At 35.8% G+C, this 57,671-nt stretch carries 46 protein-coding genes and 1 riboswitch (1 of these 47 running past the window's edge); of the genes, 32 read left to right on the top strand and 14 right to left on the bottom strand.

All coding sequences use genetic code 11. The features are described from left to right. The 7 genes from ACFSAH_RS02340 to ACFSAH_RS02310 all read left to right on the top strand — a co-directional run. Positions 1-218, top strand: the 3' portion of a protein-coding gene (locus ACFSAH_RS02340) for a glycoside hydrolase family 13 protein (RefSeq protein WP_379661081.1). The gene continues 1,636 nt to the left of window position 1, outside the view; 218 of the gene's 1,854 nt are visible here — the last part of the coding sequence; its start codon lies beyond the left edge, outside the window; it ends in the stop codon at positions 216-218. Further along, complete coding sequence (gene pgmB, locus ACFSAH_RS02335) at positions 215-886, top strand: beta-phosphoglucomutase (protein WP_379661080.1); 672 nt, start codon at positions 215-217, stop codon at positions 884-886. Before ACFSAH_RS02340 ends, pgmB begins: the two co-directional genes overlap by 4 nt. Positions 887-903: 17 nt before the next feature. After that, complete coding sequence (locus tag ACFSAH_RS02330) at positions 904-3,231, top strand: family 65 glycosyl hydrolase domain-containing protein (protein ID WP_379661079.1); 2,328 nt, start codon at positions 904-906, stop codon at positions 3,229-3,231. Further along, positions 3,228-5,000: an alpha-amylase family glycosyl hydrolase gene (locus tag ACFSAH_RS02325; protein ID WP_379661078.1), complete on the top strand. Its 1,773-nt coding sequence runs from the start codon at positions 3,228-3,230 to the stop codon at positions 4,998-5,000. The genes ACFSAH_RS02330 and ACFSAH_RS02325 overlap by 4 nt, the downstream gene beginning before the upstream one ends. Next, on the top strand, positions 4,997-6,331 hold the full coding sequence (locus tag ACFSAH_RS02320) for an MFS transporter (RefSeq protein WP_379661077.1): 1,335 nt from the start codon (positions 4,997-4,999) through the stop codon (positions 6,329-6,331). Before ACFSAH_RS02325 ends, ACFSAH_RS02320 begins: the two co-directional genes overlap by 4 nt. A 27-nt stretch (positions 6,332-6,358) precedes the next feature. Continuing rightward, positions 6,359-8,956: an alpha-amylase family glycosyl hydrolase gene (locus ACFSAH_RS02315; protein WP_379661076.1), complete on the top strand. Its 2,598-nt coding sequence runs from the start codon at positions 6,359-6,361 to the stop codon at positions 8,954-8,956. A 205-nt stretch (positions 8,957-9,161) separates the two neighbouring features. Further along, positions 9,162-10,493 carry a T9SS type A sorting domain-containing protein gene (locus ACFSAH_RS02310; RefSeq protein ID WP_379661075.1) on the top strand — a complete coding sequence of 444 codons (1,332 nt, stop codon included), beginning with the start codon at positions 9,162-9,164 and terminating at the stop codon, positions 10,491-10,493. A 160-nt stretch (positions 10,494-10,653) separates the two neighbouring features. Here the strand turns inward: ACFSAH_RS02310 and dtd are convergent, their stop codons facing one another. The 4 genes from dtd to ACFSAH_RS02290 all read right to left on the bottom strand — a co-directional run bounded on the left by dtd (position 10,654) and on the right by ACFSAH_RS02290 (position 12,944). Next, entirely contained in the window at positions 10,654-11,112 is a 459-nt protein-coding gene (gene dtd, locus ACFSAH_RS02305) for a D-aminoacyl-tRNA deacylase (protein WP_379661074.1), read from the bottom strand. Positions 11,113-11,164: 52 nt separating this feature from the next. Further along, the gene (gene rsgA, locus ACFSAH_RS02300; RefSeq protein WP_379661073.1) at positions 11,165-12,085 is read right to left on the bottom strand and encodes a ribosome small subunit-dependent GTPase A; all 921 of its coding nucleotides are present in this window, start codon (positions 12,083-12,085) and stop codon (positions 11,165-11,167) included. 65 nt (positions 12,086-12,150) lie between these two features. Then, positions 12,151-12,252 carry a type II toxin-antitoxin system YafQ family toxin gene (locus ACFSAH_RS02295; protein WP_379661599.1) on the bottom strand — a complete coding sequence of 34 codons (102 nt, stop codon included), beginning with the start codon at positions 12,250-12,252 and terminating at the stop codon, positions 12,151-12,153. A gap of 119 nt (positions 12,253-12,371) precedes the next feature. Further along, the gene (locus ACFSAH_RS02290; RefSeq protein WP_379661072.1) at positions 12,372-12,944 is read right to left on the bottom strand and encodes an ORF6N domain-containing protein; all 573 of its coding nucleotides are present in this window, start codon (positions 12,942-12,944) and stop codon (positions 12,372-12,374) included. A gap of 389 nt (positions 12,945-13,333) precedes the next feature. Between ACFSAH_RS02290 and thrA the strand changes: the two genes are divergently transcribed. From thrA to ACFSAH_RS02270, 4 genes are all read left to right on the top strand, one after another. Then, positions 13,334-15,784 (top strand): bifunctional aspartate kinase/homoserine dehydrogenase I, encoded by a 2,451-nt coding sequence (thrA, locus tag ACFSAH_RS02285; RefSeq protein WP_379661071.1) that lies wholly within the window; start codon positions 13,334-13,336, stop codon positions 15,782-15,784. A gap of 2 nt (positions 15,785-15,786) precedes the next feature. Further along, complete coding sequence (locus tag ACFSAH_RS02280; protein WP_379661070.1) at positions 15,787-16,722, top strand: homoserine kinase; 936 nt, start codon at positions 15,787-15,789, stop codon at positions 16,720-16,722. Between the two features lie 327 nt (positions 16,723-17,049). Then, positions 17,050-18,357 (top strand): threonine synthase, encoded by a 1,308-nt coding sequence (gene thrC, locus ACFSAH_RS02275; protein ID WP_379661069.1) that lies wholly within the window; start codon positions 17,050-17,052, stop codon positions 18,355-18,357. Positions 18,358-18,682: 325 nt separating this feature from the next. Continuing rightward, entirely contained in the window at positions 18,683-19,681 is a 999-nt protein-coding gene (locus ACFSAH_RS02270) for a 3-keto-disaccharide hydrolase (protein WP_379661068.1), read from the top strand. Between the two features lie 159 nt (positions 19,682-19,840). On the opposite strand, the gene ACFSAH_RS02265 is transcribed toward ACFSAH_RS02270, so the two are convergent. From ACFSAH_RS02265 to metH, 4 genes are all read right to left on the bottom strand, one after another. Next, the gene (locus tag ACFSAH_RS02265) at positions 19,841-20,608 is read right to left on the bottom strand and encodes a DUF3050 domain-containing protein (protein ID WP_379661067.1); all 768 of its coding nucleotides are present in this window, start codon (positions 20,606-20,608) and stop codon (positions 19,841-19,843) included. 253 nt (positions 20,609-20,861) lie between these two features. Further along, entirely contained in the window at positions 20,862-21,851 is a 990-nt protein-coding gene (locus ACFSAH_RS02260) for a 2-hydroxyacid dehydrogenase (protein ID WP_379661066.1), read from the bottom strand. 232 nt (positions 21,852-22,083) lie between these two features. Beyond that, positions 22,084-23,040: a methylenetetrahydrofolate reductase [NAD(P)H] gene (metF, locus tag ACFSAH_RS02255; RefSeq protein ID WP_379661065.1), complete on the bottom strand. Its 957-nt coding sequence runs from the start codon at positions 23,038-23,040 to the stop codon at positions 22,084-22,086. A gap of 24 nt (positions 23,041-23,064) precedes the next feature. Further along, positions 23,065-26,715, bottom strand: a complete 3,651-nt coding sequence (gene metH, locus ACFSAH_RS02250) for a methionine synthase (protein WP_379661064.1) — start codon at positions 26,713-26,715, stop codon at positions 23,065-23,067. Between the two features lie 129 nt (positions 26,716-26,844). Then, a riboswitch (SAM riboswitch) is annotated at positions 26,845-26,959 on the bottom strand. A 144-nt stretch (positions 26,960-27,103) separates the two neighbouring features. On the opposite strand from metH, the gene ACFSAH_RS02245 reads away from it, so the two are divergent. From ACFSAH_RS02245 to ACFSAH_RS02215, 7 genes are all read left to right on the top strand, one after another. Continuing rightward, positions 27,104-27,520, top strand: a complete 417-nt coding sequence (locus ACFSAH_RS02245) for a Fur family transcriptional regulator (RefSeq protein ID WP_379661063.1) — start codon at positions 27,104-27,106, stop codon at positions 27,518-27,520. A gap of 66 nt (positions 27,521-27,586) precedes the next feature. Then, positions 27,587-29,479, top strand: a complete 1,893-nt coding sequence (locus tag ACFSAH_RS02240; RefSeq protein WP_379661062.1) for a heavy metal translocating P-type ATPase — start codon at positions 27,587-27,589, stop codon at positions 29,477-29,479. Between the two features lie 322 nt (positions 29,480-29,801). After that, complete coding sequence (locus ACFSAH_RS02235; protein WP_379661061.1) at positions 29,802-29,987, top strand: hypothetical protein; 186 nt, start codon at positions 29,802-29,804, stop codon at positions 29,985-29,987. Positions 29,988-30,219: 232 nt separating this feature from the next. Then, the gene (locus ACFSAH_RS02230) at positions 30,220-32,763 is read left to right on the top strand and encodes a DUF5686 and carboxypeptidase-like regulatory domain-containing protein (RefSeq protein WP_379661060.1); all 2,544 of its coding nucleotides are present in this window, start codon (positions 30,220-30,222) and stop codon (positions 32,761-32,763) included. Positions 32,764-32,930: 167 nt separating this feature from the next. Further along, positions 32,931-35,414: an ATP-binding protein gene (locus ACFSAH_RS02225; RefSeq protein ID WP_379661059.1), complete on the top strand. Its 2,484-nt coding sequence runs from the start codon at positions 32,931-32,933 to the stop codon at positions 35,412-35,414. Positions 35,415-35,502: 88 nt separating this feature from the next. Beyond that, positions 35,503-35,913 (top strand): putative signal transducing protein, encoded by a 411-nt coding sequence (locus ACFSAH_RS02220; RefSeq protein WP_379661058.1) that lies wholly within the window; start codon positions 35,503-35,505, stop codon positions 35,911-35,913. Between the two features lie 218 nt (positions 35,914-36,131). Further along, entirely contained in the window at positions 36,132-37,049 is a 918-nt protein-coding gene (locus ACFSAH_RS02215; protein ID WP_379661057.1) for an NAD(P)-dependent oxidoreductase, read from the top strand. 150 nt (positions 37,050-37,199) lie between these two features. Here ACFSAH_RS02215 and ACFSAH_RS02210 read toward each other — a convergent pair whose 3' ends face one another. From ACFSAH_RS02210 to ACFSAH_RS02200, 3 genes are all read right to left on the bottom strand, one after another. Next, positions 37,200-38,003, bottom strand: coding sequence for an aspartate dehydrogenase domain-containing protein (locus tag ACFSAH_RS02210; protein ID WP_379661056.1), 804 nt, complete (start codon positions 38,001-38,003; stop codon positions 37,200-37,202). Between the two features lie 130 nt (positions 38,004-38,133). Then, positions 38,134-38,562, bottom strand: a complete 429-nt coding sequence (locus tag ACFSAH_RS02205; protein WP_379661055.1) for a GNAT family N-acetyltransferase — start codon at positions 38,560-38,562, stop codon at positions 38,134-38,136. A gap of 951 nt (positions 38,563-39,513) precedes the next feature. Further along, positions 39,514-39,657 (bottom strand): helix-turn-helix domain-containing protein, encoded by a 144-nt coding sequence (locus tag ACFSAH_RS02200; RefSeq protein WP_379661054.1) that lies wholly within the window; start codon positions 39,655-39,657, stop codon positions 39,514-39,516. Positions 39,658-39,966: 309 nt separating this feature from the next. Between ACFSAH_RS02200 and ACFSAH_RS02195 the strand changes: the two genes are divergently transcribed. The 8 genes from ACFSAH_RS02195 to ACFSAH_RS02160 all read left to right on the top strand — a co-directional run bounded on the left by ACFSAH_RS02195 (position 39,967) and on the right by ACFSAH_RS02160 (position 46,689). Continuing rightward, on the top strand, positions 39,967-40,545 hold the full coding sequence (locus tag ACFSAH_RS02195; protein WP_379661053.1) for a DUF4230 domain-containing protein: 579 nt from the start codon (positions 39,967-39,969) through the stop codon (positions 40,543-40,545). A gap of 439 nt (positions 40,546-40,984) precedes the next feature. Beyond that, positions 40,985-41,422, top strand: coding sequence for a DUF6591 domain-containing protein (locus ACFSAH_RS02190; protein WP_379661052.1), 438 nt, complete (start codon positions 40,985-40,987; stop codon positions 41,420-41,422). Positions 41,423-41,491: 69 nt separating this feature from the next. After that, entirely contained in the window at positions 41,492-41,875 is a 384-nt protein-coding gene (locus ACFSAH_RS02185) for a hypothetical protein (RefSeq protein WP_379661051.1), read from the top strand. A gap of 3 nt (positions 41,876-41,878) precedes the next feature. Then, complete coding sequence (locus ACFSAH_RS02180; protein WP_379661050.1) at positions 41,879-42,697, top strand: GIY-YIG nuclease family protein; 819 nt, start codon at positions 41,879-41,881, stop codon at positions 42,695-42,697. Between the two features lie 15 nt (positions 42,698-42,712). Next, complete coding sequence (locus tag ACFSAH_RS02175; RefSeq protein WP_379661049.1) at positions 42,713-44,446, top strand: hypothetical protein; 1,734 nt, start codon at positions 42,713-42,715, stop codon at positions 44,444-44,446. A 6-nt stretch (positions 44,447-44,452) separates the two neighbouring features. Further along, entirely contained in the window at positions 44,453-45,718 is a 1,266-nt protein-coding gene (locus ACFSAH_RS02170; RefSeq protein ID WP_379661048.1) for an SPFH domain-containing protein, read from the top strand. Between the two features lie 6 nt (positions 45,719-45,724). Beyond that, entirely contained in the window at positions 45,725-46,069 is a 345-nt protein-coding gene (locus tag ACFSAH_RS02165; protein WP_379661047.1) for a hypothetical protein, read from the top strand. 125 nt (positions 46,070-46,194) lie between these two features. Next, the gene (locus ACFSAH_RS02160; RefSeq protein WP_379661046.1) at positions 46,195-46,689 is read left to right on the top strand and encodes a thermonuclease family protein; all 495 of its coding nucleotides are present in this window, start codon (positions 46,195-46,197) and stop codon (positions 46,687-46,689) included. 63 nt (positions 46,690-46,752) lie between these two features. Here ACFSAH_RS02160 and ACFSAH_RS02155 read toward each other — a convergent pair whose 3' ends face one another. The 3 genes from ACFSAH_RS02155 to ACFSAH_RS02145 form a co-directional block, all read right to left on the bottom strand. Then, complete coding sequence (locus tag ACFSAH_RS02155; RefSeq protein WP_379661045.1) at positions 46,753-47,724, bottom strand: alpha/beta fold hydrolase; 972 nt, start codon at positions 47,722-47,724, stop codon at positions 46,753-46,755. A gap of 214 nt (positions 47,725-47,938) precedes the next feature. Beyond that, complete coding sequence (locus tag ACFSAH_RS02150; RefSeq protein WP_379661044.1) at positions 47,939-49,279, bottom strand: sigma-54-dependent transcriptional regulator; 1,341 nt, start codon at positions 49,277-49,279, stop codon at positions 47,939-47,941. A 103-nt stretch (positions 49,280-49,382) separates the two neighbouring features. After that, the gene (locus tag ACFSAH_RS02145) at positions 49,383-49,817 is read right to left on the bottom strand and encodes a hypothetical protein (RefSeq protein WP_379661043.1); all 435 of its coding nucleotides are present in this window, start codon (positions 49,815-49,817) and stop codon (positions 49,383-49,385) included. A gap of 358 nt (positions 49,818-50,175) precedes the next feature. Here ACFSAH_RS02145 and ACFSAH_RS02140 point away from each other — a divergent pair, with 358 nt between their 5' ends. From ACFSAH_RS02140 to ACFSAH_RS02115, 6 genes are all read left to right on the top strand, one after another. Next, a complete protein-coding gene (locus ACFSAH_RS02140) occupies positions 50,176-50,820 on the top strand; it encodes an ABC transporter ATP-binding protein (RefSeq protein WP_379661042.1) in 645 nt (214 codons plus the stop codon). Next, a complete protein-coding gene (locus ACFSAH_RS02135) occupies positions 50,817-52,037 on the top strand; it encodes an ABC transporter permease (RefSeq protein ID WP_379661041.1) in 1,221 nt (406 codons plus the stop codon). The genes ACFSAH_RS02140 and ACFSAH_RS02135 overlap by 4 nt, the downstream gene beginning before the upstream one ends. Further along, positions 52,034-52,471: a hypothetical protein gene (locus ACFSAH_RS02130; RefSeq protein WP_379661040.1), complete on the top strand. Its 438-nt coding sequence runs from the start codon at positions 52,034-52,036 to the stop codon at positions 52,469-52,471. The genes ACFSAH_RS02135 and ACFSAH_RS02130 overlap by 4 nt, the downstream gene beginning before the upstream one ends. A gap of 324 nt (positions 52,472-52,795) precedes the next feature. Then, the gene (locus tag ACFSAH_RS02125) at positions 52,796-53,899 is read left to right on the top strand and encodes a helix-turn-helix domain-containing protein (RefSeq protein WP_379661039.1); all 1,104 of its coding nucleotides are present in this window, start codon (positions 52,796-52,798) and stop codon (positions 53,897-53,899) included. Further along, on the top strand, positions 53,893-54,996 hold the full coding sequence (locus ACFSAH_RS02120) for a helix-turn-helix domain-containing protein (RefSeq protein WP_379661038.1): 1,104 nt from the start codon (positions 53,893-53,895) through the stop codon (positions 54,994-54,996). Before ACFSAH_RS02125 ends, ACFSAH_RS02120 begins: the two co-directional genes overlap by 7 nt. A gap of 326 nt (positions 54,997-55,322) precedes the next feature. Beyond that, the coding region (locus tag ACFSAH_RS02115) for a DUF7507 domain-containing protein (RefSeq protein WP_465269664.1) at positions 55,323-57,671 on the top strand (2,349 nt) is incomplete at its 3' end.

The raw sequence follows: 57,671 nt of genomic DNA, 5'->3' as shown, positions 1-57,671 counted from the left end.
GGGTATATGTGTATTTCCGTTATGACGATTCAAAAACAGTAATGTTGGTAGTGAACTCAAATAAAGAAATGTCAGAACTGCCTTTAGATAGGTTTCAACAACGTATAAAAGGCGCTAAGCATGCCAATAATATTTTAGAAGACACCACGATTTCTTTAACAGAAAATATAAAGATACCTGCCGGAGCAGCCCTTATTTTAGAACTACTTCAAGAATGAAAGACAGAGAAGATAACTTATACAAAGCGTTCATCTTTGATTTAGATGGAGTGTTGGTAGATACAGCAAAGTACCATTTCAATGCGTGGTCAAGGTTGGCTAACTCTTTGGGTTTTGACTTTACCGAGCAACAAAATGAAGAACTGAAAGGAATAAGCAGAATAGATTCACTAAAAAAAATATTAAAGTGGGGAAATCAAGAAGTAAATGAAGAGAACGAGTTAAATCGCTTAGCGAATATTAAAAACACCTGGTATATAGAAATGATAGAAAAAATGACACCAGATGAAATATTACCCGGTGTGTATGATTTTCTTGTTTTATCACAAAAAGAGGGTATAAAAATAGCCTTAGGATCAGCAAGTAAAAACGCTGAAATTATTTTAAAAAGAACCGGGATAACACATTTTTTTGATGCAATTGTTGATGGGAATCTGGTGAAAAAATCAAAACCAGATCCAGAAGTTTTTATAAAGGCGCAGCAGCTTTTAAAAGTAAAAATACAAGAATGTGTGGTTTTTGAAGATGCGCAAGCAGGAATAGACGCCGCTAAAGCAGTATCAATGAAAGTAGTAGGAATAGGACTTCCATCCAATTTAACAGGAGCAGATATGGTAACGCCAGACCTAGAAAACTGGACGCCAGATAAATTAATAGCAAAAATATAAACGAGAGAACAGCGAGTATGAAAGATTATATTACAACCGACGAATGGAATATTATAGAAGAGGGATTTAATCCGGATTATCATAAAATATCAGAAAGCCTATTCAGTATTGGTAATGGGCGCATGGGACAAAGAGCCAATTTTGAAGAAACTTATTCGGGCAAAACCTTACAAGGAAACTATATAGCAGGAATTTATTATCCTGACAAAACCAGAGTGGGTTGGTGGAAGAATGGATATCCAGAGTACTTTGCCAAAGTTTTAAATGCCTGTAATTGGATAGCATTAGAAATTAAGGTTAATAATGAAATAGTCGATTTAAGCACTTCAGAAGTTTTATCATTTAAACGTATCCTGAATATGAAGGAAGGATATTTGGAAAGAGAAACCTTATTACGTTTGAATAACGGATGTGTTTTGGAAATAAAATCAACTCGTTTTTACAGCATTGTTGATGATGAATGCGGAGCTTTAAAATATCAGATAACAGCTAAAAACTTTGATGGAATTATCCATGTAAAAAGTATATTAGATGGAGATGTTAAAAATCAGGATGCCAATTATGGCGATAAATTTTGGACACAGGTTTATCAGGAACAAATAAAACAGCAGGCTATTTTAACCTTAAGAACAAATAAAACAGAGTTTGACGTTTGTACAGGAATAGAAACTTACCTTGTGTTAAATGGAAAAGCTTTAGAAAATACTTTCGAACAAATCCAAAAAGAGAAGTACCTAGCTTCTTCGCAAACAATTACGGTTAAAGCCGGAGACCAGTTAAGTGTATTTAAATATGCAGCTAATATTTCGTCAGAAAACCATTCCAAAGAAAACTTAGTTGAAGTATGTAAAAGAACTCTAAAAAATATTGCAGATAAAGGTTTTGCCAAGTTATTAAAAGAACAAGCAGATGCTTGGGGTTTGAAATGGAAAACCAGTGACATTTTAATAAAAGGAGACGCTAAAGCACAGCAGGCAATCAGATTTAATATTTATCATCTTTACCAAACCTACACAGGTAAAGATGTGCGGTTAAATATTGGACCTAAAGGATTTACCGGTGAAAAATATGGCGGATCTACTTATTGGGATACAGAAGCTTACTGCGTTCCGTTTTACTTGTCTACTGCAGAGCAGGAAGTAAGTCGTAACCTGTTAATATACAGGTATAGACATTTGCCAAAAGCCATAGAAAATGCAGAGAAATTAGGTTTTAAAAATGGAGCAGCTTTGTATCCAATGGTGACGATGAATGGAGAAGAATGTCACAATGAATGGGAAATTACTTTTGAAGAGATTCATCGCAATGGAGCAATAGCTTATGCCATCTTTAATTATATCCGTTATACGGGAGATAAAGACTATTTAGTTGACTATGGGCTCGAAGTTCTTATTGCTATTGCTCGTTTTTGGAGCCAGCGTGTAAATTGGAGCGAGCAGAAAAAGAGATTTGTAATATTAGGAGTTACCGGTCCAAATGAATATGAAAACAATGTTAATAATAATTGGTATACAAATCTAATTGCATCATGGTGTCTTAGTTATGCTACAGAAGCATTAGCCTATGTAGAAGAAAAAGCCCCTCATGTTTATAGTGCTTTAATAGCTAAAACCACTTTTGATAAAATAACAGAAACGGTTCGTTGGAACGAAATTGTTGAAAACATGTACTATCCTGAAGATAAAGACTTAGGTATTGTTTTGCAGCAAGATGGTTATTTAGATAAAGAGCAAATGATGGTTAGGGATTTAGATCCAAAACACTATCCTATTCATCAAAACTGGAGTTGGGATCGTATTTTGCGTTCATGTTTTATAAAGCAAGCAGATGTTTTGCAAGGAATGTACTTCTTCGAGGATAATTACGATGAAGAAACCCTAAGAAGAAACTTTGATTTTTATGAGGCCAGAACAATCCATGAGAGTTCGCTTTCACCATGTGTACATTCCATTTTAGCGGCAAAGTTAGGAGATGAGAAACGAGCCTATGAGTTTTACCTTCGTACCGCTCGTTTAGATTTAGATGATTATAATAACGATACTCAAGACGGTCTTCATATTACTTCTATGGCAGGTACATGGATGAGTGTTGTCGAGGGGTTTGCAGGAATGAGAGTAAGAGACGGCTATTTACACTTTAAACCAATGCTTCCCGAAAAATGGGAGTCATACTCTTTTAATATTTTATTTAGAGGATTTAAATTGAACGTGAAAGTAGCTCATGATTATACCATAATTCAAAACCATTCGATAGAAAATATTAAACTGTTTGTTAACGGCTCTCCTTTGTTAATTAAAGCAGAGTCCGAAAAAGAAATTTTGTCCTTAAAAAAGGAATGTATATGAGATTTGTAAAATGCTTTCTTGTATTGTTTGGTGTAGTCATTATATGGTCGTGTACTACCTCGCATAGGCATTCTGTAGCCAAAGATGAGAAAATTGTACTCTATCAGTTGATGGTTCGCCTTTTTGGTAATCAAAATCAAACAAACAAACATTATGGTTCTAAAGAAGAAAATGGTGTTGGTAAATTTAACGATATCACTTCCAAAGCACTTTCCGAACTGAAAAACTTAGGTATTTCACACGTTTGGTATACAGGAATTATAGAACATGCTACCATGACGGATTATACTAACTTTAATATAAAATCAGACGATCCGGATGTGGTAAAAGGAAGAGCAGGTTCGCCGTATGCCATAAAAGATTATTATGATGTAGCTCCCGATTTGGCAGTACAAGTAAATCAAAGGATGGAAGAGTTTGAAGCACTTATTCAGAGGACTCATCAAGCTGGTTTAAAAGCAATAATTGACTTTGTCCCTAATCATGTGGCGCGTACCTATCAATCTGATAAAAAACCCGCTCATGTTCGTGATTTTGGAGAAGATGATGACAAAAAGAAAAATTTTACAGCAAAAAACGATTTTTATTACTTGCCAGGAACTTCTTTTGCAGTGCCACAACAAAAACGTATAGATGGCTTTGAAGGAGACAAAAGAGACGGTTTTTTTGAGGAAAAACCGGCAAAAGCAACAGGGAATAATGTTTTTACAGAAAAACCTTCGGATGACGACTGGTATGAAACCATTAAATTAAACTATGGGGTAGATTACCAAAAAAACGGGGAAACGCATTTTGATCCAATTCCTCCGGTTTGGGAAAAAATGCATGATATTTTGGTGTATTGGGTAGGGAAAGGAGTAAATGGTTTTCGTTGTGATATGGCCGAAATGGTGCCTGTAGAATTTTGGAACTGGGTAATTCCAAAGGTAAAAGAAGTAAACCCCGAAATCATTTTTATTGCAGAAGCATATAATCCGGATGTTTATGAAAACTACTTAACCATAGGATGTTTTGACTATTTGTACGACAAGGTTGGTTTGTATGACGCATTAAAGCCATTAATAAAAAATGAAGAAGAAGCAAGTGTAGAAAATATCCGTCTTTCGTTAACTAAAACAAAAGCATATCAGAGCCGCTTCTTAAGTTTTTTAGAAAATCATGATGAAGAGCGTATCGCTTCACAAGGATTTGCCGGAGATCCTACATTAGCATTGCCCGGTATGGTGGTTTCTGCCACTATTTCAGGAGGTCCGGTGATGATTTATTTTGGACAAGAAGTAGGAGAGCCGGGTAAAGGAAATGAAGGATATGGAGGCGAAGACGGAAGAAGTACTATTTTTGATTATTGGGGAGTGCCAGAGCATCAAAAGTGGATGAATGCAGGGCGTTTTGATGGCAAGGCTTTGTCTGCTCAACAGCAAGATTTAAGAGCTTTTTATAGCCGGTTGTTGAATTTGGTTAAGGCAGAGCCGGCAATTGTTAAAGGAACTTTTACCGAATTAACGGTTATCTCCAATTCACAAGAAAAAACATATGCTTACCTCCGTTCTTTTGGAAAAGAACATGTTTTGGTTCTTGCTAATTTTAATAGAGGAAACCCTATTGATGTCAAAATAAAACTACCCGATTATTTACTTAGAAATGAAAATAAGAAACTTAATATCGAGAATATTCTTGAAGGTGGTTTTTTTGAGATAAATTCAGTTCAGGAAGGTGTTTCCATAAAAGTTCAGCCATCATCAGCTCAGTTATTAAAGTTTGAATTATGAAAATAGTAAAACCAAATCTCTCTTTCTGGCAAATATTTAATATGAGTTTTGGCTTTTTGGGGATTCAATTTGGATTGGCTCTTCAGAACAGTAATGCATCACGCATATTGCAGACCTTTGGTGCCGATGTAGGACATCTTTCTTTGTTTTGGTTAGCAGCTCCGTTAACAGGTATGATTGTGCAACCCATTATAGGTTATTATAGCGATCAAACTTGGACCAAATTAGGAAGAAGAAGACCTTTCTTTTTAGTTGGCGCAATTTTGACTGCAATGACTCTAATATTGATGCCAAACTCGGCAGTACTTACCTCTGTTTTATCGCCAATGCTTATTGGTGCAGGTTTATTGATGATTATGGATGCGTCTATAAATGTAGCAATGGAACCTTTCAGGGCTTTGGTTGCCGATAAATTGCCAACAGAACAAAGAAGTGCGGGTTTTTCTATGCAAACTTTTCTCATCGGTATTGGTGCTGTAATAGGATCGTTGTTGCCCTATGTTTTTGCAGAATACTTAGGGATTTCAAAAACAGCACCAGAAGGGCATATACCAGATAATGTAGTCTATTCTTTTTATACTGGTGCTGCGGTATTAATATTTACCATTTTGTGGACTGTGTTTTTTACTAAGGAATACTCGCCACAAGAAATGGCTAAATTCGAACAAGAAGAGTATACCGAACATAAAAAAGAAGGAATACTTTCTATTTTTAAAGACTTTGCTAATATGCCAGCTACTATGAAACAGTTAGGGCTGGTACAGTTTTTTTCTTGGTTTGCATTGTTTTCAATGTGGGTTTTTACAACTCCGGCAATTTCACAGCATATATACAACGTTAAAGTAGGTGATACATCATCAGTAAATTTTGCAGATGCAGGAAACTGGGTAGGTATTTTATTTGGAATATACAACGGAGTATCTGCTTTATACGCTATTGTGCTGCCTTTTATTGCTAAAAAAACAAGTAAAAAAATAGCTCATGCGGTTTCTTTACTTGCAGGAGGCGCAGGGTTAATATCTATCTATTTTATTCAAGATCCTATGCATTTAATATTCTCTATGATAGGCGTAGGCTTAGCTTGGGGGAGCATATTATCTATGCCTTATGCAATGTTGTCCGATTTTTTGCCGGCAAGGAAAATGGGGGTTTATATGGGGATTTTTAATTTTTTCATTACACTTCCACAAATAATAAACGGCTTTTTTGGAGGATTGGTAGTTAAAGAAATATACAACGGAGAGGCTATATATGCTATTGTTATTGCTGGAATAGCTATGATTTTAGGAGCCATTTCTGTGCTTTATATAAAAGATGTAAAGGTTGATTAATAGTTTTTAAATTAAAAAATATAAAAAATGAAAAATAGATTTTTATATGCGCTTTTAATACCATTGTTTTTAGGTATTTCTTGCACAAAAAAGGAACTAACAAGAGAGTATTTTGAAGATAAAAACTCGAAGTCAGGTTCTCCGGTAGAACAGAAAGCCTTATTAACCTATGAGCCACATTTTCCGTCAGGGAGTGAGGAGTTAACCTTTGTTGTAGATTTAGAACAAGGTAATGGAGCTTTAAGAGGAGCTAGTGAGGTGTTTGTGCACATTGGAGTAATTACCAATAAAAGTACAAATGATACAGATTGGAAGTATGTGAAAAATGGATGGGAAGTAGCAGTAGAGAACACAAGATTAACTCCAAAAGAAGACTCTAAATTTGAGTTTAAACTAAATCCAAGAGAATTTTTGCAGGTTCCTGCAGGAGAAGTTATTCTGAAATTAGCCATGGTATTTAAAAATGCAAGCGGTGATATCGTGGGTAGAAATGCGGATGGTTCAGACATTTATCTTCCGTTCTTTGAGTCCAATAAGTTGAATGTGAGGTTTTTAAATCCAGAAATGGAGCCTTTGAGCGAGCCTAGACCTATTATAAAAATCAGTGATGTAGGACAGGAACTACTTATTGATGGAGTAAGCTCTAAAAAAGCAACACTTTCATTAAAGATAAACGGAGACTTAATAACATCAGTAAGCAATTCCGAAACCTTACAAGCGAAATATAAGGTAGAGCAGGCAGGTAACTATGAAGTTATATTGGAGGCAAATGATGGTTCTGAAACCAGTTCGGCTGTGTTTTATTTCGTAATTAATAGCGACGTGGTTGTAGAAGCTCTGCCTATCGAAGCCAAAGAAGGGGTTGTTTTATTAAACGGAGGAACATCGGCATTAATTACCTTATATGCTCCCAAAAAGCAAAATGTTTATTTGATAGGAGACTTTAATGACTGGCGCCCAAGTAGCGAGTATTTTATGAAAAAAACTCCCGATGGAAACTTTTGGTGGATACGGTTAGATAATCTGGAATTAAATAAAGAATATGGGTATCAGTTTAAGATAGACGGAAATATAGCAGTAGCAGATCCGTATACCGAAAAAATATTAGATCCGTATAACGATCAATATATTTCAACCGCAACATATCCAAACTTAAAAAGTTATCCGTCAGGTAAAACCACAGGAACAGTGAGTGTCTTTAATACAAAAGCAGATGATTTTTCATGGACAAGCGGTACGTTTACAAGACCTCAAAAAAATGACTTGGTTATTTATGAGCTATTGGTTCGCGATTTTCATGAAAAAAGGAATTATGAAGCGTTGATTGAAAAGATAGGTTACTTCAAAGATTTAGGTATCAACGCTATTGAATTAATGCCTGTTAATGAGTTTGAAGGTAATTCCAGTTGGGGATATAATCCGTCCTTCTATTTTGCAGCAGATAAATATTATGGAACAAAAAAAGCGTTAAAAGAGTTTATTGATGTTTGTCATAAAAATGGAATTGCTGTGGTTATAGATATGGTGTTAAACCATTCATTTGGAGAATCTCCGATGGTGAAAATGTATTTTGACGCCATTAACAGCAAACCTAATGCACAAAATATATGGTTTAATCAAGACGCTACACATCCATATAATGTAGGTTATGATTTCAACCACGAAAGTTCGGATACCAGAAGATTCGTGAAAAATGTAGTGAAGTTTTGGATAGAAGAATATAAAATAGATGGTTTTAGGTTTGATTTATCCAAAGGGTTTACGCAAAAAAACACAGGATCTAATGTTGGTGAATGGTCCAAATATGATGCCAGCAGAATAGCCATCTGGAAAGACTATAACAACTATATAAAATCAATTGCAGGAAATGATTTCTATGTTATACTAGAACATTTTGCAGAAGATAGTGAAGAAAAAGAACTAGCAGCTGAAGGTATGATGTTATGGAATAACTTGAATCATAATTTTAGTCAGGCCTCAATGGGGCATATAAATGAATCGAGTTTTGACAGAGCTTTTCACACTTCGCATGGTTTTGCATCTTCTGAGAATTTGGTAACTTATATGGAAAGTCATGACGAGGAACGGATGATGTACAGAAACCTGCAATACGGAAAAACATCGGGATCTTATAATGTCAAAAACTTAGCAACAGCACTAAAAAGACAAGAAATGGCAATGGCATTTCTAATGGCTGTACCAGGGCCAAAAATGTTGTGGCAGTTTGGAGAGTTAGGCTATGATATTGAAATTGATAGAAATGGAAGAACCGGAGAAAAGCCTATTCTCTGGAATTACTTTGGAGATACCAATAGAAAAGCTTTGTACAATAATTTTTCGAAGTTTATTAAGATGAAAACAAGTAATGAGGTTATTAGCAGAACAAATTATATAACTCAGCATACCGGAGGAGCTATTAAACAAATTATACTTACATCTGCGACTAATAAAATGGTCGTATATGGAAACTTTGATGTTACTCAACAGTCAGCAACCATTGATTTCCCTGAACAAGGAGAATGGATTAATTACCTGACCAAGCAGAGGGTAAATGCTACCTATAATTATCCGGTAACCCTGCAGCCAGGTGAATATTATATCCTGTCAAAAAAGGAAATGAATTAAAATAAATGACTTAAAGTGGCTGGTGTTTTTACAGTCACTTTAGGTCTCTTTTTGAATTTATAGAGGTTGAGCTATTTTGAGCTTTAATAAGAAAGGAGGGGAAGTGAAATATAAATGTTAATCAGATTATAAAACAACCAGGTTGTTTATAATTATTGTTTAAACAAGCTTTTAGTAACTAAAATTATTTATTAAAAATACCATTATGAACAAAAAAATACTTTTTATAGCATTGTTAATGCCCTTTGCACTGTCTTTTCAGGTAAAAGCGGCAGATTATGGTCATTTAGGAATTGTTGGAGATGCGACCTTTTACGGATGGCCTGATGCAAAAGGAATCGCTATGGTGAAATCTCCATCCAATACTAAAATTTTTACTTATATAGGTCCCTTAAAGCAAGGGAGCTTTAAATTTCATACAGAAGATGATATTGATTGGAATATTGGTGACTGGATTGTACCAACAACTGCAAGTCAAGCTATTAGCAATACCGGTCACATTATTACACAAAACTGGTTTCCTGAAGCTGACAATACATGGAGAATAACAGCAACAGAAGATGAAGGAATCTACAAGATTATAATAAATGTAGAAACCATGGCTATCAGTTTTGAAAAACTTAATTATTACCCAAATTTATATTTGGTTGGTAGCGCAACTCCGGGGGGATGGCCTGTTGAAAATGCAACCAGTATGACTGTTGATCCAGGTAATGCTGCAATATTTACTTGGACAGGGAATTTAGTTAAAGACGGTGCTGGTGATGGAGAATTTAAAATTGCAACTAATCTTACGTTTAATCAGAAGTATGAATGGATACATCCCATGACAGATGAACAAGACTTAGGACTTACTGAGGCACAATTTCTTCTTAACGGCGGGGTCGATCCCAAATGGCATATTAATGCAGCTACCGAAGGTTTGTACACCATAACGGTAAATTTATCAGGAGCAACGCCAACAGTTGCAATTATAAGAAACGGTGCTTTGCCTTTAAATTTTATTTCTTTTTCAGCACAACAGGAAAAAGCTTCGAGACAGGTAACTCTAAATTGGGAAACCGTAAATGAAGTAAATACCCAATCCTTTGAGGTAGAAAAAAATACAGATGGAGCATCATTTGAAACCATAGCTAGTGTGCCTGCAAAAAACAGAGCAGGGGTAAATTCCTATAGTTTTATAGATAAAGAAGCTGTAGTTGGTGTAGCCTATTATAGGTTAAAGCAGTTAGACGAAGACGGAAAATACACCTATAGTAAAACAATATCCGTTGATAACAAAAAACAGTTGAAATTAAGTGTGTATCCAAACCCTGCTACAGATTATTTACGATTAAACTATACAGTTTCGTTAGCATCAGAAGCTGAGCTAAATATTGTAAACATTAAAGGAGAAAAAGTTGTTTCCGAAAAAATAGCAGCTGGGGTTAGTTTGTCAGATAAACAAATAGATGTTTTGTCTATCCCGGTAGGTTATTACATAATTACAGTAAAAGACGGAGAAAAAGAGTTATATGCACCTTTCATAAAAAAATAACAGATTGCATGGGGTAAAACCAAATAATGATATGTTGTTTTTGAAATTTGGACTCGAAGCTCCCGGGAAGAATTAAACGGGGGCTTTTTATTTGACCTGATAGTTTGGTTTAAGAACTAAACTATATTGGTTAATTAACCAATAGTAGTTCAAAATAAAATCAGTGGTTTTCTTTATCTGCAGTATCCATAACAATGGTTACAGGGCCGTCATTTGTTAACGAAATTTTCATGTCGGCACCAAATATTCCTGTTTCTATTTTTGTTTCCGTTAAAGCAGAAAGCGCTGTAATCATTTTTTCATACAGAGGAATAGCCTTGTCGGGTTTGGCAGCTTTAATAAAACTTGGGCGATTTCCCTTTTTTGTTTGGGCGAATAATGTGAACTGAGAGATTAGGAGTATTCTTCCCTTTATATCTGCAATAGATTTGTTCATCAGTCCATTCTCATCTCCAAAAATACGCATATTAGCAATTTTTGTGGCCAGCCATTTTACATCCTCTTCCGTATCTTCTTCAGAAATTCCTAACAATACCAGAAAACCGTTTTCAATTGCCCCGGTAATTTCTCCCTCAACTTTACAAGATGCCTCTGAAACACGTTGTATAACTGCTCTCATATTTATTTTCGTTATTGTTGTCTGAGTTATTTCGTCGGACTTCCGGTTTTTCTTAATTCCTGGTTTCGTTTCCGTTGTAAATACTCAAATAACTATCATATCTGGAAGGTTCTATTTCGCCTTCATCTAAAGCTTTTAAAACAGCACAACCAGGTTCGTTAATGTGTACGCAATTGTTGAATTTGCAATCATGCATACGTTCTCTAAACTCGGGAAAATAATGTGCCAGTTGTTTTTTGTCTATATCGAAAATACCAAGTTCTCTGATGCCCGGTGTGTCAATCAGCTTTCCTCCAAAAGGCAAATTGTACATCTCGGCAAAAGTTGTAGTATGTTTTCCGCTGTCGCTCCAGTCAGAAATTTCTCCGGTTTTAATGGCTATATCCGGAATTATCCGGTTAATTAAGCTCGATTTTCCAACACCGGAATGACCAGAGAATAGAGTCGTTTTATCTTTCAGGAGGTTTTCAATAATCTCAATATTGAAACCATCATTTGCTGATACCGCATAGCAAGCGTAGCCAATGTTTTCGTAAATAGACATGAAATCTTCCAGAATATCCAGGCCTTCATCACTGAATAAATCTAATTTGTTAAAAATAAGAATTGCCGGGATGTGGTAAGCTTCTGCAGTAACCAAAAAACGATCGATAAAACCCAAAGAAGTCCTTGGAGAAGCCAAAGTAACCACCAGAAATGCCTGATCCATATTGGCAGCAATGATATGTGCCTGTTTAGATAGGTTGATTGATTTACGAATGATGTAATTTTTACGAGGTTCAATTTTACTGATAACACCTGTTTCCTGATCGGGTTCTAGTTCAAACGTCACAATATCGCCCACAGCCACAGGATTGGTGCTTACAATTCCTTTGATTCTTAGCTTTCCTTTAATTCTACATTCGTAATGTTCGCCGTTCTCAGCAGCTACGCTATACCAGCTTCCGGTTGATTTTGTGACTAATCCCTGCATTGTGGGTAAAGATACTGAAAAAGTGAAATGAGGTATTTAAAACTTTATGCTATAATTATATATTCTTAAAAAAGATCTGGATGCTTACTTATTCTAATCAGAGAATAAGTTTTATGGTTTCGTTTCCATATCGGCAACCAATCTGGTTGGATGTGACATTCCCATATATCTTTAAAAGAAATGGGGTTTGTATTTGGGAGGAAGTTTCTCTTCTTTTCTAAGATGCTTTAGAGTGTCTTCAGGTAAATTAGTTGTGCTATTGTTGTAATAGTAGTGCAAGATTTTCTTACCATTCTTTATACCCGATTTTTTTTCTTTCCTGTGGAGACCGCTCTTTCCTTTCTGTTAACTCATCCAAGTATTGAAATACTAATTCTATGTTTTTGTCCTGATTATCCTGTCTTTTGTTTTGTAAAGAAATGATGTTTTTGATCTGTTCAATTTCCAGCTTGAGTTCTATATTGTTGTTTAACATTTCTCGCATTTTAACAAAAACGTCTATGATTTTAATACTCATATTAATAGCCTGCTCACTTCTTAATACATTAGAAAGCATGAGCAGACCATGTTCTGTAAAGGCAAATGGAAGGTACTTTGAATAACTGCCATGTTTTAAGGTCGCAAAATGCGACCTTAAAACATTATTATACTCTTCTCTTGTAAGCTCCATCATAAAATGAGAAGGGAAGCGATTAATGTTTCTGCGCACTTGTTCTTTTAATCGTTTAGTTTCTACTCCGTAAAGTTCTGCTAGATCTGTATCTAGCATTACCTTTTGTCCTCTTATATAATATATTTTATTAAGGATAATGTCTTCTGTGATAATGACTTCTTGCTTGTTTGTTGTAGATTTAGCCATATGCGATGTTGTGATTCGGTTAGATGAAGGTTTAAGTTAAAAAAAAAGAATTAAAAGCAAGAGCTGTCTGTTGTATAATAATTTGATGATGAATGATTATAGTCAATCAGATAAGTTTGTTTGTTTCCTGAAAAACGATAAAATTCAAAAATGTTTGCTTTTAGCAAAATGAAATCTTAGATTTGGCGCATAAAATAGAAGAGTTACTTAACTAAGCAATGAAAAGATTTATTACAGGCACAAACATTACCACAACCATTACGCTTAATGCATAGAGGAAGGTAGTCTTTGGCTTGAAATAAACAAAATATATGAAGCGCCTTCCATAAAATCGGAGGCGCTTTTTTTATGATTTGGTCTGGTAGCATCATTAAAGCGTATAACAACAGATGAAAGTTTTAAAATTCGGAGGTACATCAATAGGATCGGTAGAAGCTTTACAGGCATTAACCGGTGTGGTAAAATCTAACCTGGAGCAGGGAGAACGTATTATTGTGGTAGTTTCTGCAATGGGAGGGCTCACGAACCTTTTGATTAAAACAGCCGAAGATGCCGTAAAAGGAATTGATTTTTCTAATGCCATGTCAGCAATAGAAGCCAGGCATTTTGAAGTTGTTAAGGCATTAATTCCCATTCAACAACAAAACAAAGTGTTTACCACCCTAAAAATCTACTTTCAGGAATTGGAAGATTTAATGCAGGGCGTAACAGCTTTAAAGGAATTAAGTCCGAAAACTAAAGATGCAATATTAAGCTATGGCGAAAAATGTTCTGCTTTTATGTTGAGCAGAATATTACGTCCGGTTTATGAAAAAACAGAGTTTCTGGATGCAACGCAGGTGGTGAAAACTGATAGCTCTTTCGGAAATGCGCATGTAGACTTCGATCAGACTAATTTGTTGATTCAGAACTATTTTAATCATCATAACGATGAATTGACTATTGTTACCGGTTTTATTGCCAGCGACAACCAAAATAGAACAACCACTTTAGGTAGAGGGGGTAGCGATTATACTGCGGCAATTATTGGTGCAGCATTAAATGCCAGTCAGATAGAAATATGGACTGATGTTAACGGGATGATGACCGCTGATCCAAGAAGAGTAAACAAAGCTTTCTCATTGGACGAGCTTTCTTATACCGAAGCTATGGAGCTTTCTTTCTTCGGAGCTAAGGTAATTTATCCGCCAACAATGGTTCCGGCTTTAATGAAAAGGATTCCACTGGTTATAAAAAATACATTTAACCCTGAGTTTGAAGGAACTTTTATCCGTCACGAGAATAAATCATCAGATACAGTAATCAGGGGGATTTCTTCTGTAGATTATGTAAGTATTTTGAATGTTCAGGGGAGTGGAATGGTAGGTAAAGCCGGCTTTAGTGGAAGGTTATTCTCTTTACTGTCCCGTGAACAGGTAAACGTAATTTTAATTACTCAATCTTCATCAGAGCATTCTATTACTTTTGCTGTAGCCCCGGAAGACGCCATCTTTGCTAAATCTTTAATAGAGCAGGAGTTTGAACTGGAATTGGCGGCAGGTAAATTAGAACCTATACGGATTGAGAACGATTTGTCTATTTTGGCAATCGTTGGAGAAAATATGAAACAAACTCCGGGTATTTCCGGAAAATTGTTTTCTTCTTTAGGAAGAAATGGAGTCAATGTGGTTGCAATTGCACAAGGTTCTTCAGAATACAATATCTCTGTGATTATCAATCACGACCATCTTTCTAAAGCACTAAACGCTGTTCATGATGCATTTTTTGCCGAACTGCAAAAAACATTACATGTGTTTGTGGTAGGGGTTGGTAATATAGGAAAGGAATTGCTTACTCAGATCAAGAACCATCATGCTTCTCTGGTTCAGGATAACTTAATCAATATCAAAATCATCGGTTTAAGTAATTCCAGAAAGATGTTTGTAAATCCTGACGGAATAGATTTAGAAAATTGGGAAAACATTCTGAACGAAAAAGGAGAGCAGGCCAGTTTAGGTGGTTTTGTAGATCAGATGAAATCTTTAGATCTGCCTAATTGTGTGTTTGTAGATAATACTGCAACTCCTGCGCCGTCACAGTATTATAAAGAAATATTCGAATCCAACATTTCTGTAGTAACTTGTAATAAAATAGCCAATTCAGGAGAGTACAAACAATTCGAACTGTTAAAGAAAACAGCACAAAAACATGGTGTTGATTTCTTCTACGAAACTAACGTAGGCGCAGGACTCCCGATTATTAAAACTTTAAATGATCTCATCATCAGTGGCGATAAAATCCTGAAAATAGAAGCTATACTTTCAGGAACTATTTCATTCATCTTCAATAATTTTAAAGGAGATGTTACTTTCTACGATATTGTAAAACAAGCACAGGAAAAAGGTTATACAGAACCAGATCCTCGTGATGATTTAGGCGGAATTGATTTTATGCGTAAGATGCTGATTTTGGCAAGAAATAGTGGTTTGGCTTTAGAATCATCGGATGTTGAATTGGGAGCTATTTTACCAGAAAATTGTGCAAAAGCACCAAGTGTAGATGCTTTCTACGAGGAGCTGAAAGTGTCTAATGATTATTTTGAGAAATTGAAAAATGATGCAGCTGCCGAAGGTAAAGTTCTAAGATATATCGGTAAACTGGAAGACGGTAAAGTGAGCATCAATCTGCAGGCGGTAGGACCAGAGCATCCGTTCTATTCATTATCTGGCAGCGATAACATTATTGCATTCACTACAGAGCGGTATTGCGAAACACAAATGGTAGTTAAAGGCCCGGGAGCAGGAGCTGCGGTTACTGCTGCAGGCGTATTTGCTGATTTGGTAAAAGTTGGAGCGGAATAGTCATGAGCAGGAAATCGATTAGAGTTTTTTCACCGGCAACTGTTGCCAATGTAGTGTGTGGATTTGATATCCTTGGTTTTGCGGTAAACGAACCGGGTGATGAGCTATATATGGAATTATGTGATGAACCAGGTGTTGTAATCACATCAATTGAAGGGGATGAAGGAAAATTACCTTTAGACCCGGATAAAAATACAGTTAGTGCTTGTGTAAAAAGTGTTTTAAGACATCTGGGCAAAGAAGATTTAGGTGTAAAGCTAAAGTTGACTAAAAAGATGCCTTTAGGAAGCGGATTGGGATCAAGTTCGGCAAGTTCGGTAGCAGGTATTTTTGCTATTAACGAATTATTAGGGCGGCCGCTAACCAAACATGAATTGCTTCCTTTCGCGATGGAAGGCGAAGCGCTGGCTTGTGGTCATGGGCATGCAGATAATGTTGCACCTGCTTTGTTTGGTGGCTTTACATTGATTAAGAGCTATGAACCTTTAGAAGTTATCCAATTGCCTGTACCGGATTTGTATTGTGCATTGTTGTATCCGCATGTGGATGTTCCAACACGCGATGCAAGACAGATCATCCGTTCTAAAGTTGCATTGAAAGATGCGGTTGTACAATGGGGAAATATCGCAGGTTTGGTAAGTGCATTATATCAGCATGATTACGATTTATTGGGCAGATCAATGAAAGATGTGATTGTAGAGCCGGTAAGATCGATATTGATTCCTGAGTTTGACAGTATGAAACAACAGGCTCTGGCAAATGGTGCTTTAGGTTTTGGTATTTCCGGGTCCGGCCCGACTGTTTTTTCTTTATACAGAAACAAAGAAGATGCGAAAAAGGTCCTCAATCAATTGAAAGCTTTCTTAAAAGAAAAGGGGATTGAGAGCAATATTTATTTGTCTAAAGTAAATAGCGAAGGGCCAGTTGTTTTGGAATAATTAGAGTAGCGAGAGTATTTGGTATGTGAATAAGGGAAATAGAATATCTAATTGATTGTTATTTCCGTTGGATGAGATAAGCTTCGAGTCTCGAATTAATAGTATGCAAGAACCGTACATAATTCGTCATCCTGAGCGGAGTCGAAGGATCTCCAATGCAGTAACACGGACTTTACAGATTTCTTCAACATGACAAAGCATGTTTATTTTAAACGTTAGTATATTATATAATAAAAAAATAAAGGATAAAATGTTAGGTGGTTTCATCAAAAGTATTTCGATTTGAAAATCTGGATACTTGATACCAGCTACTTAATACTATAAATAATGAAACTATACAGTACTAAAAACCATAATCTGTCAGTAGATTTTGAAACAGCAGTTTTCAATAGTTTACCAGCGGATAAAGGTTTATATATGCCAACGTTTTTACCTCTGTTAGATACAGAAGTTATTGCCAACTGGGATAAAAAATCATTACAGGAAATTGCTTTTGATTTGGCCTATGCTTTATTGAAAGATGATATTACAGCAGAAGAATTGAAAGCCATTGTTGATGAAGCTGCAAATTTTGAAGCACCGCTAGTCCCTTTGGATAAAGATGTGTTTGTTTTAGAGTTATTTCATGGCCCATCTTTAGCTTTTAAGGATTTTGGAGGAAGATTCATGAGTCGTATCATGTCTCACTTCTTAAAGAAAGAGCATAAAGAAATTAGAATATTAGTAGCTACATCCGGTGATACCGGAGGTGCCGTTGCTTTAGGTTTCTTAAATGTTCCCGGTATTAAAGTAACTATCCTATATCCAAAAGGGAAAGTAAGTTTAATTCAGGAATTGCAATTAACAACCAATGGTAATAATATTGAAGCTTTAGAAGTTGACGGAACTTTTGACGACTGTCAGGCTTTGGTAAAACAGGCTTTTCTGGATAAAGACCTGAACGAAAAATACAATTTAACATCTGCAAACTCCATAAATATCAGTCGTCTGATTCCGCAGATGTTCTACTATGCAAATAGTTACGCTCGTTTAAAAAATCAGTTCAAAGATGTGACATTTGTTACCCCTAGCGGCAACTTTGGAAATATTGCTGCAGGAATGATAGCCCATAAAATGGGGTTGCCTGTGAAGCAATTTATTGCAGCTACAAACAGTAATGATATTGTACCTCAATATTTAACAACAGGCGTTTATACTGCCCGCCCGAGTGTTCAGACATTAGCAAATGCAATGGACGTAGGCGATCCGAGTAACTTTGTACGTATCCTTGATTTGTATGGAAACGATAAAGTTGAACTGGAAAGAGAGTTTTCATCTATAGCTTTTGATGATTCGCAAATAAAGCAGGCTATCGTTAAAGTATATCAGGAAAAGGGTTACATCATGTGTCCTCATACAGCAACTGCTTATTTAGCTATAGAGGCTGAGAAAGCAGCAGGGAACCAGACGGCAGAAAATGCTTATGTTATGCTGTCTACAGCACATCCATGTAAATTCCCGGATGTTTTTGAAGAGTTGAATATTGCTTACGAAATTCCTTCCTCTGTAGACGAATTGTATCATAAAGAACGTCAGCAGAAACCTATGACTAAACATTTTGAGGATTTTAAGACTTATTTGTTGGGAGAAGGTTAGGTTGTAAGTAATACGTTATAATAGAAATCCCTTAAGGTACGGAAGTGCTTTAAGGGATTTTTTTTGATAGTAAGTGTCAATAAACATCATGTTTGTTAATCGGTTTTATATAGGCTACTTTGATATTTAAAGAGGAGGAAGAATAAGGGAAATACAGGTGGTTTGCCATTCAGTTTTGTATTGCTGGTATAGGTAAAGAACTTTGTTAAAATAACTTCAATCTTAGTTTGTTAGCAAAAATATGATCAAAAAATAGTGTTGTATTTAAGGTTAAACTTCCATAAGTTTGTTTGTTATAACCCATAAACTTTATAAATAATTTACTATGATTAAAAAATTCGTTATTCATTCCCTGCTCTCAGGACTTGTTATCGCAGGATTTACTGCTTGTAATGGGGATGCAAAAAAAGCGGAGAAAGAAGAGATTCATAATGCTGCTAAACAAACTGTGCCTAAAGAGGCAGAAGGATTGATAGGACGATGGGATATCACGGTAGAAAAAGAAGGAAAGCAGGTACCGTCGTGGCTTGAGGTTAAGCTGTCAGGCTTTAATGTGTTGGTAGGGGCTTTTGTTGCAGATGCGGGAAGCAGTAGGCCGGTATCGCATATTAAATTGGATAAAGGGAATTTTTCATTCGAAATACCACCACAGTGGGAAGGCGGCGAAGGAGTCTTTACTATTCAGGGCGAATTGGTAGGCGAAGAAATTAAGGGAACCATCACCAGTAATAAAGGTAATGTGTTTAATTTTACAGGGGTAAAAGCACCTTATCTGGTACGTGAAGGAGAGGTGAAGTGGGGTGAACCTATTGAGTTATTCAATGGAAAAGATTTGACAGGCTGGACGCTATCAAATGATAATAATCAGTGGATAGTGAAAGATGGTATTCTTATTAACCAAAAAGCAGGAGCAAATCTGATCACGGATCAAAAATTTGAAGATTTTAAATTAACTGCCGAATTCCGTTATGCAGAAGGTGGAAACTCGGGTATATATTTAAGAGGGCGTTACGAAGTGCAAATTGAAGATTCTCCAAAAGACAGACATCCCGGAGCTTTGTATTATGGAGGTGTGTACGGATTTTTATCGCCTAGTGAAATGGCTACTAACGGACCTAATGAGTGGAATACGTATGAGATTACCCTGAGAGGAAGAATGGTTACTATTGTTTCTAATGGAAAAACGATTATAAATAATCAAGAGATACCTGGTATAACCGGTGGGGCTTTAGATAGTAAAGAAGGAGAACCGGGACCTATTTATTTACAGGGAGACCATACTGGCGTTGAGTTTAGAAAAATAACCATTACTCCGGCAAAATAGAAGTTTTGATTTTGTAAGTAGTTTGGAAAAGAAAGATAACTTTTGGGTTATATATTCTTTTCTGAATGGTACCGAGAAGAAGATAATTTGTAAAAGAGTGTCCAAAAATCGTTGATTTTATTTTTTGAGGCACTCTTTTATATTGATGAAAATTGGAGTTTACGATAGTGATTCTTCAATCGCATCCCACAGTAATTTTCTCTTCTCCAAAGCTGCCTTGGAAATGGTTATAACTTCCTGCCATTTTTCTTTATCATTTCCACATAGTTCCAATATCATTTTTATTGCCAAAGGTCCGTGTTCGTCGCCATCCAGTTCAATATGTCTTTGGAAATAGTAAATTAATTTTTCCAGATCGGCGGTAGGGAAGTTGGCCTGTATTTCGGTGAGTATGCTGGTAAACATATCCGGAATTAAATCTTCTCTTCCAAATGTAAATGCAGCTGCAATTTCATGTGTTTTGCCGTTCATAATCACGTCAAAAGTAAAAGATAAAAAGGCTTTTATTTTTAAGGGCAGCTCGCTTTTTTCAATGGTATGCAATATATTGTCCGATAGACGTACCTGAACAAGAAAACTTTGTAATTGGCTGATATCTGCTCCCATACTTTCCATGGCATCTAAATACATCTCGAAATGGCTTAACCGGCGACCATCTATATATTCATCAGATTCCTCTGCAAGTACAATCTCGTTAATCAGGTAACGGGTGGTAGGAAACGGAGAGGCAAACCATGGGATGGTAGTACACGTTAAGCGTTGCTGTAATGCTTTCAAAAGCGACATAAAGTCCCAAACGGCATAAGCATGACCTTCCATAAATTTCTGTAAACCGTTTACATTATTGATTTTCTGATATAATGGGTGATTTAATAAAATTCCTCTTTCTATGGCAATAGCTGCATTTATCTCCTCTATTTTTCTCATTGTTTGGTGCTTGAATAACGAGGGGCAAAGGTAGTACAATCTGGAGTATAAGGCGGATAGATAGCCGAATTTTTACGAAATGAGAAGGAGTAATAAAGGGGGCTAAAAAGCCCAATTTGGGATTACAAACGTTTAGGGAAAAGATTTTACTTCTCCCTTTTCGTGGAAATGACAACTTTTTTACTTTTAATACAAGCCCCGGTTTGTAAAGTTATGTCTTGCTATTAAATACTACTCTTGTGCTGTCTATTGTTTAAATAACTTCGTTCACAAGTTCTTCTTTCTTTTGTAATGCTGTCAGATTATTGAGTGTAACTGTGGCTATCTGATCTAAGGCTTCTCGGGTAAAGAAACCCTGATGACTGGTAATGAGAACATTTGGAAAGCTCATCAATCTGGATATGGTTTCGTCTTTTAGCACACTTTCTGATAAATCTCTAAAGAAAATATCTTGTTCCTGCTCGTACACATCTAAGCCCAGATAACCTACCTTCTGTGATTTTAATCCCCCGATAACATCTTTGGTGTTTATTAATGCTCCACGACTGGTATTGATAATCATCACTCCGTCTTTCATTTTTTGCAGATTATCTTTGTTGATAACATATTTGGTCTCTGGTGTTAAAGGACAGTGAAGTGAAATAATATCGCTTTGTTGAAAAAGTTCGTCCAGCGATACATAACGTACGCCTTTTTTCTTGAGCTCTTCGTTCTCGTAAACATCAAATGCAATAACTTTGCTGCCAAACCCAAGCATTATTTTGGCAAATGCCTGACCTATTAACCCGGTACCTACTACACCTACAGTTTTTTCAAAAAGATTGAAGCCGACAAGATGTTCGATAGAAAAGTTATTCTCGCGAACCCGGTTAAAGGCTTTGTGGGTTTTCCGGTTAAGAGTCATAATCAAAGCCAAAGAGTGTTCTGCTACAGATTCCGGAGAATAAGCGGGAACTCTTAAAACTTTGATCCCTTGCTTTTTTGCGGCCTCCAGATTGACGTTGTTATACCCTGCACATCTTAATAAAATCCCTTTAATTCCAATTTTAGACAAAGCGGTTATGGTATTTTCATCAATATGGTCGTTAACAAATACGCATACGGCTTCGCAGCCTTCGGCCAAGTTTACTGTTTTTTCTGATAGGCTGGTTTCGTAAAAAATAATATCGTGTTTGTAACGTCTTGAATGTTTTTTGAAATATTCTTTATCGTATGATTTTGTACTGAAAAAGGCGACTCTCATGATTTGGGTTTGTTGATGTTATAGTAAATATCCAAAAATCTTTAATTATAATTGGAATTGAAGTGATTTGTGTCACAAATAAAAAGGAGCTGTCTCAAAAAGCTTTCGTCACCTCTGATGAATTGGGAATCTATTGTCATAGGACTAAATAGCCATGTCTTAGGTCCCGAAACAGCTTGTTCCTAACTCAATTCGAGAAGTTCAGAACGACAAATTTTACTCCTTTGGTATGTTAAAAAACAGCTTCTGCAATTTGTTTTGTTTGCTCTGGTTTTCCCATGGTATAGAAGTGTAATACCGGAGCGCCAAATTTAATCAGTTCTTTACACTGTTGTATCATAAACTCTGTTCCTACCTGTTTTACTTGTGTATTGTTTTTGCATGCCTGAACGGATTCTACTAAATCCTCTGGTAAATCTATATGGAATATTTTAGGGAGATTAACCAGTTGGTTTAAGGTACTTATGGGTTTTAATCCGGGAATAATAGGGATGGTTATTCCGTTTTCCCGGCATTTGTTTACAAAGTCGAAATACTTTTGATTGTCAAAAAACATCTGGGTTACAATAAAGTCGGCACCGGCATCTACTTTTTGTTTCAGATATTTAAAATCTGAAGAGAGGTTAGGGGCTTCAAAATGTTTTTCCGGATAAGCTGCAATGCCTATACAGAAATCACTTTCTGTTTCTGCTGTCACGTTTTCATGCAGATAAATGCCCTGATTATGGTTTTTTACTTGTAACAATAGTTCAGATGCGTAGGCATGTCCGCCGGGAGTTGGAATAAAAGATGGATCTGCATGTCTGGCATCGCCACGTAAAACCAGAACATTATCTATACCTAAAAACTGAAGATCAATTAATGCATTTTCTGTTTCTTCTTTGGTAAAACCCCCACAGATAAGGTGCGGTACAGCATCTACTTTGTATTTGTTCATGATAGCTGCACATATAGCTACTGTTCCAGGCCGTTTCCGGTAGGATACTTTTTCCAGTAATCCGTTATCTAATTGTTTGTAAATGTAGTCTTCCCGATGATAGGTTACATCTATAAACGGAGGTTTAAATTCCATTAGCGGGTCAATGGCATTGTATATAGATTGTATTCCCTGACCTTTTACCGGTGGTAATAGTTCGAAAGAAAATAATGTTTTTCCATTGGCGTTTTTTATATGGTCTACTATTTTCATGTTTTTAGATTAAGAGATTGTTTGTTAATATCCCAAATTAGGGCTTAGCCATTTTTCTGTTGTTTCCAGATCCATGCCTTTCCGTTGGGCATAATCTTCTACCTGATCTTTAGCAATTTTGCCTACTCCAAAGTATTTTGATTGTGGATGTGCAAAGTAATATCCACTTACTGCGGCAGTAGGATACATGGCAAAGCTTTCTGTTAAATACAAGCCTGTTTTACTTTCTACATCTAACAAATCAAAAAGAATACGTTTTTCGGTATGGTCCGGACAGGCCGGATAGCCGGGTGCAGGGCGTATACCCTGGTATTTCTCTTTAATAAGTTCTTCGTTAGACAGGTTTTCTGTGGTAGAATAACCCCAATGTTCTGTTCTTACGAGTTCGTGTAACTTTTCGGCAAATGCTTCGGCTAATCTGTCTGCCAGAGCCTTGGTCATAATACTATTGTAGTCATCATGGTCGCTTTCAAATTCGGCAACCAGTTCATCGCAGCCAAAACCTGTAGATACTGCAAATCCTCCAAAATAATCCTGCAAGCCTGTTTCTTTAGGTGCAATAAAGTCTGATAATGCAAAGTAAGGTTCTCCGGCAGGTTTTTCTACCTGTTGCCTTAAAGTATGTATGGTAATGTCTTTGCCATCAACATTTAGTACAATATCATCTCCAATACTATTGGCAGGCCATATTCCGAATACGGCTTTTGCAGTTAATAATTTATTGTCTACAATACGTTTCAATAAATTTTGTGCATCGTCAAATAGTTTTTTCGCTTCGGGGCCAACGGTTTTGTCTTCTAAAATTCTTGGATAGGCACCTCTTAATTCCCATGCATGGAAAAAAGGAGTCCAGTCTATATAAGGTAATAATTCCTCTAAAGGGTAGCTGTCTATTGTTTTTGTTCCAATAAAGTTTGGTGCTTTAGGTAAAGGAGCCGACCAGTCTATTTTAAACTGTTCTTTACGGGCATCATTTATTGGTTTTAAAGATTTGTCGACCTTTTTCTTGTTATAATTATCTCTTGTTTTTTCGTAATCTTCTTTGATTTGTTTTTTGTAATCTTCTTTGGTTGCCGGATTTAGCAAATTGCTGCATACGGTAACACTTCTTGACGCATCTAAAACATGTATAACGGTTCCGTTATAATTGGGATCTATTTTAACAGCGGTATGTATTCTGGATGTGGTTGCGCCACCAATCATCAGAGGAATACTAAAGCCTTCGCGTTCCATTTCTTTAGCTACATGCACCATTTCATCCAGCGATGGTGTAATTAACCCGCTGCATCCAATAATGTCTACCTTGTGTTTTTTTGCTTCATCTAAAATGGTTGATGCGGGAACCATTACACCCAAATCTATTACTTCGAAGTTATTACAGGCCAGTACTACGCCTACTATATTCTTACCAATATCATGTACATCGCCTTTTACGGTAGCCATTAATACTTTTCCGGCCGAACTGCTTTCGCCTTCTACTTTTTCTGCTTCGATGTAGGGAAGCAGAATGGCTACGGCTTTTTTCATTACCCGGGCAGATTTTACAACTTGTGGTAAGAACATTTTACCGGAACCAAACAGGTCTCCTACCACACCCATCCCGTCCATTAAGGGGCCTTCTATAATTTCTAAAGGTCTTGCATATTTTAAACGGGCTTCTTCAACATCTTCATCTATATGGGCTACTATGCCTTTTACCAAAGCATGTGATAGCCTTTCTTCTACTGATCCTTTTCGCCATTCTTCGTCTTTGACTATTGTTTTTCCTTTATTTTTAACGGTTTCTGCAAAGTCTACCAATATTTCGGTGGCATCTGGACGACGGTTTAATAAAACATCCTCTACTTTTACCAGCAGCTCGGGGTCTATCTCTTCGTAAACTTCCAGCATTCCGGCATTTACAATCCCCATGTCTAAGCCTGCTCTGATAGCGTGGAAAAGAAATGCGGAGTGCATGGCTTCACGAACGGGATTGTTCCCTCTGAAAGAGAATGAAATATTGGAAACCCCTCCACTCACTTTTGCATGGGGAAGATTTTCTTTGATCCAACGTGTAGCGTTAATAAAGTCTACCGCATAATTGGCATGTTCTTCTAAGCCTGTTCCTACGGTTAAGATGTTGGGATCGAAGATGATATCTTGCGGTGCAAAACCTACTTCGTTAACCAATATGTCGTAAGATCTTTTACAGATTTCTATCCGTCTTTCAAAGTTGTCGGCTTGTCCGTTTTCGTCAAATGCCATCACTACAGAGGCGGCACCATACTGTTTAATGGTTTGGGCATGTGCTTTAAAAACCTCTTCTCCTTCTTTTAAAGAAATGGAGTTAACAATGCCTTTTCCCTGTAAACATTTTAATCCGGCTTCTATAACGCTCCATTTGGATGAATCTACCATGATGGGGAGTTTACAGATGTCGGGTTCTGCACCAATAAGATTTAGAAACTTCGTCATGGCAGCTTCAGAGTCAAGCATACCTTCGTCCATGTTAACGTCTATAACCTGCGCACCACCTTCCACCTGCTGACGAGCTACGGATAAAGCTGCTTCAAAATCGCCACTTAAAATAAGTTTGGAGAATTTTGGAGATCCGGTAATGTTGGTTCTTTCGCCAATATTCACAAATATGCTGTCGGGCTGTATGTTAACGGCCTCTAAACCAGACAAGCGTAGAAAAGGTTGCTGTACCGCAGGCTTTCTTGCGGGGTATTTTGCTGCGGCTTCTGCAATTTTCTGAATGTGATCTGGTGTTGTACCACAACAGCCACCCACAATATTCAGAAATCCTGATCCAAGGAAGTCGTCCAGAAGAGAGGCGGTTTCAACCGGCGTTTCATCGTATTGTCCGAACTCATTAGGAAGACCTGCATTGGGGTAGGCAGATACGTACACATCTGCCAGCTCAGAAAGTTCTTGAATGTATGGACGCATATCTTTTGCCCCTAAAGCACAGTTTAGCCCAATTGATAATAAATCGCCATGGCGTACAGAGTTCCAGAAAGCCTCGGTAGTTTGTCCTGATAGTGTACGACCCGAAGCATCAGTTATGGTTCCGGAGATCATGATCTCGATCTTTCTTCCAATAATTGCTTCGTATTTTTTGATAGCAAAAATAGCAGCCTTGGCATTTAAGGTATCAAAGATGGTTTCAACCAGTAACACATCGGCGCCGCCATCTACCAGTCCTCTTATTTGTTCGTAATAGGCATCTTCAAGCTCGTCAAATGTAATGGCTCTGTATCCAGGGTCGTTTACGTTTGGCGAAATGGAGAGTGTTCTGTTGGTTGGACCAATGGCTCCTGCAACAAAACGGGGACGGTCTGGTGTTAAAGCCGTTATTTCCATAGCGGCTTCTTTGGCTATACGGGCGCCTTCATAGCTCAGTTCATAGGAAAGGTCTTCCATCCGATAATCGGCCATAGAAATACGTTGCGTACTGAACGTATTGGTCTCGATAATGTCGGTTCCGGCCAACAAGTAAGCTTTGTGTATTTCTTTAATAATATCTGGCCTTGTCAGGTTCAGCATATCATTATTGCCTTTCACATCGCAAGGATGGTTTTTAAACCTTTCGCCCCTGAAATCACTTTCAGTCAGCTTGTAGTTTTGGATCATAGTACCCATGGCTCCATCAATCACCAGGATACGCTTTTTAAGTTCTTCTCTGATATTCATAAAATGCACATCGTCAAACAAAAGCAATAAATCGAGACTTAAAATGAAAGCAGTATCAATTTATGTACATTGTTATTCGTTAAAAGCTTAATGAAGAAAAGTCGGTATGTGTTGTAGTCCGTTGACTTTCACTTATCTTTCCCAGTTATATTTTTGTATTTTAACTGAGTAGAACGTAGCACCTTGTAAGCACAGGTTGCTAAGACTTCATCGGGTCTAATCCCTCCGTCTTTCTTTATAAGCAATGCAAATTTGCAATATAATTTGGTGAAAACCAAATTTTAAATAGCTATTCCAAATAAAATTAGGTGGATGCGGATTATTGGCGAAATTTTTTTGGTTACATTTCTATTAGAAACTAATTTTTAAGTTATTTGTTTTTTATGCAATGAAAGAGTTAGAAACGTTATTAGAGCAGAAAAATATTAAGCCCACAGCGATGCGCTTGTTGACTGTGCAATGTTTGGTAGAGCAAGATAAGGCTGTTTCTTTAAATGAACTTGAAAAACTTATGCATCCGGCAGACCGGATAACTATTTACAGAACGTTAAAAACGTTTGAGAAGAATGGTTTGCTGCACAGTATTGATGATGGTACGGGAACCCAAAAGTTTGCTATGTGTGACGATAGTTGTGATGCAGATAATCACAACCATGTGCATGTCCATTTTTATTGTAATACTTGTTTAGAAACTTCCTGTCTTCCGAAAACAAAAATACCTGCTATTGTATTGCCTGATTATTTCTTGTCTCAGGAAGTGAATCTGGTGGTAAAGGGAACCTGTGCCAAGTGTACGGTTCATTAGAATGCAATAGTATTGCACCTGATTATAACCTACTTTTGTTGTAAATAAGTACTAATAATTTTATTTATGACAGAACATAATCACAATCATAGCCACGATCATGACCATGATCACGGTCTAAATAATTGGCAGCTTCTGGTAGCGTTACTTGTATTGGTAACTATGCAGGTATTGGAATACGGTTTTCATATTCGGTTTAATAATATTACCGAATTACTTATATATGGTGCGGCTTATCTTTTATCGGGATACTCCGTGCTGGACCTGGCATGGAGAAAAGCCAAGAGGTTTGATTTTTTTAACGAATTCTTTTTAATGAGCGTGGCCACTATTGGCGCATTTTCCATTGGCTCTTATAGCGAAGGAGTTGCTGTAATGGTGTTTTATTCTATTGGCGAATGGTTTCAGGAACGGGCGGTTAAGCGGGCAAAGGGTAATATTAAGGCTTTGCTGGATGTGCGTCCTGATGCTGTAGATGTTGTGAGGAACGGTAAAATAGAAACTGTAAACCCCAAAGATGTATCTATAGGCGAGGTTATACAGGTTAAAGCAGGTGAGAAGGTGGCTTTGGATGGGGAATTGATTTCTGAAAAAGCAACTTTTAATACAGCTGCCCTAACGGGAGAAAGTGTGCCTGATAATAAAAAGCAGGGTGAAACTGTTTTGGCAGGGATGATTAATCTGGCAACGGTTTGTGATATTAAAGTGACTACTGCTTTTAGAGATAGTAAGTTAAGCAAGGTGTTGGAAATGGTGCAGGATGCGCAGGCCAGAAAATCTCAAACACAGCTTTTTATATCAAAATTTGCAAAGGTATATACTCCTGTGGTTTTTGCTCTGGCGGTATTGGTAGTTGTATTACCTATGTTGTTTGTGGCTGATTACTCTTTCCAAACCTGGTTTTACAGGGCATTGGTGTTTTTGGTAATTAGTTGCCCTTGTGCCTTGGTGGTATCTATTCCTTTGGGCTATTTTGGCGGTATAGGTCTGGCATCTAAACAGGGAATTCTTTTTAAAGGGGGAAATTATCTGGATGCGGTAACTGAGATAGACACTGTCGTGATGGATAAAACAGGTACCCTAACCAAAGGGGTATTTAAAATTAACCGTGTACATGCGGTTGAGATGGACGAAAGAAAGTTTGTAGAGATAGTGGCAACTATAGAAAGTAAATCTAACCATCCTATTGCAGAAGCGATTAAAGAATATGCCGGGAAGGTGAGCGGATACACTATTGAACAGGTTGAGGAAATAGCGGGGCATGGGTTAAAGGCAACCATTAATGGTGAAGTTGTATTAGCGGGAAACCTAAAGCTATTGAAGAAGTTTAATATCAGTTACGATAAATCTATAGAGGAAATTGTTGATACGATAGTTGTTGTAGCTATAAATGACCAGTTTGCCGGTTATATAACTATCGCGGATGAGATTAAGTCCGAGGCTTCGCAGGCTATTGCAGATATGCATAAGCTGGGCTTAAAAACTGTTATGCTTAGCGGCGATAAGCAATCTGTGGTTAACGAAGTGGCAAAGGTACTGCATATAGATTATGCTTATGGAGATTTATTGCCTGAAGGAAAGGTTAAACATGTGGATAAACTGAAAAGTGAAGGAAGAAAGTTGGCTTTTGTGGGTGATGGAATAAACGATGCTCCTGTATTGGCACTGGCAGATGTAGGGATTGCCATGGGAGGTTTGGGAAGCGATGCAGCAATAGAAACGGCTGATGTGGTTATCCAGAATGATAACATTACCAAAATTATTTCGGCTATTAAAATAGGGAAGATCACCAGAAGTATTGTTTGGCAAAATATAGTTTTGGCCATGGTTGTTAAAGTTATTGTATTGGTGTTAGGTGCCGGAGGTGTGGCCACTTTATGGGAGGCGGTTATTGCCGATGTAGGTGTTGCTTTAGTGGCTATCCTGAATGCGGTGAGAATACAGGGTAAAAATGTTTAAGCTGTTTTTTCTTTCATAGAACCAACGTGTGTTTCCGATAGCTTTCTTGTAGGTAGAGGAAACACTCGTTGAACTTAATGAGCAAAAGTTGGTTTTCTATAAATCAGAGATGGTATTTCTGCTAATTTTAGATAAATCAAATATTCCAGTCAATACCGTCCAGATAGATAATAAGAATCCCCAGTAGTATATGCTGCTTCGGCTATTCTTAGGCACATTTAATAAAAATATAAACAACGCTATTCCCAGGATAATTAATAAACAGCCTGTAATGGTTTTTAATACATTTAATTTTAAATGGGAGGAAAAATCATGAAAAAGAGTGACTATCAATAATATGGAAGTAAACAATATTGTTAAATTAATTGTAAGTTCCATTGTTGTAAATCGTCCTTCCTTTAATAAACTTGATGAACTTATCAGTATTAAAACAATGATGATGATTTTTGAAATTATCCAAAACCAAAAAGATTGGGTAAATAAGGTTTTCATTAAATATAAAATATAGTTTAGGTTTTATCGTTGATGAATCGATAAATATAATTAAATCTCTTTTTAAAAATGTTAATCGTTGTAAAAGAAAGTTATGTTGTTGAAATGTAAAAAACCAGAACAACTGACTGTTTTATTAGAAAAGTCAGTAAGACTTCTTAAAATTGCATTGGATTTTTAGTGGGTTTGAAAATGATTTTGTTGAATATTATTGTTTTTTAGTCTACTTGATTGAATTTTAAGGTCTTATGTTGAGATATTTTTTAGTGGCGCTTATTGCGGGGTTATTAAGTGTAGGTGGAGCTTTTGCGCAAAAGACTGTAGTGAGTGGAGTGGTGAAGGATGCTTTTACTAAAGAAACCATTCCTTTTGCGAATGTTTTTTTTAACGGAACACAAACGGGTACGCAAGCCAATATGGATGGCCTTTTTACCATGAGTACCAGTGCAAGTTATAGTGCATTGAAATTTGTATACATGGGCTACGAGACAAAAATTGTTCCCATAGCGGTAGGGAAATCGCAAAGAATAGAGGTTTTACTAACCCCGTCTGCAAAAGCTTTAAAAGAAATTGTAGTTACTAAAAAAAACAAGGCAAAATATAGTAATAAAGACAATCCAGCTGTAGAGCTTATCAGGCAGGTTATACATCATAAGGATCAAAACAGGATAAAAGAATTAAATACAGTTTCGTATCGGAAATATGAGAAGATGACCTTTTCTATGGATAATATTTCTGATAAATTTAAGAACAATAAACTGCTTAAAAACTATCAGTTCCTGTTTCAGGAACAGGATTCAAGTAAGTTTGGCGGTAAATACGTATTACCCGTATATATTGAAGAGAAATTGACGGATAATTTTTACAGAAAAAATCCGGCCGCTTCTAAGAGTATAATTCTGGGCGAAAAGCAGGCCGAGTTTGATCAGAGGTATGTAGATAACAAAGGTTTGCAGAGTTATTTTAAAAGGATGTATGAGGATATCGATATCTATGCAAATAATATCTCCATCATCAGTAATGATTTCTTGAGTCCCATAGCCGGGACAGCTCCAACATTTTATAAATACTTTATTACAGATACGGTTAAAAATGCAGAACCTAAACTGGTAGAATTATCCTTTTTCGCCAGAAATAAAGGTGATATGCTTTTTAACGGGAAGCTGTATATCACTATGGATGGTAAATATGCCGTTAAGAAAGCTAAGCTATCTATAGATAAAGATATTAACCTGAACTTTGTAAGAGGGATGGATATTGACCTGGATTTTGACGCAGATGAAAATCAACGCTATAATCTGACGAAAAGTCGTTTAGTTGTAGATTTTGGACTCAATAAAGAAAAAGGATTTGGGTTTGTGGGAGATAGGACAGTGTCTTATAAAGATTATGCAATTAATACTACCCTTCCGGATAGTGTGTTTGTAGAAAAGAAAGCTACTGCTACAGAACCAAAGGCTGTTTTACAAAGTGATGCCTTTTGGGAAAAGAACAGATTGGATACCATTTCTGAGGACCAGCTGAGTATTTATAAAAACATAGACTCTTTGCAGCACGTACGTTCTTTCAGAAGAACTATGAAATATGCTACCCTGTTGATAGCCGGGTACCAGAATTTGGGAGGTTATGATATGGGACCTTTTAACACATTTTATAGTTTTAATAATGTGGAAGGTTTAAGGTTACGGGTTGGTGGAAGAACAACATCTGAATTGAGCAAAAGCTGGTATTTTGAAAATTATGCGGCTTATGGTTTTAAAGACGAAAAGTGGAAATATTATCTGAGTGGGGCCTATGCTTTTAACCATAAATCTGTATATACTTTTCCTAAACATTATATCAAAGCCAGTTTTCAGAGAGACACTAAAATACCAGGACAAGAACTTCAGTTTGTACAGGAAGATAATGTTTTGTTATCGTTTAAGCGGGGTGTAAATGACATGTTGCTGTATAACGATTTTTATAAGGTAGAATATCTTAAAGAATTTGAAAATCACTTTTCTTATGGACTGCAACTTAAACGCTGGACACAAAATCCGGCGGGAGGTTTATATTACCAAACAGCTTCAGGAGATTTTATTGATAAGCTTATAACCAGCGAAGTTGGCTTGAATTTAAGATATGCGCCGCATGAGAAATTTTATCAGGGAAAACAATACAGAACCCGGTTTGTAAATAAGTATCCAATTTTTAATTTAGGGTATTCTGTAGGTCTTAAAGATGTTTTTTCCGGAGAGTATAACTACCATAATTTAAAGGCAAGTGTAGATAAAAGGTTTTATCTATCGCAATTGGGGTATACAGACGTTAAGCTGGAAGGATCTTATACTTTTGGTCAGCTTCCCTTTCCTTTGTTAAATATTCACCGGGCTAACCAAACTTATGCCTATCAGCCATATTCTTATAACCTGATGAACTTTTTAGAGTTTGTAAGTGATCATTCTGCAGGCCTGTTTTTAGATCATAGTTTCAATGGGTTTTTTCTGAATAAAATTCCTTTAATTAAAGCATTAAAGCTGAGAGAGGTTGTTTCTGTTAAGGCTTTGTTTGGAGGTTTAAGAGATGAAAATAATCCTTATACAGCAAATAACAATACCTTCAAGTTTCCTTTATATGAAAATGGTCAGCTTAGGACTTATAGCCTAGGAGCAGCACCTTATCTCGAAGGAAGTGTTGGTTTAGGCAACATCTTTAAAGTGCTGAGGGTAGATTTGGTGAAGCGTTTTAACTATTTGAATCATCCCGAAGTTTCCAGTTGGGGGGTGAGAACGTTTGTTAAATTCGATTTTTAATAGGCGGTATAAAACCAACATCACTTTTAAACTGTTCTATGTATCTGTTCATGTATTAGCACTAATTTTCTTTGGGATACGTTTATGATAAGAAGGTTTATCTACAATTTATAACGACTTAAATAATTGTATATTGGCCAGTGAAATCCCGATATTATCTTTAGGATATGGAGAAAACCGAAAAGAAAGTATTTGTAAAATCGGTAGTAGGAAAGATAATTATAGCGTCTATTCTGGCTTTTTTTGCGCTTGGACTGGCATGGTTTAGTGCTAAAAAAGCTTTTACAGATATATTGTTTACCGTAAAAAATATATCTGAACCTACCGAGCGTTTACGTATAGTGAATAAACTATCACTGGAGCTATTTAGTTTGGATCAGCTTCAGCGGGCACAAGCACTCAGTAATCCTGGGAATTATCAAAAGCTGCTGGACGAATCAAGAAAAATAAATCTGATTATAGATACACTCAGTCAGTTGTATGCTTCCGATACGTTGCAACTTAACCGGATAGCCTCTATGAAGGTACTGTTGCAGGATAGAGATAAACTGTATATCAATTATCTGAAGGGCCGTGAGGGGTTTATCAATAATGAAGATTTTCTGAAACAAGTAGAATCTTTAAATCAAATTGTAGAAGAAAGCTCCAGAAAAACCGATAGTACTATCCTTGAATCGGAAAAAAGAACCTTAAAGACAACTATTTATAACCTGGAAGAGAAAAAGGAAAAAGAACAGCCTAGAGGTTTTTTTAATAAGCTTTTTGGAAAGAAGAAAAGCGAGGATAATGATAAGGGCTATAATATTATTAATGAAGAAACCAATGTAAAGTTGGATACAGTTCCTTTGGTAAAGCAGGATAGTTTGTTAAAAGGACTTCGCCAGACTATGCAGTCCATAGAGAAAGATCAGCGCAAAAAAAGTGAAATTTTCCAAAGCAGAGAATCTGTTTTAATTTATACCAGTGATTTGCTTATTGAGAAAATGCTGACGGTGTTGAGAAAGGTAGAAAGCGAAGCCGTTAAGCAAATTGAGCAAAAAAATAATGAAGCAAATGATGTTGTTAATAGAGGGGTAAAGCAAATAACCATTATTATTCTGGTTTTCTTCTCCATTACTTTAATCTTACTGTACTTAATCCTGAAAGATATTTCGAGAAGTAATGCTTACCGTAAAGCTCTGGAAAAAGCAAAAGAAGAAGCAGAATATCATGGTCAGGCTAAACAACGGTTTCTGGCTAATATGAGCCACGAGATAAGAACGCCTCTGCAATCCATTATCGGTTTTTCTGAACTCATTAAAAATGAAGATAAGATAGATCAAAAACATATAGATGCCATATTTTACTCATCAGAGCACCTGATGCAGATTGTGAATGAGATTCTTGATTATAATCGTATTGTGTCGGGAAAAATAGCTATTGTACCTGTTGTTTTTAATATCCATACTGTATTAAATGAAGTTTTTTCTGTGTTGAAATATCATGCAGAGAAAAAAGGCATAAAATTATATTCTGACTTTGATATAGAGGATATTGAATATGTGAAAGGAGATGCTTTCCGCTTAAAGCAAACACTTTATAATTTGGTGGGAAATGCCATCAAATTTACAGATAAAGGGCATGTAGCATTGAATGTTTCTTGTAAAAGAAAGGGAAAAGATCTGCATTTTATGTTTGTGGTAGAGGATACCGGATTAGGAATGTCTCCGGAAGATGTAAGTAGGGTGTTTAATGAATTTGAAAGGATAGAGAGTGCTGATAAAACTAAGGAGGGAAGCGGTCTGGGACTTTCTATTACTAAATTATTGATAGAGCGCCAAGACGGGAGAATAAGTGTTAGAAGCAAATTGGGAGAAGGTTCTACTTTTACTGTTTACCTTAAGTATGAAGATGTGGAACCTCATGAAATACAGCAAACTGTACATTCAAGAGAAAAAATAGATTTTGAAGGAAAGGTATGGTTAGTGGATGATGATCCTTTTATAGTGGATCTTTGCTCTACCATATTAACTAATTATGGTGTTAACCATCAATGTTTTTATAACCCTCTGGATTTGTTGGATGCTGAATGGGACGAGTCGGTAAAAATAGTATTTACCGATATTAGAATGCCACAAATGAGCGGCGTAGAACTTTGCCGGAAATTACGGGAAAGCTTACCGGAAACTGTAAAAATTTATGCACTTACTGCTCAGGTACTGCCTGAGGAAAAAGAAGCCCTTTTGAAAAGCGGATTTGATGACGTGTTGAACAAACCATTTAAAGAGAACGATTTGCTGAAAGTATTAAACAGAGAAAATGCGATTAGGGAGCAGGACCTGGATTTTTCGGTAATTGAAAAAATGACTTTTGGAGATACAGCCCAGCTCAAAAAGTTGATTGATATTCTAATTGCAGATACGGAGCGGGATTTAAATGAGTTGAATGATGCGGTAAATCGGAAATCAACTCAAGACGCTGGAATGGTTGTACATAAATTAGCAGGCAGGTTATCGCAGTTTGGAGCCAAAGAACAAGGAGAAAAACTCAGAAACCTTGAACATCGTTTTAATGAGCATCCTGATGAAAGTATATGGGAAGAAATACGACCGTTAAGAGCTGAAATAGAAAGTATTATTTCTTACATTAAAAGAAAATACCAGCCAGATTAACTGTAAGGTTTCTCTGTGTTTTTATGTATATTTAAGAAACTGTTTGGAGTCTTAAGCAGGTTTTGCACTACGACCAAAAACATAGAGGATGAATTTAATCATAGCAAAGGTATTTGATAATTCGATCGAAGCCCATTTATTGAGAACAAAATTAGAAAGTGAAGGAATCGCTTGTTTCATATTTGATGATAATATGATTTCTATGAATCCGCTTTATAATGTTGGTTTGGGAGGAATAAAGCTTAAAGTTAGAGAAGAAGATTTTGGGCGGGCACTTGAAATTATTCGGGACATTGATAACAGTAAATCTACGGATGAGGAAGGGAATATTATTCAGTGCCCGGAATGCGGTTCCTCCAATTTATATGTCGGATATAAATCTATGAAAGGAACAAAAGGGATATTATCTGCTGCGGTATCGTTTCTGTTTATGGTATTTCCTATCTATTATAAAACAGTTTACAAATGCAAAATCTGCAATTGCGAGTTTAAAAACTGAGCCGAAACTAATTTTGTGGCATAGGATTAAAGAGCTTGGAGTTTGCTAAGTAGCGGTAAGGATAATATTGTATAAAATCTGAACTTTACCATTTGTACTTGAGCATAGGATTGTCAAAAGAAAACGAAAAGTGCAGTTTTGAAAGTCTTAGTTTGTTTTTTCTTAAAAGTTTTGCTACCATTACCTGTTTACACACATCAATAATTAGAAAAAATATCATGTTTAAGAAACTTGTTGCCGTAGAGCCTTTGAATTTGATTCCTTCAGCGGAAAAAGCGCTGTTTGATTATGCAGAAGAGGTAGTGATGTATGATGATATGCCAGGGTCGGTGGATGAAATGGCTAAAAGAATTGGAGACGCAGATGCGGTATTAATCAGCTATACATCCAGATTAGGAAAAGATGCTTTAGAGCAATGTCCTAATGTGAAGTATATCGGAATGTGTTGTTCGTTATACACTCCAGAAAGTGCGAATGTAGATATTCTGTATGCAAATTCCAGAGGAATTACTGTTTTAGGAGTGAGGGATTATGGAGACGAAGGAGTTGTAGAGTACGTAATAAGCGAATTGGTACGCTGTTTACATGGGTTTGGAACTAAAAATGATGGTACACCTCGTGAACCGTGGGACGGTATTCCAAGAGAAATTACCGGCATTAAAGTAGGTATTGTTGGCTTAGGTGTGTCGGGGGGGATGATTGCCGATGCATTGAAATTTTTAGGCGCAGAAATTTCTTACTTTGCTCGTTCAGAAAAAGAAGCCGCAAAACAAAAAGGGTATAAATTTTTACCATTAAAACAGTTAGTGAAAGAAAGTGAAGTGATTGTAAACTGTTTGAACAGAAATACGGTATTGCTTCATGAAGAAGAATTTGAGGCCATGGGCAATAGGAAAATCATGTTCAATACAGGGCTTTCGCCAGCTTGGGATGAAGAACCTTTTGCAAAATGGATTGATGAGGATAATGTATTGTATTGCGATACTTTAATTGCTTTAGGAAATGAGAAGTTTATCAATCATCCTCATGTGAATTATATGGGCGTATCAGTAGGGCGCACCCGTCAAGCTTTTGATCGTTTAAGCGAGAAAGTATTAGCAAATATTGAAACCTATAAAAAGTCAGTAAAAGGCTAAAAATAGGGAGGGATTTTATTACCGTTTCTTGTATGTAATGGAGACGGTGATGAAATCCATTTTCATTTCGACTATCGGGAGAAATCTCTAATTGGAATATAACAAAAAGGGGCTTTTCCTGATGGTCGAAATGATATTTTTTAACAGATATTAAAAAACAATAGGAGAAACAATATTTCTTAATTCGTTTACTACACTCCATCCAGCAATTTGAGCGGTAGAACTGTAAACATCTATAACAGCACGTACCTGTTCGTTTTTAACTTCTATACGGTGATTGTCGCCAATATATCCCGGAGTAGAAGTTACAGAAACTTTCATCTTTTCGGGGCCAACAGAAGCTAGGGATGCCGCTACAGAAACATTTACACTGTTTGGGAACAGAGCAATGGCTTCTTTAGCATTCCCTTTAAAAACAGTTCTTTTTTCCGTTTGCAGGGACTCATCATAAACGGCATATCTTCTTAAAGAATTAGGCCCTTTTTCGGTGTCAAAAGTAGCGGTACAGTTTCCCATTAAAGCTGCTGTGCGCATAACATCAAATCCTCCAATCGCACCAGAAACTAAATGCACACGCACATTATTAGCTAAGGCAGTTTGTTTTACCTCTTCGTAAAAGTTCTCGTCAGCAAAAGCACCAATAGATAAAGTGACAATTGAAGAACCATTTTTTAAGGCTGGTAAGGCAAGAGCCCTCATAGAGTCAGGCGAAGCCGCTTCAATAATATAATTGGGTTTAGCAGCCAATAATTCGTCAATAGAAGTACAGGCCTTACAGGGGTTGTCCTTTTGTGATTCGGAATTTACCATTTCGGCAATGCGTTGCGCTTTCTCTAACGTTCTGGAGTAAGTAGCAACCAGTTGATATTCTGGTAATAAATTCGAATTTAAAGCATCGGCAATAATCGTGGCAAGTCTACCACAGCCCACAATAGCAAGTGTTTTTCTTTCCATAAGCGGGCAACATAAGCTTTTTTATATAAAATCCATAATTTAATAGCTAAGCAGGATAAATGTTTACTATTGTATGAAATTAGGGAAGGAGAACCGGCTAAAAAGTTACTTCAACTTTTTAGCCGATTTTTTAAACAGCCAGTTTATGATTATAGATCATGCTGTTTTTCTGGGTAAATCCTAAACTTTCATAAAGATGAATGGCAGCTTGCCGATGTTCTTCGGTAAACAAAAGAATTTCGGTAAGTCCTTGCTGATTGCCTACTTCTAAAAGTTTTTCGATTAATTTTCTGCCGATACCTTTACCTCTTGCATTTTCATCAACAACAACATCTTCTATCCATCCCTTATAACCTGAAATAGTTTTATAGGAACCTAAAGAAGCAATGCCTAATATTTCAGTGTCTTCGATGTAGGCTGCAATGGTTAAATTGTTTTGATCAAGCAGGGCGGACAGTTCTTGTTGTTTTTTTGAGGTTGAAAGTTGTCTGAACAACGAAGAAATCCGCTTGCTGACGACTTCATTTAAGTCTTTTTTTGTTAGAATTTTAATTGTCATTAAAAGTGATTTGGTTGATACGAAGAAACGAACTTTTAACTTTTTATACTAATTTTTTATGCTCTAAACAGCCATTCTGTTACTTCTAACAGCTTATTTTTTTCTCCTCGTTCTTATAAAAAGGATGTCTTTTGAGAATGTGTCCGAAAACTCTTTAGCAATTTCATCTTTTGGATGTTGTAAAATTACTTTGTCAAATTTCAAATTGCTGACATTAATTCGCTTGATAATATGCTTTTCAGAAGTCATTTTCACCTTTTTGATATAGATGTTTTCTACATCCCGAGTCGTAAATAGCTTTTTGCTATTAATAATTGCATGCCTCAGGTTGAAATTTTGCATAGGCGGTTTCTGGTATGTCCCAATTCTAACGAATGTTTTGGCATTTTCTATAATAATGTTTTTGGCAAAAATATTCTTGAAACTGGGCGGTAATTAAAATAGCGTACTTGTTTTATTGGCAGTACCTTCTCATAAGTGAAGTAAGATCTTGAAACACGTTTAAGATGGGGATAGAGCACCTTTTCTTAGCCAGACTTAATAGTATTCCTGAAAGTGTGGGCTTCTTCATTTTGAAGCTTTCTTTATAAACATATTCATTATAGTATTTAGCTTTAAATATAAACGTGTTAAAATAGAGGTTTTATAGAGATTTACCTCTATGAACCCTCTATAAACCCTCTATTATCTCACTATTATTCCTCTTTAAAAAAAGACATAATAGTAACTAAATAATTAATCAATAGTGGATGAAATATGGTAGGTTGTAAAAAGGCGTGTCATCCGCTAATTTAAGTGTTATTTCGAATGGAACGTAGCGAAGTGGAGAATTGAAAATTAACGAAATTAAACTTCTTTCATAAGAGCGGTGGGAACAGATCCCCGAAAGACAATTTTCTGTTGTTCTCCAGGTATTTTATTCGGGTATTATTCCGGCCTTCCATTGAGTATTTAAAGTACAGCAGCTTTCCAGAAAACCCGAATAGATTTGGTATCTACTTTTTTCTTTGCAATAAACAGGTTGTAATTATCCTGTACCTGTAACCAAAATTCGGGTGTTGTATTACTGAAACCTGTGGCGAGCTTGATAGTCATTTCGGGAGTAACGGATTGTTTGCCGACAAGGGTACAGCAGAAGATTTATTGGCTCCTGTTATTAAAAACAGGAAGACAGTTCGTATATGGGAATGTATTGACTATAATGCATAAACGTTAATAGTTTAAGTTGTAAAATAGTAGGTGGTTATCTAATGACCTCTGTGAAAATATTCTCTTTTTATTGTTTTGAAAAAAGATTGACCTGTTTTTTACGATATAAGAGTTAATTTTATATCCGAAAAAGGTTTGAAATAATAAACATAAACCAGTGTATATTTGTTGTAGAGTTATCAAAGTAATATAAAAATGAAATTCAGACCTGCGTTATCCCTATCTTTTTTTATTATCCTTTTAGCGGCCCTTACTTTTATGTTTTTCTATTTCAAGAAACAGCTTTTTGAAGTGAAAACAGAAATTACAGAAGATGTAATGGTTAGTAAAATTACCAGTATGGGAAAGCTGGAGCTGGTGAAATATGCCATGAAAGATGTTATTGAGAAAAAAGAGGTAAGGCGATTTTTTCCAGATGAGCGTATACTTTTTGTAGCAGTGGGCGAAGTAGTAGGCTGTATAGATTTAACAAAAGTGTCTAAAGAGGATATTACTTTTCATAATGATTCGCTTACTTTATATCTTCCGCAACCAGAAATCTGTTATGTGAAAATAGATCATAAAGAATCTAAAGTTTATGACGTTTCTGGTGTTTGGTTTCCAAGTGATACCAAAGATATGGTGGAGGGAATTTATAAAATAGCAGAACAGAAACTGTTGGATAATGCCAGGCAAATGCAGTTGATGGATAAGACCAAAGAGAATGCCGTTTTGATTTTTAAACCCTTGGTAGAAAAGCTATCAAATAAAAAAGTAGGCGTTTTGTTTAGATAATTTAGACACAATATCTCAGGTAAATATTTGTATATATAATTGATACTTATACTACTAAAACTTTATCTTTGGTGGTTAAAATTATTAATGAATGAAATAAATTAAACGAATAGATATATAAAATATTAGCGTTTCGCTTTAAAATTTCCTGTTTCAGAAATACGACCAATTTTTCAATATAGTACAGGAAAGTAAAGGTAGAAGCGCCTGCGGTAAAGCGTGGGCGTTCCTTTTGCTTTGTACTATAGCCTTTGGTCGGGCTTCTGAAACAAGCAATTAAGGGAATTAGCCTACGCTTTTTTTATGTGATAAACCCAATTATCCAAATGAAAATTATGAACCGCTTTTTTATGAAAATTCCTCCTTAAACTTTTTAGGTAAAACCGATTGAAAAGCATAAGAACTTATTAATAAACAACTTTCTAATACGGTAATCTAAATGAATATCAAAAACTTAAAATTAACGGCAATTACATTGATGGCTGCAATAATAACTTCTTGTAGTGGAAATTCTAATAAAGAAGAAACACAAACAACCGATTTAACAGAAGAAACTACGGAAGAACCTTCTGTACAAAGTTCATCAGACGAAATTGCACAAGACACCGAAACTTCGGAGGTAGAAACTGCTTCTTCAAAAGAAAATTGGGAGGCCTTTCTAAATAGTTACGAAGGATATATAGACCAGTATATTAGGCTCATGAAAAAAGCTAAAGCAGGAGATATGTCTGCAATGACTGAATATGCAGAATATATGCAAAAAGCAACGGATTTACAGGAAAAAATGGAAAGCGCCAAAAACGAACTTTCGGCTTCGCAAATGGCTAGATACATGAAGTTGCAAACTAAATTAATGAAAGCTGCTGCCGAAATGTAGCTAGATTAAAAGGGGGCGTTTGGAGAATAGTTTCTTCTGAATGCCCTCATTTTGTAAAATTATAGTATCATGAAATATTTTTACATATTATGTCTCTTATTATTCAGTGTGACGTCTTTTGGTCAGGCACAAACAACGGCTTATCAAAACATTCAAGGTAAATGGATCTGTATTACGCCAAAATATCAAAATCACACTTTTTGGGTAAAGGGAACATCTTTTTTCCAGAAGTTCCAGAATGGTGTTTTAGAGCAGGGATTACCTTATCAGATAACCAAGCCAACAGGAGAAGATATTGATGTTGTCGGGCTTTTTGTGAAATGTAAGGGTTGCTTTGATGATGTATGGACAATTAGCGAGTTAACCCGCACAAAACTGATATTGATTAATTATGCTACAGAGGAAATAGCGGAATATAAAAAGGTGATTGTATCGAATGTTAAAAAGAAATAGGTTATGAGTGTAATCAAATTAAATGATATTCTGCGATTAGAAAATATCAAAAATGTAAAAATCAGATTTAATCTGATGTTTGCGAATAACTGGAACCCGATAGAGGTCTTCAAAAATAATGAAATAAAAACCCTACTTGAAGGGCAATATTGGAATTATAACAAAAACAAATCGTATAGAGAAGGACAAATTACAATTGGTTTTATCCGAATAAAAAGCAATGAAAACTACTGGCTACTATTTCATATTGGAAGAATAACTAAAGATTTACAAATTCTTAATGGAATTGGTTACGAATATGAAACGCTTACCGAATATGAAAAATATTTCGGTCGTATAATCGTACGATTCAAAAACAAATCTCAAAATATGGTGCGCAATGCAGAATCCGTAATGGACGATTGTGAAATATACCAGATATTGCCAGATACTTTTGATAATGATATTTTCCCGGGTTATGATAAAGTCAATGTTTCTTGGAAAGAACTGTCAAGAGTTATAGAGAAAGATACATGGAAAACAGCTCTGCAAAACCAAAAAGGTGTTTATCTGATAACCGATACCTCTAATGGTAAACAGTATGTCGGCTCGGCTTATGGAGATAATATGATTTTAAACCGTTGGAGATCGTATATCCATACGGGACACGGTGGAAATATAGAGCTAATAGCACTGAATAATTTTGACCATATCAAAGAAAACTTTCACTATTCAATTCTGGATATTTTTAAATCAACAACGGATGAAAAAATTATTAGAGAACGAGAAAACTGGTGGAAAGAAGTACTGTTGAGCAGAAAATTTGGATATAATAAGAATTGATTATTAATACATATAATGAAATATACAGCATCGAGACTATCAGATGGGAACAAAATTTTTCCTGCTGAAATTCATCTTGAAGAAAATGGAGTTACTGTGAAAATTCCCGGGTTTTTAAGTGGGAAAACTAAATTTATGAACTATGAGCACATTACAGCGGTTGAGATTAACACGCCTATGATTGGCTTTTCGAGTATTACATTGTATTATCAAGGGAATAAGGCTTTTGCACATGGTTTTACAAAAGAGGAAGTAAAACAGATTAAAGCAACGATAGATAGAAAAAGAAAAGAATCGAAAACGACAATAATACATAGTAATGCACATGTGGCTGAGCATCCTAAGAAACTTAGCCCGCCTGCACCTGTTATTTCATCTATTTCTAACATTCCACCTGTCTCAAAAGAGAGTGAAAATCTATATAGTAGTCAATTAGAAAAGTTAATAGAAATAGCTATCACTGATGGTGAATTAACAGAAAAAGAAAAACAGGTACTTTTTAAACGAGCAGAAGCAGAAGGTATTGATTTGGATGAATTTGAGATGGTATTAGAAGCGAGAATACCCAATAAAAAGCCAACAAAAAATAATGTTCAACTTCTAAAAGAAAATAAAGAATTAAACAGAAATCAACTAGATAAATTAATAGAATTAGCATTAGCAGATGGGATTGTAACGGAACAGGAAAAACAGGTTTTAATTAAAAAAGCTACAGAATTGGGTATAGAGCAAGACGAACTGGAAGTTATATTAGAAGCAAAATTACATTTAAGACAAAAAGAGGGTATTGGTTCGGCTCAAAAAGATAACGTTATCAAATGTCCGAGCTGTAATGATATAATTCCTGCATTGAGTAAAGTCTGCCCCTCTTGTGATTTCGTTATTGGTGCGACAAGAAGCTCGTCTGGTTCTGAAAAAAGTCTTGAAGATTTAATAGCTGATATTGAAGATACTCTTGTTGAGATAAAAACAATCAAGCAACCTAATGTTTTCGCAACATTGTATGAACATGTTCATATTACTGTTCCTATATTGACTTTTATATTATTTATAATAGGTTATAGAATAACTAGTGATTTTCTTATTCTTTTATCAATCCTATTAATATTCGTAAGTATAGCAATTATAAGAAGTCGGCAAAACAAAAATAAAAGCCAGAGTGAGAAAAAATCATTCAGTTCTCTTAAAGCAATATTTGAAAAATACGCTAGAACTGCAAGAACTTTGTTCGGAGAAAACAAAAAAGTAAAGCTCTTATTAGAAGAACTCAATATCGAGCTTACATACGCTGAAAAAAAACGTAATAAAAATAGGAAAATAGAATATGTCTCTTACAGTATAATAGTCATCATAGCAATAAGTATCTTTTTTCTCCCTAATAAAGGAGACAAAAGAATTGAAGAAGAGAAAACAATTAGAGAAACAGTACTTGAATATATAAATACAGGTGATGCAAAAAAAGCGGAAGAATATTATATACTTCATGCTAACGATGAAGGATTAGTTGGATATCATATTAGAGACTTAGCAATAACAGTTATGCAAGCATTAGTAGATCAGAATCTATTAGAAGAAGCTGAAAGTTACTTAAGTAAAGGGCATCACGTTAACACCAGTATGGGTGATGTTGCTAAGCCTCTTGTTTTAGCATACGTTAAAAAAGGGGATATAAAATCTGCAAAGAGGATAATAAGTAGCGTTAATGAATATCATCAAGAAGGTTTAAAAAAATTACTTCCAAAAAATTAAAATAACATGACATTTTTTAGCAGCAAAAAAGAAGGCGGATTAATGGACGTAATCCGTTGCGATGAGCAGGAATATTTGGTGTGGAAATGGCGATCATCAGGCTCTGCCAATTCCACCAACAAAGAAAATGCTATCCGTTATGGAAGCAGTTTACGTGTAAAAGACGGAGAACTTGCTGTATTCTTCTACAAGCAAAATAACGGTACAATACAGGATTTTATAGAAGGTCCATATGACCAGACCATTAAATCAGCAAACTTTCCAATCCTTACCAATATTGTAGGTACGGCATTTGGTGGTAGTTCACCATTTCAAGCAGAGATCTATTTTATTAATCTGTCAGGCAATATTCAGATCAGATTTGGTATTCCTTATTTTGATATTTACGACCCTCGTTATATAGATTTAGGTGTGCCCTGCGCTGTGCGTGGTACATTAACATTCAATTTAACTGATTACAAAAACTTCATTAAACTTAACCGGCTTCTAAATTTCAATTTAGAAGATTTTAAAAATCAAATCAAAGATTTTTTCCAACGAAAGGCAAAATCTGTTATCTTAAATACTCCGCAGGACAATAACATCCCTGTAATGCAGATTGAAAGAAAAATTGATGAAATCAGCGAGATCGTACAGTCTAAGCTAAAAGCAGAACTGGAAGAACATTTTGGCGTAAATCTAAAACGTTTAGACATTGGAACTATCGAGTTGAATAAAGAGCATCCACACTATCAGCAGCTTAAAAGGACAACAGCAGATCAGCAGACCAAATTTGCTGAAGCTCAAACTGATATTGGTATTACAAACCTTGAAGAAACCATGCGTATTCAAAGAAAAGATACGGAATTGGGGGTTGAGGGTAAAAACTTTGCTGTTCATCAACTGAATCAACAAACCGATGTATTGAAAACAGGCGCCGAGAATTTGGGAGCTATGGGGACTGTAGATTTAGGTGGAGGAGGTATGAATGTAGCAGGTATGATGGTAGGAATGGGGATTGGTGGAGCTATGGGAAACCAGATGGGAGGGATGATGGGGAATATGAACAATACGCCACCGCCTCCACCTGCAACAAATTATCATATTTCCATTAACGGACAACAATCCGGTCCTTTTAATCTGGAGCAATTAAAACAATATGCCCAAAACGGACAATTTACCGCAAACTATCATGTCTGGAAAGCGGGAATGTCTGGTTGGGAATTGGCGGGCAATGTTCCAGAAATAGCAAGTTTATTTTCGGTAATTCCTCCGCCTCCACCATCAATTTAATCAGTTATGAAAGTGAATTTTGTAAAATCAATTATTGCATTAGCTGTAAGTGGATTAATCGCTTACGGTTTTTATAGTTTTCATTCTACTGAAAGCAAAGGAGTATTGGTTATTGGAAGCTTCTTGTTTTTGGCAATTACGTTATTGTTTTCTATCGGTATTAGTTTTAACCTGTCAAGAACAGTTGCTTTAGTAAGAACAGTTTCAATTATTTTCTTTTTTATTTCTTTAGTAAGTAATCTGGTTTTTATATATATAAACTTTAATATGCCTCTTTATATAATTATAAATGGAATTTTATTTTTAATATATGTGCTTGTTGCTTATTCCATATCACAATCAAAACAATAAATTCTTACTCATAACGCTGACAGGGTTATTTTTAACTTTGTTTGTGAACCCTGTCAGCGTTAACCAACGATAATCAATCTCAAAAATCACATAAAACTCTTACAACAAGCTTACCTTTGCACAACATGCGACACCATATCATAAAAATACCCATCATTCTATTTTTGCTTACTGCAACGCTCTCCTGTAATGAAGCAAACGGTTATAAACAAGATAAAAACAATAATTATTATGTTACCAAGGTGGTAGATGGAGATACATTCTGGGCAAATAATGGCGCAGAAAAAGATATCAAGGTTCGTTTAATTGGTATTGATGCGCCTGAATCCAGGAAAACCGGTAAAAAGGAAATTGGTTATTTTGGAAAGGAAGCAAAGACCTATCTTACAACGCTGTTATCAGAAAAATATGTGAAGCTTGTTTCTGATGTAGATTCTTTAGATCGCTACGGAAGAACGTTGGCTTATGTCTATCTGCAAAATGGTACGTTTGTAAATGCAGAATTGGTTCAGAATGGTTATGCTGTGGTTATGACTATTCCACCCAATGTAAAATACGCAGATTTGTTTTTTAAATTGCAGACACAAGCAAGGGAAAACAAGCGAGGATTATGGAACTGAAATTAAATAATAGGTAGAGGATATGAGTGCTTAATTTTAAATGTATATATCTTTCAAAGAGTATTATTTAATCTCATTTTTACTAAAAAAACTCTCAATCATAGGCGTAATAAAATCGCTTTCTTTATAATCTGGCTTTAAGGTTGTTATTTCTCCTATGTACTCTCCATGTCCACCGGGGATAATCGCCAAATTGCAATTGGGGATTATCCTAGACATAGCAACAATGTGTTCAGGTGTGGCTACGTCGCTGCTTCCGTTAATTAAAAGCACAGGAGCTTTAATAGATTTTAGTTGTTCATCAGGAAAATCTTTGAAATTATTCATTCTATCGGCGCATTTCTGATACATATTCATGAGTTTTTCTTTGTCAGGATTGACTTGAAGAAAGGCATCTTTATATTGCTGCGGCATCTGATCAAAAGTTCCATTTTTCATAAACTCCCAAAACTGCGGAAAAGTTCCCTCTCGCTTTAACAAGATAGAACCTGCTATTATTTTATGGCATATTTCCGGATGTCTGATAGCGAGTTGTAAGGCTGTATTTCCTCCATTGCTAAACCCCAAAACATCTGCCTTATGGATGTTTAAGTTTTTCAAAAGCTCAAATACGTCGTCTGCATCTTGTTCAAAAGAAATGACTGTATTTCTATCGCTGGTTCGTCCATGTGCTTGCAGCTCAACACAAATTAACTGTCTATGTGAAGCTAGTAAAGGGATGATTCTTCCAAATGAAGTTTGTATAGTTGAACCACCACCATGAATTAAAACTAAAGGTTTTCCTTCTCCATAAATTTCGTAATACATTTTTATTCCGTTTACATCAGAATAACCATTTTTTACAGGAGCAGAACTATTTGTTTTCATATGTGAATAATTTGTTTTTTCATGGTCATATGGAATATCGAAAGTATTCTCATTCGTGTTTGTACCTGTGCTACATGGATATTTCATGTTATTTGTTTGAGAAGTTGCCTGAATAGAAGTGTTATGGATGATGAGGATTATTACCAAAAATATGCTAATTTTTTTCATCAAAACAAGGTGTTAAATTGTGGTATATGTTAATAAATCAGGTTGTTATGTCAAATTTACAGAAATGTTTAGAATAGTTTATACTGCCCTTCTGTAAATTATGGGCATATATTAAAAAGGACCCTTCTGGGGCCTATTTATTGGATAGATTAATGGTGCTGTTTGTTGCGGAAAAAGGAATAAGTATGTTTTTGGATTGAATAATAGAGACTAATTACTCAATTCCATATCTGTCCATCTTATTATAGAGTGTTTTTCTATCTATATTTAACATTTTAGCTGCTTTGGATTTATTGTAACGTACTTTTTCTAAAGTTTCAATAATGAGTGCTTTTTCGTTAACCTCGTTAATTTCTTTGAGCCCGGTGATGTTACTGGTATCCGTTTTAGTTGAGCCAGACAGATTCATGGATTCCGTCATCTCTTCGGGAAGTGCATAAATATCGGCAACTTCTCCTTGGGTAAGTAACACCATTCTTTTAATAACATTTTTTAGTTCGCGTAGATTTCCTGGCCAATCATATTTTAATAGAATAGCCTTGGCTTCAGGAGAAATATGTTTTACGTTTCGGCCTAATTCTTTATTGGAAGTTGCTACAAAATGGTCTATGAAAAGCTCCAAATCTTTTCCTCTGCTGCGAAGAGGTGGCATTAGAATTTTAAATTCGTTAATCCGATGGTAAAGATCTTCCCTGAAGTTTTCATTTTTTACGCTGTCATTAAGGTCGTCATTTGTAGCCGTAATAATCCTGACATCGACTTTTAGTATTTTGGTACTGCCCACAGGCTGAATTGTTTTTTCTTGTAAGGTACGTAACAACTTTACCTGAACATCGTAACTTAAATTGCCTACCTCATCCAAAAATAAAGTCCCTCCATTTGCAGCTTCAAATTGACCCTTTTTGTCGGTTAATGCACCGGTGAAAGCACCTTTTATATGGCCAAATAATTCGCTTGCTGCTAGTTCTTTAGATAAAGCACCGCAGTCTATGGCAATAAAAGGTTTGTCTTTGCGATTACTTTTTAAGTGTATGGTTTTAGCAATATGTTCTTTTCCTGTCCCGCTTTCGCCATTAATAAGTACCGACATATCTGTTGGGGCTACCAGGTCTACATACTTGTAAAGTTTTTCAGATTCTATACTCTCACCTTTAATAAATTCGACGGTTTCTGTAGCTTGTTTTTTTACTTCTTGTTTCTTGTCAAGTGCATTGCCAATAATCATAAGTAGCTCATCCGGATTTACCGGCTTGGTAATATAATCAAATGCACCAGATCGCATGGCGTTTACTGCTGTACGCACATCGTTGAAACTGGTCATAATAATAGCGGGAACATGATTGTTATGGGCTCTTATTTTTAATAAAATATCTAAACCTATGCCATCGGGTAGCCTGTAATCCAGTAGTAATAAATCAAACGAATCTTTTTCAAGATGTAGTAACCCACTTTTAACAGAATTAGCCACAGTAGTGGCGAAATTATTCTTGGTTAAAAATCCATCTAATAATTGTGCGAATGTAGAATCGTCTTCAACGATTAATATTTTTTTCATACGTTGACTTAAAAGGGAACAATGCAAAAATACAAAAGCCGGACGAAATCCGGCTTTTGTAAGGTATAGTTTAATTGTTTATGATGTGTTTTTGTAGTGAAAGTTAGTTTACTACTTTACCATCCGTACCAATTTTGATACTTCTTAGCTCTTCACCTTTTTTAACTTCAATCAAATAGTGCTCGCTACCATTAGCATTTACTACATATGCTGTTTGAGGAATCCACTCTTTAAAGATGTCTGCAGTAAGTGTTTGTTTAACTGCATCAGGTAATTCATCTAACTTTACTTCTTTTCTATCCTGATTGTCTGCAGCAGGTGCTTGTTCTTGTGTAGCTTCTGCATTTGAAGTTGTAGGCTCTTGCTCATTTGCGTAAGCAAAACCTGCTTCTTTCTTCGTGGTATCTGCAGGGGTAGTTACTGTATCTTTTTTTACTGTGTCTTGCAAAGAAAAATTATTGTTAGAAATAGTTTTTGCTTCTGTCATTGTAATTCCTGCAAATGCTAGGGCTGCTGCTGTTAAAATGAAATTTTTCATAATTCTAAAATTTTAAATTTTTATACTAACCAATTATTTTATTTTACTACTTGTTGCTGTGTTTAACAGTTGAAGTATGCCAAAGTATATAACACAATGGTGCCAAGAAGATTTGTTTTGTCTAATATGTTGATTATTAGTTGTTTGTGTGTTTGTGGTGTGTTTCTGTATTTGTGGAATGTTTCTACAGATTGTTGAGTATGTAAGCAGAAATTTGAATAATTGTGATGTGTGGCATGAGTAGAATGGATAGGGAGAACCGAATTATAAGCTATGATATACCTTGATGAAAAGTCAAATGAAGTAGTGCTTTTTAGTTTTTATCCGCTGATTTTATATAAAAACGTATTTTAGGGGTATGATAGCTTTGAAGAATATTTCGCATACCTATTCTGAAAATTTAACGATTGGTTTTAAAGAAGGAGAGTTTACCCGAAACCATAATTATCTGATATTGGGTGAATCTGGTAGCGGAAAATCTACTTTGATTAACATTATGACAGGACTTTTGCGTCCAACTGGAGGTACAGTATGGATTGATGATGTAGATATCTATGGATTGAAAGAAGCGCAAAGAGATAAGTTTAGGGCAGAAAGAATAGGAATCGTATTTCAACGTCCACATTTTTTAACCAGTCTTACAGTTACCGAAAATCTTAAGTTAACGCAATCACTTGCCAATCAGACGATAGATAAGATAAGAATAAATGAGGTATTAAACCGTTTGGCAATTCTGGATAAAAAAGATGAATATCCGAATAGTTTAAGTGTAGGACAGTTACAACGCTTATCTATAGCCAGAGCAATATTAAATAAACCCAATTATATTATTGCAGATGAGCCTACGTCTAGTTTAGACGATAAAAACACAGATAAAGTACTTTCTTTATTAATAGAACAATCTGAAGCCGAACAGGCAAGTTTAATAGTTGCTACACATGATAAGCGAGTGAAAGATTTAATTTCAAATATTTACAGTCTGGAAGGAGAGGTTGCCCCATGAGTGTTTTTTATTTAGCGCTTAAAGCAATAAAAGAAAAATGGTTAAGCTCTTTGTTGAGCCTCATTCTTGTTGGTTTTGGCGTGGCAATTATTACCGCTTTGCTATTGTTGTCCAATCAATTTTCCAATAATCTGGAAAAAAATGCAAAAGGAATAGATGCGGTTTTGGGGGCTAAAGGAAGCCCTATGCAATTAATTTTAAGCAGTATTTACTATGTTGATTTTCCAACAGGTAATATTTCTTATGAAGAAGCTTACAAAGTGGCCAGCAGTCCAAAAGTAAAGCTTTGGGTACCGCTGGCATTAGGCGATAATTTTTCGGGTTACCGTATTGCAGGAACCAATGAAAATTTTGTAAACCTGTATAATTTGGAATTACAAGAAGGTGATTTTTGGAATAAAGATTTTGAAGTTACTATTGGTGCCGATATCGCAAAAAAGAAGGGGATTAAGGTGGGAGATACCATCCACGGGTCTCATGGGTTAAGTTCTGCAGATGATGTACATGAAGAGCATCCGTATAGAGTAGCTGGTATTTTAAAACAACAAAATAATGTAGTGGATCATCTGGTTCTTACAAATATTGAAAGTATCTGGTTAATGCATGGTATAGGAGAAGACGACGATCACCACAACCATGATCATGATGGACATGCTGAAGAACATGCAATGGAAGGAAAAGAAATCACATCTATGCTGATACAGTATAAATCGCCGGTTTCTATAGTCACTTTTCCTAAATACGTAAACGACAATACCAGTATGCAGATAGCATCACCGGCAATGGAAAGTGCCCGGTTGTTTTCTATAGTGGGTGTAGGTGTAGAAGCTTTTAGCTGGTTGGCTTATATGATTATTTTTATTTCAGTATTAAGTGTTTTTATCAATTTGTATGTTTCTTTACGAAGCAGAAAGCCAGATCTGGTATTAATGCGAACTTTAGGCGCTTCCCGTTCAAAAGTCTTTTTACTGATTATTCTGGAGGGTATATTATTGGTGACCGTGGGGGCTGCAATAGGAATGATTATGGGACATATTATGGTCCAATGTTTGGGAAGTTCTTTAGAAGAGGGACAAAATGTTTTTACAGGTTTTGTTTTTCTAAAAGAAGAAATTTATCTTTTACTAATTAGTTTTATAATAGGAATATTGGCTGCTGTTTTTCCGGCTTTAAAGGCTTATCGGTCAGATATCTCAAAAATATTATCAGAAAAATGAAGAAGGTTATACTATCGCTGTTTTTGTTTTTTTATGGAAATGTGCTGTTGGCACAAGCTCCGGATCATACGCCTATGATGAATAAATACTGGGAAATTCTTAATACCCGTACCATCAAAAAAGCAAGTTCCGGTTCGTATGAACCTTATTATCCTGCTCCTCTTAGTGCTTTGGATCAAAAACAGATATATCTTTCTGGGTATATAGTCCCCATAAAAACAGGAACCATGCATAAAACTTTTCTATTATCGGTTTTGCCCATTGCACAATGTCAGTTTTGTGGAGAAGGGGATATTCCTGAAATGGTGGAGGTTTTTATGGAGGAGCCTATTAAGTACACTACAAAACCTATAGTGGTGGAAGGCACACTTAAAATAAACAAAGAGCTGGATGGAGCGTCGTTCCAATTACAAAAAACGCGCTTAAAAAAATGACGATGGACTAATATGGCTTTATGATTCCTAAGTTTTTTATGTTTTATACTAAAAAAAGATATGGTTGGGGAATTTTTTCCTGCTATTGTTGTGTTTTTTTCTCCTGGTTATAAAAATATCTCAGTCCCATTATAAAGGGTTAAACCTTAAAACCGCATCCTAAGCCATGTTATAGTGCTTGTGGTTTCATCATCCTCAATTATGGAATGATTATTAATATCTAATGGTTGCGTATTCTTTTTATTTGACCAAAATTATAATGAAAGAGAATGTGTGTATTAAAGAATGCCCTGAAATATTTAGAGCATATTTTACAGCACTTTTATGACTGAGTATATACTTTGGAATATTGTATTAAGCGTAGTTGTAATTGGGTATGTTTTGATGGCGATTAAAGAAAAACCCAATTTTAACAATTATTTACTGGCTATATTGTTTATGTCAGTAATGCATGGCTTTTGCATTTATTTTCAATTAGGTATACCCGTTTCGTTGCTGTACGGACCGTTTTTGTTTTTGGCTAGTAACTCTCATCAAAAAACGCAAATCACATCCCTAAAGAAAAGTCTGCATTTTATTCCGTTTTTGTTGTTTACAATATCCTACTTATTGGTTCTACAAGTATATGATGTTCGTGTTTCAATAGAAGGATATGCCTTATTATATTACCTGACCTATTTTGTGATAACATTTTTATCATTAACTGTTTATCCCATAATAGTATATGTTCAGCAAAAACGACCGGGAGGAAGTTTGTCTTCCAGAGTAAGCATGCTTATTATGCAATTAAATGTGGTTTGTATACTCAATGCTGCTTTTATCCTCTTTTTAAGTATGGTTATATATAAATCAATGGTGCTGGGTTTTGATATCCGCTTGTTGGTTTATGCTTTATTGGTAGCCAGTAGTGCTTTAATCGTTTTTTATTTAATCAGATCTTATATAGCTGCTAAAGCCTCCTTTCAACAGAAGAAAAGAATAGTGAATGATGTTATGGTTAACTCTGTTTCGGATATGGCAGCAGCAGATTCTTTTCGTTACCAGAAATGTGTTCTGGGGGAAGATGTTCTGAAGGAATATGCTCATAAGGTGATGTCTGTTTTGGATAATACTAATATATATCTGAATCCGGGAATATCTTTGGATGTTTTGTCCAGAGAAACAGGTATATATAAGCATCATTTTTCTCAATTATTTAATGTATATCTTCGGAAAAACTTTTATCAACTTATTGCCGAATATAGAATACGTTATGCTTTAGAGTGTATAAATAAAGAAGATAATATAACCATAGAAGCATTGGCTTATGAATGTGGTTTTAGCTCCAAAACATCTTTCAATAAATACTTTAAAGAGATTACAGGGTATTCACCCTCTGAGTATAGGCTATTGTTGAAACCAAAAATATATAAAGTTGCAACATGCTGAGAATAGTGCTGATAAGTATCGTTATACTGTCGGCTACCGCCCTTTATACGCTTATCAAGCTTTCAAAGAACCTTAAGGGGACCTTAAGTACAGTAGATAAACTGGTAGGTGTATTTATGGTGACAGTATTGGTACAGGTATCTCATGCTTTTTTGGTGATTTTTTTTTTATCGGCTAACGTTTATTTAAGGGAAACCGCCCCCTATGCTCTCATCTATGGCCCTTTTATATACTTTGGTCTTTCAATGATGTTACAGCGGGAACTCATGTTTCGCACAATTTTACTGCATTTATTGCCAGCTGTTTTTGCATTTTTGGTTTACTCATATCTGTTGATAAACTCCGTAATATATAGTGGAATAGGCGAGTTTTATATCTTAATATTGCACATAACTGTGCCTCTTTCTATGATTGCCTATGTATTATGGGGTATTTGGCAAATGGGGAATGTTGATATTGTAAAATATAAAGATGTTGTAAACTTTTTCTCCATCTTGTCTGTGTTGATGATTATGGTAGCCCTGCTGTTTTTAATTATTGTTTATACCGAAACTTTAGGAGAGCAGGGAGTGAATAATTCTAATATTCCCAGTATTATTGTTTACTCCATTATGTTAATTTCCGTAGCTTTTATCTTTCAGTTCAGGTTAAACAGATTAATTGGGCAATTGAGGATAAAGATAAATGCACCTGAAAATAAAAACGAGAATATGCAGGCAGAGCTACAGCCTTATCAGAAATCGACTTTAACCGCAGATATTTTTCTTAGTTATCATGAAAAACTACATGAGATTATGGAAAAAGAGAAACTATATCTGAATAAAGATTTGTCATTATCGTTATTGGCAAAGAGGATGAAAGTGCCTAAACATCATGTAACGCAAATGTTTACGCAGTACCTAGGTAAAAGTTTTTATAATTATACCAATGATTTACGGATAGAATTTTCTTGTAAATTACTGGCAGACCCTGAATGTGAATTAACCATAGAAGCTATTGCAGAAGAAAGTGGTTTTAATTCAAAAGCTTCATTCAATAGATATTTCAAAACTTCAATGGGGTGCACACCCTCCGAATTTAGGACTGAACATCAATAGAGTCAATACCTTTATGAATAGAAAATCATTTTTTATGTTTTCTTTTCTCTACTAAAATTTAGCTAGACTTTTTATAATTTAAAATACCCATAAACTTTTGTAATCCTGTCGACGGTGGGTATAAAATAGTCTGTAAATTATGCTTCATATCCTCCTTTTTTAGTTAATGAACACTCCTGAAGTATCTTTTTGAAAAACAGTGTTATATAGGTTGTTGTCCCACTTTATATGTCGTACATCCCACGTAAATGATACATGTTTAAGTCTGTTGAATAGGCAAATTTGCTATTCAGTTAATGCTGAGAATTTTAAAATCATTAATGAATATGAAAATGATACAAAAGTTACGATTTAGTATGTTGTTAATATGCGCTATGCTATTAAGCATAAGTTCGTATGCGCAATTTCCGTATGTAAATAGTTTTAAGAAAAGCGATGCAACTGGGATAGTTTTGGGCGGAAGTCCTTCTGCTTATCTTACAAGTGGAGTTGTAGGTGGTGACCCTGTTAATGATGGTTATCTCCGTTTAACCAATGCAGTTAATACTCAAACAGGGTATGCATATATAGATACGCCTTTCCCTTCTGAAAAAGGTATAACTGTAGAATTTGAATACTTTAGTCACGGCACTACAGTCACAAATAACGCTCCCGGTGCAGACGGTATTTCTTTTTTTCTTTTTGATGCAGCTATATCTCCCGTTGAGCAAGGAAGGTTTGGTGGGTCCTTAGGATATGCACAATACAGGAATCCTAATAGTATAGGTGATACCAGGAACGGACCAGGAATGAATGGCGGTTTCCTTGCCATAGGTTTAGATGAATATGGCAATTGGGCAACGCAAACAGAGGATAGAAATGGAGGAATAAAAAATGCTCTAGGTAATGTAATTACAGCAGGTCAGATACAGGGTAATGGTGTAATAGCTATAAGAGGGGCTATTGACCCTCTTGATCCTAATGGTGATGGTGGAAGATCAGGAGCAGGTGCTTATCCTTTTATTGATGGTAGATTAACTAATAACTTGGGAGGTGGGGGAGTTGAAAGACAACCTGCTTCGAGTTACCTGCTTCCTGCAGGTGATAGATTTTCTATTTCTACAAATGCAAGGGGACCACTTCAAACAGATGCTAATTACAGGAAAGTTATTATTGATATAGAGAAAAATAGCCCTCATATTCCAAATTCGGGCTTTACTATTAACGTTAAGGTATATGTGGGAAGTTTGGGTAAAACTGTAGATGTCTTAAAGAATGTTCATTATGCTATTGATGACGTTAATATCCCACAGAATTTGAAAGCAGGTTTCGCTTCGTCTACGGGTAACAGTTTAAATATTCATGAAATTAGAAATCTGGAAGTTAATGCCGGGATAATAAGGGCAATCTCTTTGGTAAAGGCTGTAACAAGTACTACTCCGGTAGGGGGGTATGTTTTAGGAAGTACAATAGAATATACATTCAAAGTTAAAAATGAAGGAACAGTAGTCTTAGATAATGTTTTGTTAACAGATGATATTACGGGTGTCAACCCTGTTCTTGTTGCAGCTAGTGATATAGGTGGTGATAATAAATTAAGTCCCAATGAAGAGTGGACTTATACCGCAACCTATACTATTCAACAAACAGATGTAACTGCAGGTAAAGTAGCCAATACCGCCAAGGTAAGGGCAACAGATCCGTTGAATAATAATGTGGAGGATAAATCAGGTACTGATGTTGATAATGATGATCCAACAGAAACTCAAATAGCAAAACCTGGCAAGGTCACACTAGTGAAAACAGCAAGTACTGCACCAGCTGGAGGTTTCAAATTGGGCGATGTCATAACCTACTCCTTCATTGTAAAGAACGAAGGAACCGTAATCTTAAACGACATCAGAATAGAAGATAATGATCTTCCGGGATTAAGTGCATTCAGCCCGGCATTTAATGCCGCAACAACACTTGCTCCTGGTGCAAATATGACATTTACCGCAACTTATACTATTAAACAAACAGATGTAGATGCAGGGAAAGTAGTTAATACTGCTAAGGTAAAGGCAAAAGATCCGTTAAATAATGATGTAGAAGATAAATCAGGAACAGCGACAACCAATGATGATCCAACAGAAACTCCTGTTGTACAAACCAGTAAGATTACGTTGGTGAAAACGGCAAGTGCTGCGCCAACAGGAGGTTTTAAATTAGGTAATGTTATAACCTATACTTTTAAGGTTAAAAATGAAGGTACCGTCACGTTAAGTAATGTTTCTTTAACAGATGATATTGTGGGAATCACTCCTGTGTTTGTCGCAGCCAGTGATATAGGGGGCGATAATAAATTAAGTCCCGATGAAGAATGGACTTATACCGCAACCTATACCATTCAGCAAACAGATGTAGATGCAGGCAAGGCAGTAAACACGGCAAAGGTAATAGCAAAAGATCCGTTAAATAATGATGTAGAAGATAAATCAGGAACGGCGACAACCAATGATGATCCAACAGAAACTCCTGTTGTACAAACCAGTAAGATTACGTTGGTGAAAACGGCAAGTGCTGCGCCAACAGGAGGTTTTAAATTAGGTAATGTTATAACCTATACTTTTAAGGTTAAAAATGAAGGTACCGTCACGTTAAGTAATGTTTCTTTAACAGATGATATTGTGGGAATCACTCCTGTGTTTGTCGCA

The sequence above is a fragment of the Pseudopedobacter beijingensis genome (assembly GCF_042678145.1).
GTDB lineage: Bacteria > Bacteroidota > Bacteroidia > Sphingobacteriales > Sphingobacteriaceae > Pseudopedobacter > Pseudopedobacter beijingensis.
The sequence above is the reverse complement of the archived record's forward strand: the minus strand, read 5'-3'. Positions and strand labels throughout refer to the sequence as shown.

What these genes read in the sequence shown, in the direction of transcription:
- ACFSAH_RS02230 (WP_379661060.1), top strand. Translation starts at nt 30,220, where the DNA reads ATGTTGAGATATTTTTTAGTGGCGCTTATTGCGGGGTTATTAAGTGTA.
- metF (WP_379661065.1), bottom strand. Translation starts at nt 23,040, where the DNA reads ATGAAAATAGTAGACCATATAAAAAACGCCAATGGAAAAACATTATTT.
- ACFSAH_RS02215 (WP_379661057.1), top strand. Translation starts at nt 36,132, where the DNA reads ATGTTTAAGAAACTTGTTGCCGTAGAGCCTTTGAATTTGATTCCTTCA.
- ACFSAH_RS02125 (WP_379661039.1), top strand. Translation starts at nt 52,796, where the DNA reads ATGACTGAGTATATACTTTGGAATATTGTATTAAGCGTAGTTGTAATT.
- ACFSAH_RS02330 (WP_379661079.1), top strand. Translation starts at nt 904, where the DNA reads ATGAAAGATTATATTACAACCGACGAATGGAATATTATAGAAGAGGGA.
- ACFSAH_RS02280 (WP_379661070.1), top strand. Translation starts at nt 15,787, where the DNA reads ATGAGCAGGAAATCGATTAGAGTTTTTTCACCGGCAACTGTTGCCAAT.
- metH (WP_379661064.1), bottom strand. Translation starts at nt 26,715, where the DNA reads ATGAATATCAGAGAAGAACTTAAAAAGCGTATCCTGGTGATTGATGGA.
- ACFSAH_RS02220 (WP_379661058.1), top strand. Translation starts at nt 35,503, where the DNA reads ATGAATTTAATCATAGCAAAGGTATTTGATAATTCGATCGAAGCCCAT.
- rsgA (WP_379661073.1), bottom strand. Translation starts at nt 12,085, where the DNA reads ATGCAGGGATTAGTCACAAAATCAACCGGAAGCTGGTATAGCGTAGCT.
- ACFSAH_RS02210 (WP_379661056.1), bottom strand. Translation starts at nt 38,003, where the DNA reads ATGGAAAGAAAAACACTTGCTATTGTGGGCTGTGGTAGACTTGCCACG.
- ACFSAH_RS02190 (WP_379661052.1), top strand. Translation starts at nt 40,985, where the DNA reads ATGAATATCAAAAACTTAAAATTAACGGCAATTACATTGATGGCTGCA.
- ACFSAH_RS02165 (WP_379661047.1), top strand. Translation starts at nt 45,725, where the DNA reads ATGAAAGTGAATTTTGTAAAATCAATTATTGCATTAGCTGTAAGTGGA.
- ACFSAH_RS02160 (WP_379661046.1), top strand. Translation starts at nt 46,195, where the DNA reads ATGCGACACCATATCATAAAAATACCCATCATTCTATTTTTGCTTACT.
- ACFSAH_RS02240 (WP_379661062.1), top strand. Translation starts at nt 27,587, where the DNA reads ATGACAGAACATAATCACAATCATAGCCACGATCATGACCATGATCAC.
- thrA (WP_379661071.1), top strand. Translation starts at nt 13,334, where the DNA reads ATGAAAGTTTTAAAATTCGGAGGTACATCAATAGGATCGGTAGAAGCT.
- ACFSAH_RS02120 (WP_379661038.1), top strand. Translation starts at nt 53,893, where the DNA reads ATGCTGAGAATAGTGCTGATAAGTATCGTTATACTGTCGGCTACCGCC.
- ACFSAH_RS02320 (WP_379661077.1), top strand. Translation starts at nt 4,997, where the DNA reads ATGAAAATAGTAAAACCAAATCTCTCTTTCTGGCAAATATTTAATATG.
- dtd (WP_379661074.1), bottom strand. Translation starts at nt 11,112, where the DNA reads ATGAGAGCAGTTATACAACGTGTTTCAGAGGCATCTTGTAAAGTTGAG.
- ACFSAH_RS02175 (WP_379661049.1), top strand. Translation starts at nt 42,713, where the DNA reads ATGAAATATACAGCATCGAGACTATCAGATGGGAACAAAATTTTTCCT.
- ACFSAH_RS02155 (WP_379661045.1), bottom strand. Translation starts at nt 47,724, where the DNA reads ATGAAAAAAATTAGCATATTTTTGGTAATAATCCTCATCATCCATAAC.
- ACFSAH_RS02325 (WP_379661078.1), top strand. Translation starts at nt 3,228, where the DNA reads ATGAGATTTGTAAAATGCTTTCTTGTATTGTTTGGTGTAGTCATTATA.
- ACFSAH_RS02170 (WP_379661048.1), top strand. Translation starts at nt 44,453, where the DNA reads ATGACATTTTTTAGCAGCAAAAAAGAAGGCGGATTAATGGACGTAATC.
- ACFSAH_RS02195 (WP_379661053.1), top strand. Translation starts at nt 39,967, where the DNA reads ATGAAATTCAGACCTGCGTTATCCCTATCTTTTTTTATTATCCTTTTA.
- ACFSAH_RS02205 (WP_379661055.1), bottom strand. Translation starts at nt 38,562, where the DNA reads ATGACAATTAAAATTCTAACAAAAAAAGACTTAAATGAAGTCGTCAGC.
- ACFSAH_RS02245 (WP_379661063.1), top strand. Translation starts at nt 27,104, where the DNA reads ATGAAAGAGTTAGAAACGTTATTAGAGCAGAAAAATATTAAGCCCACA.
- ACFSAH_RS02315 (WP_379661076.1), top strand. Translation starts at nt 6,359, where the DNA reads ATGAAAAATAGATTTTTATATGCGCTTTTAATACCATTGTTTTTAGGT.
- pgmB (WP_379661080.1), top strand. Translation starts at nt 215, where the DNA reads ATGAAAGACAGAGAAGATAACTTATACAAAGCGTTCATCTTTGATTTA.
- ACFSAH_RS02270 (WP_379661068.1), top strand. Translation starts at nt 18,683, where the DNA reads ATGATTAAAAAATTCGTTATTCATTCCCTGCTCTCAGGACTTGTTATC.
- ACFSAH_RS02140 (WP_379661042.1), top strand. Translation starts at nt 50,176, where the DNA reads ATGATAGCTTTGAAGAATATTTCGCATACCTATTCTGAAAATTTAACG.
- ACFSAH_RS02130 (WP_379661040.1), top strand. Translation starts at nt 52,034, where the DNA reads ATGAAGAAGGTTATACTATCGCTGTTTTTGTTTTTTTATGGAAATGTG.
- ACFSAH_RS02260 (WP_379661066.1), bottom strand. Translation starts at nt 21,851, where the DNA reads ATGAGAGTCGCCTTTTTCAGTACAAAATCATACGATAAAGAATATTTC.
- ACFSAH_RS02180 (WP_379661050.1), top strand. Translation starts at nt 41,879, where the DNA reads ATGAGTGTAATCAAATTAAATGATATTCTGCGATTAGAAAATATCAAA.
- ACFSAH_RS02200 (WP_379661054.1), bottom strand. Translation starts at nt 39,657, where the DNA reads ATGACTATCAAGCTCGCCACAGGTTTCAGTAATACAACACCCGAATTT.
- ACFSAH_RS02290 (WP_379661072.1), bottom strand. Translation starts at nt 12,944, where the DNA reads ATGGCTAAATCTACAACAAACAAGCAAGAAGTCATTATCACAGAAGAC.
- ACFSAH_RS02135 (WP_379661041.1), top strand. Translation starts at nt 50,817, where the DNA reads ATGAGTGTTTTTTATTTAGCGCTTAAAGCAATAAAAGAAAAATGGTTA.
- ACFSAH_RS02265 (WP_379661067.1), bottom strand. Translation starts at nt 20,608, where the DNA reads ATGAGAAAAATAGAGGAGATAAATGCAGCTATTGCCATAGAAAGAGGA.
- ACFSAH_RS02310 (WP_379661075.1), top strand. Translation starts at nt 9,162, where the DNA reads ATGAACAAAAAAATACTTTTTATAGCATTGTTAATGCCCTTTGCACTG.
- thrC (WP_379661069.1), top strand. Translation starts at nt 17,050, where the DNA reads ATGAAACTATACAGTACTAAAAACCATAATCTGTCAGTAGATTTTGAA.
- ACFSAH_RS02145 (WP_379661043.1), bottom strand. Translation starts at nt 49,817, where the DNA reads ATGAAAAATTTCATTTTAACAGCAGCAGCCCTAGCATTTGCAGGAATT.
- ACFSAH_RS02185 (WP_379661051.1), top strand. Translation starts at nt 41,492, where the DNA reads ATGAAATATTTTTACATATTATGTCTCTTATTATTCAGTGTGACGTCT.
- ACFSAH_RS02225 (WP_379661059.1), top strand. Translation starts at nt 32,931, where the DNA reads ATGGAGAAAACCGAAAAGAAAGTATTTGTAAAATCGGTAGTAGGAAAG.
- ACFSAH_RS02150 (WP_379661044.1), bottom strand. Translation starts at nt 49,279, where the DNA reads ATGAAAAAAATATTAATCGTTGAAGACGATTCTACATTCGCACAATTA.